This window comes from Pseudoxanthomonas sp., assembly GCF_051953815.1.
Taxonomy (GTDB): Bacteria; Pseudomonadota; Gammaproteobacteria; order Xanthomonadales; family Xanthomonadaceae; genus Pseudoxanthomonas_A.
Genome location: NZ_JBQCIJ010000028.1, coordinates 1 through 52,800, shown reverse-complemented (window position 1 = coordinate 52,800; position 52,800 = coordinate 1). Strand labels below are relative to the sequence as shown.

Sequence of the window (52,800 nt, the reverse complement as noted above, 5' to 3'; positions counted from 1 at the left end):
CGGTGGCGACGATCCGTTGCAGGGCGGCTTCGCGTTCTTCCGGCACCAGCGCGCGCCAGCGCGCATAGCCATCGCGGCGCAGCGCCCGCACCTTGGCCGGGGTGACCCGCAGCTTGCCGGCGACGATGAAATTGGATTCCGCCCGATCGATGGCGCCGTCGCGTTCCAGCAGCACGAAGATCAACAGTTCCAGATCGCGCTTGGTCAGTGACTGGAACCCCTGCAACAGGGTCAGGCGCAGGAATTCGTTGCCGAACGCGGCGGGATCCTTCAGTTCGATGGGCAGCATGGGAGGGGCTCCGGGTCAGGGAAGCATCTTGCCATGCAGGCATGTCACCGCCTGAGACCCCATGCGCAGTGGCTCACAGAACGCGATGCGGGCGCTCAGCGCGCCGCCGCGCCGCCGTGTTCGCGGCCCGGTCGTTCGCTGCGGAAGGTTTCCACCGCGCCGCGGTCCTGCAGGGTGACGTAGACGGTGCGGCCGTCTTCTCCGCCAAACGCGACGTTGGTGGGCTTTTCGCCCTTCAGCCGCACCTCGCGCAGCGGGCGGCCCTGCGGGGAAACGATGGCCACCGTGCCGGCGCCGTAGCGGGCGATGTACAGGTTGCCGTCCGCGTCGGTGCGCATGCCGTCCAGGCCGTGATCCGGGAAATTCAACAGCAGGCGCTTGTTGGCAACGCCGCCGTTGTCGTCCAGGTCATACATCCAGAGGTTCCGCTGGACGCTCTCGTTGACGTAAAGATGCTTGCCGTCCGGGCTCACCTCGACGCCATTGGTGGTGCCCATGCCGGTTTCCAGCAGGTGGGTGCTGCCGTCGCGGTCAATGCGCCACAACTGGCCGCTGCCGTTCTTCCAGTCGGGATCGCTCGCGTACAGGCGTCCGTCCGGCGCCAGCGCGATGTCGTTGGGCTGATGCATGCGCGGTTCGTGCGCGAACACCTCGACGTGACCCCGGGCGTCGATGCGCAGGATGTTGTGGCCGCTGTAGTCGGCCACGTACATCGCGCCGTCCGCCGTGAAGCGGATGCCGTTGCCGGTGCTGCCGGCCGGCAGCTCGACGAACAGTTCGGCCTTGCCGCTGCCGTCGGCCTGCGCGCGCACGCGGCCGATGGTGCCGTCGCGTCCGAAGCTGACCAGGTACAGGTGGCCGTCGGGACCCACCGCCGGGCCTTCGATGCCCTGCGAGAACACGCCATCGCCGACGTAGTCGCGGGCGATGTATTCGGGTTCCGAAGCGAGGCTGGTCGAAGCGGCCGACATCAGGAGGGCGGCGAACAGGCAATGGCGTGCGGTCATCGGTGCTTCCTCAGCGGCCCAGGGCGTAAAGCGCGGTGGCAAAGGCCAGTATCGCCACCGTGGTGGCGATCGCGGCCAGCCGGTTGGCCCGGTGCAACTGCCGTTCCATGCGGTCGGCGCCGACCTGCAGCACTTCGATGGTCTTCTGCATGTCGGTGGCCAGCCGCGAGATCGAATCGGCGTTGCGGGTGGCCGCCGCCTGCAGTTCGGTGATCTGTTCGTCGATGATCGCCAGCCGCTGCGCCTGGGTGGTATCGATGGGCGGCGTGCGGGTGAACAGCGGTTTGGCCAGGCGGATGATTTCCGGCAGCGAGGACGCGGCGATGGTGATCCAGGTGGCGGCCATGGGATTCCTGCGCACCGTGGGGGGGTGCTTGATGGACTGCGGGGATGTTAACCCGCAGGCGCCGAATGGGGGTCAATGCCGCGGCGTGGCGAATACTGTGATCTCTTCGCGATCGTGATAGAGCTGGCGCGCGCGCACGGTGAGCGGACGCGAGGCCTGTTCGGCGAACAGATCCAGGCACAGCCGGGTCTCGTCCCAGCGCTTCTTCATCGGCAGCTTGAGATTGAAGATGGCGTGCCGGCACCAGCCCTCGCGGAACCAGGTGCCCATGCGTTCGGCGACCCGGCGCGGCTGCTCCACCATGTCGCAGACCATCCAGTCGAGCGGTTGCGCGGGTTTCCAATGGAAACCGTCCGCGCGCAGGTGTTCGACCAGCCCGGTGTCCAGCACATGCTGGCGCAGCGGACCGTTGTCGACGCTGGTGACGCGCAGGTGCTGGCGGGTCAGCACCCAGGTCCAGCCTCCGGGCGCGGCGCCCAGATCGGCGGCGGTCATGCCGGGTTTCAGCAGCCGAGCGCGTTCCTCCGCGTCCAGCAGCGCCAGGAAGGCTTCTTCCAGCTTCAGCGCCGAGCGCGAGGGCGCGTCCGGCAGCAGTTTCAACCGCGGGATGCCCAGCGGCCACGGCGAACTGTCGTGCGGCCGGGTGCTGGCGAGGAACGCATGATCGCCCTGCACGAAGACGACGTGCAGGCGTGGCAGCCGTTGATCCTCCTGCGCGCTCAGCAGGCCGGCCCTGCGCAGCGCCGGGCGCAGCGCGTTGCCGAAACTGCGGGCCAGTCCGGCCAGCGGCTTGGCCGCGTCGGAATCCGGATGTTCCACCCACAGATCGCCGAAGCGCTGGCCCTCCAGCGCGGCCAGCATGGGCGCGATGCGGTCCCTGGGATCCAGCGCGCGGAGTTCGGCGATCACCTTCAGCTTCTGCCGGGCGAAGACCAGTTCGCGCCAGGGCAGCGCGCGATCCAGCGCGTCGCCCTGATCGCTGACGAACACCACGTAGCCGTCGTTGCGCTGCGCGCGGGCATAACCGGCGATGCCCGCGTACGCCGCGCGCTCGGTCAGCTCCGCGGCGAGCTCGGGTTCGAAGCCCTGCCGGCAGAACCCCAGCAGGCCGCTCATCGGCGTGCCCCGCAAGCGGACACGGCGATGGCCTCAGTACTTGTCGCCACCGGATTCGCCGTAGTGCTTCAGGACCGCGCGCGCGTCGTCGCGGCGCAGATCGCGCACCACCTCGATGCCGCGCTTGTTCAGCTCGCCGATCCAGTCGGCCGGCAGCGGGCCTTCGTCGAACTCGGTCAGTTCCATCACGTCCTCGGCGCGCGCTCCGATCAGCAGGCGGTCGATGCCGGCCCAGACGGTGGCGCCATAGCACTGGCAGCACGGTTGCGAGGATGTCGCCAGGGTGACCGGACCGATGCGTTCGTTCAGGCGCGGCGTCTGCAGGCGCTGCTGCGCCAGCATGTAGGCCATGTTTTCGGCGTGCGCCAGCGAGCATGTATGCGGCATCACCCGGTTCACGCCGATCGCGATCACCCGGTGATCCGGACCGAACACGACCGCGCCGAACGGACCGCCGGTGTCGGCCTCCACGTTCCGGCGCGACAGCGCGATCGCCAGGCCGACCTTGTCCTCGTCGCCCGGAAACACCGCCGCGCCGTCGACGGCGTCATGCACCCACGCCGGCAGGGTCAGGTGGACCTGGGCGTACAGCATGCTCATGCCTTGGCCCAGGTGTCGCGCAGGGTCACGCTGCGGTTGAACACCGGCTTGTCGGCGGCGTGGTCGTAGCGATCGGCGACGAAGTAGCCGATGCGCTCGAACTGGAACGACTGTTCCGGCCTGGCCGCGGCGGCGGCCGGTTCCACGTAGCCCTGCACGGTGCGGCGGGACTCGGGATTCAGATAGTCGCGATAGCTCTTGCCGTCGGCTTCGTCGTCCGGATCCGCGACGGTGAACAGGCGATCGTAGAGGCGGATTTCCGCGGTGACCGCATGGCGCGCGCTGACCCAGTGGATGGTGCCCTTGATCTTGCGATCGGCGCCGGCCATGCCGGGGCGGGATTCGGGATCCAGCTCGCCGCGGATTTCGATGACCTGGCCATCGTTGTCCTTAATCACTTCATCGCAGCGGAAGATGCCGGCGCCGCGCAGGCGCACTTCGCCACCGGGAATCAGCCGCTTGAAGCCCTTGGGCGGGACTTCGGCGAAGTCCTCGCGCTCGATCCACAGCTGATTGGAGAACGGCACTTCGCGCGAGCCGAAGCCCTCGTCCTTGGGATGGTTCGGGAACACCAGCGATTCGCCATGGCTGTCCGGCAGGTTGGTGATGACCAGTTTCAGCGGGTCGATCACCGCCATCCGGCGCGGCGCGGCCGCGTCCAGGTCATCGCGCAGCGCGCCTTCCAGCACGCTGTAGTCGATCAGCGAGTTCTGCTTGCTGATGCCCACGCGGTCCACCATCAGGCGCAGCGCGGACGGCGTGTAGCCGCGGCGGCGGATGCCCTGCAGGGTCGGCATGCGCGGATCGTCCCAGCCGTCGACCAGCCGGTCGGTGACCAGGGCATGCAGCTTGCGCTTGCTCATCACCAGGTAGTTGAAGTTCAGGCGCGAGAATTCGATCTGGCGCGGCTTGCCGGCTTCGCTCGGCAGGCCCTTGGACAGCAGCGGCGCCAGCAGCTCCGGGTGGTTCGCCAGATCGACCTTGTCCACGCACCAGTCGTACAACGGGCGGTGATCCTCGAACTCCAGCGTGCACAGCGAGTGGGTGATGCCTTCCACCGCGTCGCCGAGCGAGTGCGCGTAGTCGTACATCGGATAGATCGGCCAGGCGTTGCCGGTGTTCTGGTGCTCGACGTGCTTGATCCGGTACAGCGCCGGATCGCGCAGGTTGATGTTGCCGCTGGCCATGTCGATCCTGGCGCGCAGGGTGCGCGCGCCGTCGGCGAACTCGCCCGCGCGCATGCGCCGGAACAGATCCAGGTTCTCCTCGACGGAGCGATCCCGCCACGGCGAATTGCGGCCCGGCTCGGTCAGGCTGCCGCGGTACTCGCGGACCTGTTCGGCGCTCAGGTCGCACACGAAGGCGTCGCCCTGCCGGATCAGCTTCTCGGCGGCCAGGTAGTACACCTCGAAGTAGTCCGAGGCGTGGCGCAGGTCATGCCAGTCGAAGCCCAGCCAGCGCACGTCGTCCTGGATAGCGGCGACGTATTCGGGGTCTTCCTTGGCCGGGTTGGTGTCGTCCAGGCGCAGGTTGCAGACGCCGCCAAACTCGGCGGCGATGCCGAAGTCCAGGCAGATCGCCTTGGCGTGGCCGATGTGCAGGTAGCCGTTGGGTTCCGGCGGGAACCGGGTCTTGATGGCATGGTGGCGGCCGCTGGCGAGGTCCTCGCGCACGATCTGGCGGATGAAGTCCCGCTTTTCGGGGGCGGCGTTCTCCGGCGTGGCGGCGGTGGGGGCGGGGGTCTCGGACATGCGGGGCAGGGCGATTCTGGGCAAACGGAGAGTTTAGCCGTTCCCGTCCCCGGCCGCGTCGCGGCGGCCTATCCTGTACGTCCTTTTCCACCCGCCGGAAGCCGTGCATGAGCCGTCCCATCCTGATCATCGGCAACAAGAACTACTCGTCCTGGTCGCTGCGCCCGTGGCTGCTCCTGCGCCAGTTCGGGGTCGAGTTCGACGAGATCCGGCTGCCGCTGGACACGCCGGAGTTCTTCGCCGAGGTCAAGCGCTACTCCCCGACCGGCAAGGTGCCGGCGTTGTGGGACGGGGAGCTTCACCTGTGGGACTCGCTGGCCATCTGCGAATACGTCAACGAGCGCTGGCTGGACGGCGCCGGCTGGCCCCGCGAGCGGACCGCGCGCGCGCTGGCGCGGGTGGCCGCGGCCGAGATGCACTCGGGATTCGCCGGATTGCGCACCCAGTTGCCGATGAACAGCCGGCGCCAGCCCGACGCGTACCGCTGGGACGAGGCCGCCCAGCGCGACATCGACCGGGTGCAGGCGCTGTGGTCGGAACTGCGCATGCGCTTCGGCCAGGGCGGCGACTTCCTGTGCGGCGGCTTCGGCATCGTCGACGCGATGTTCGCACCGGTGGCGATCCGCTTCGACGGGTATGGCGTGCCGGTGGACGCCGTGGCGCAGGACTACATGCAGGCGCTGTTCGCGCTGCCGGCGATGCGCGAGTGGCGCGAGGCGGGGGCGCTGGAAACCGAATCCGTGCCCGGCACCGAGGCCATGCGCAAGGCTCCGTAAAGGCCGGAAGGTGTAGCCTGCCGGCGATTGCTGGAGATTTGCCGATGCGAGTGGTCTATCTGGCCGACAACCTGTTCGACGCCCATCTGGTCAAGCACGCGCTGGAGGATGCCGGCCTGCCGGCGTTCGTGTTCGGCGAATCGCTGATGGGCGGCATGGGCGAATTGCCCCTGTTCGGCGTGCTGCGGGTCTGCGTGCCGGATCCGGCCTGGCCGGAAGCGCAGGAGGTGGTGGCCCGGTTGCCGCTGGCGCGGCCGCCGGAAGGCGACGAATCCGCGGAGGATTCGCCGGAAGGAAGTCCGCTGCCGGCCTGAGGGGCCGCGACGCTGCGCCTTGGGTTCCCCCTTGACCAGCCATTTAGCGGTTGAAGGCGGAAAAAGGGGGCCAAGGGGATTTGCTTTTCGCGCTCCGGCAGCCAATCCCCCGTCAGCCGCTGCGCCCGCCCCCTTTTTCCAAGGGGGCGGATGGGTTGTTCGTCGAGCGTTGCCACCTTGGCACCGAGGGCGGGGCGGCGAAAGCAAAGCTTTCATGCCGCTCGCCGGTGGCGCCGTGCCGGGCCGTTGGCATCAACGCACGCAGGTGGTGTCGTCTTCGGTGAAGTAACCGTTGACGGTCGCCAGCCGGTGCGCCTGGCAGTTGCCGGCGCTGTCGGTCATGCGGAAATCCTGGCGGGAATGGCCGGTCGCGCGGCGCTGCTCGCGCGGCACTTTCTGGGTGTAGCCGGCCTCGCCCTGGAAGCGGTTCTCCACTTGGATCCAGATCGCCGGCGCGTCGCCCTGCTGGCGGCGGGTCGATGCGTTGGCCTGGATGACCAGATCGGTGGTCAGGCGCGGGTTGCCAGCTTCGGGCACGGTGCGGATGCCGCCGTCCAGGCTGAAGGCCAGCGCGCGTTCCTCGACCTGCGGGGCCTGGCCCGCGGCGCGGATCGTCACCTGCTGGCGGTCGGTCCATTCGGCTTTCAGCCGATCGTCCGACTCTTCCTTGTCCCAGTCGTGGCGGCTCCGCATGCCGACCTGATAGGCGACTTCGATGTCGCGCCGGCCCGTCGAAGTCTCCACCCAGCCGGCGAGGGTCAGTTCGCCCGCGCCCGAGGAACGCAGCACGGTGCGCCCGTCTTCCTCGCTGAAGGCGTCTTCCCGCGCCGGCTGGCCGAGCACGTGCGAGGTCAGCGCGCCACGGGTGCGCGCGCCTTTCGGATCCCGCCAGATCTGCAGGTTGGGCAGCAGCGTCCAGCCGGTGGCGTCATGCGCCAGGCCGACCACGCGCACCCGCAGTTCGTGCGGCTTGCCGTCGTTGAGCAGGCCGATGAACGGGGTCAGCTCGAAGCGCTGCGGATGCAGATCGAACGTGTGCGGCGCCGGAATCGCGTACCACAGGAAGGGGTTGGACCAGCCGCCGGTGTAGATGTGCGGATACGGTGCCGCCAGGCCGGCGACCTTGCCGTCGATCAGCACCTGCAGTTCGCGGTAGGGGCCGTACTCGCTCGGGCAGGAGTATTCCTTGCGCGGCACGCTCAGGTACCAGAACTCCTCGCAGCCGCCGCCGGAACCGTTGGCATAGACCTCGGCCACCAGCCGGGTCGCGTCCGCCGGCAGGGTGAAGCCGCCGACCATGTCCGCACCGGCCCGATGGGCGCCGTCCAGCGGGACGATGTGCTCCGCGCTGACGGCCGGTGCATGGGTGGCGTCGGCCGGATAGAAGGTCAGGGTGGCGCGGATGTCGAACACGCCGGTGTAGGTCTCGTTGACCAGGTTGCCCAGTTCCATCACCACGGGCTGGGCCCGGGTGAACAGCGGCGCATAGGCGCTCACGTCCTTCTCGACCTGCCAGCGGATGCCTTCGCGCGACGGCTCGGGCGTGCTGGTGCGCAGGATGGTCACACCGCCCACGCTGATCTGGCCCATGCGGTCGTACTGGCGACCCTTCACGCCGCCCTCCATGTCCAGCACCACCTTGTGCCAGGGGCCGGGGCAGTCGGCCGGCGGCGTGAACGCCTGCCGGTAGGGCTCGAAATCGGCGAAGCCGTGGCGGACGATTTCCACCGTGCAGTGGCGGATGTCCGGCCGGACGATCTTGGGCTCGGCGGTCCGCGGGTCGTCCCAGTCGGCGCTGAATTCGGTGGGAGGGCGGGTGTCGGCGGCGAACGCCGGGGCCGCCGCGGCAGCGGCGCACAGGAGCAGGGCAAGGCGGGGAATCATCGGTTTATATCGATCCAATTCAATATGCGGCCAAGGGACGGACAAGCGGGTACCGCGGGGGAGGGCCGCAGCCTACACCGGTGCCGGCCCGTCGCGACAGTCCGTAGCGCTTGAAAGCGCCGTCGCAGCGCCCAGATCCGTGGCATCCACCACCCGCGGGGTGTCCCATGCTTGGAATCGGTGCCCACAAACAGCGCATGCCGCGCCCGGAAGAGATCCTGCCCGGCCGCCCGCATCCGCTGCCGCTCAACAACACCCACTTCGTCCATGGCCGTCCGCTGCGCGCGGACGCCACCGGCCTGTTGCAGGTCGAATTCGGGATGGGCTGCTTCTGGGGCGTGGAACGCAAGTTCTGGAGCCTGCCGGGCGTGTACACGACGGCGGTCGGCTACGCGGGCGGCGGCACGCCCAATCCCACCTACGAGGAAGTGTGCTCGGGCCTGACCGGACACAATGAAGTGGTGCGGGTGATCTACGACCCGAAGCGGATTGATTTCGAGGAACTGCTGCGGGTGTTCTGGGAAAACCACGATCCCACCCAGGGCATGCGCCAGGGCAACGATCTCGGCACCCAGTACCGCTCGGCGATCCTGTGCCACTCGCAGGCGCAGTACGACGCCGCGCTCGCCAGCCGCGACGCCTACCAGCAGCGCCTGCGCGCCGCCGGCTACGGCGACATCACCACCGAGATCCTGTATCCGGCGCCGGAGTTCTACTACGCCGAGGACTACCACCAGCAATACCTGGCGAAGAATCCGAACGGCTACTGCGGTCTTGGCGGCACCGGCGTGAGCTGCGCGATTGGCCTGGATGCCTGACAGGCCAGGCAGTCCGCACGCGGAGTCCTGCGGGAGCGACTCGGTCGCGATGAATCAGACCGCTGCTTTCAAGGCAAGGGCGACAACGCGCCCGGGTTCATGCCGCCTCGCGGCCTGAGGCATGGGGCGCGGCGATGCTGCCTTCGCTCCCACGGGAGCGCGCGCTGACGGGGAATCACAGCCGCGTCACCGCACACACGTAGACCACTTCGCAGGCGCCGCTGCCGCTGTCGGTGCGCGAAGTGGAACTGCGCCAGCGCCAGCCATCCGGCGCCTGCGCCTCGACCAGCCAGCCGTCGATGCGCACCCGATCATCCCTGCGGATGGCGGCCAGCGCCCGCGCCACTTCGTCGGAGCCGGGAATCATGTGCATGTTGGCGCTGCTGTGCGCGATTTCCACCGGATCCAGCGGTGGCTGATCGCTCCATCGGTAGTGGTACCAGCGCGAGCCCTGGCTGATGCTCAGGCCGTCGAGCACGGCATCTTCCGCCATCCGCCGCCAGCCCAGCGCCAGGTCAAGCGGCGAGAGATCCGATTCGCGCCCGCTGCGGTACTCCTCGCGGGACAGCACGCGCGCATCGACGCTGAAACCGGCCAATGGCGTCAGCGTCGCCGCGCTCAGGGCAAACGGACGCAGGCCATCGGGCACATCCGTCTGCAACGGCTCCTCGCCCGCGCCCACCCGCGCGGGCAACGGACAGTCGGGACGCAGATCCGCCGCCGCCGCCGGAGCGCGATGGCCACGCCGGAAATCCGAGAACCACCAGCCGGCGACGCCGGCCAGCAGTCCGAGAATCAGCAGGACTCGCAGGTTCAAGCGGTGGCTTCGGCCAGGCGCAGGGCGATGGTGTCGCGCAGGGCGACCAGATCCTTGGCGAAGATCTCGATGCCGGTGGCGAGTTTTTCCTTGGCCATCGGGTCGGCTTCGATCGCCGCCGCGAAACTTTCCGCGGTGATCGGCGCGGCGGTCACCGGCTCGGCCGCGACCGGCGCGAGCTTGCGCGGCAGTTCGCCGTGATCCTGATCCAGCTTCTCCAGCAGATCCGGTGAAATGGTCAGGCGATCGCAGCCGGCCAGCGCTTCGATCTGCGCGGTGGAGCGGAACGAGGCGCCCATCACCACGGTCGGCGAGCCGCGGCGCTTGAATTCGGCATACACGCCGCGCACGAACACCACGCCGGGATCGGCATCGATGTCCACGGGCGCCTGCCCGTTGGCGACGTACCAGTCGAGGATGCGACCGACGAACGGGGAAATCAGGAACGCGCCGGCCTCGGCGCAGGCGATGGCCTGCGCCTGATTGAAGATCAGGGTCAGGTTGCAGTCGATGCCTTCGGCCTGCAGCTGGCGCGCGGCCTCGACGCCTTCCCAGGTGGAGGCCACCTTGATCAGGATGCGGTCGCGGCCGATGCCACGCTCGGCGTACATGGCGACGAACTTGCGCGCCTTGGCCACGGTCGCGGCGGTGTCGTAAGCCAGATCGGCATCGACCTCGGTCGACACGCGGCCGGGGATCAGCGCGCTGAGCATGGCGCCGACACCGACCGTCAGGCGATCGGCGACTTCATTGACGATCGCGGCGCGGTCGCCGTCCTGGCCACGCGCCCAGCCGAGTTCGCGCTCGATGAGTTCGGCGTAGATCGGCAGGTCGAGCGCCTTCTTCACCAGCGTGGGGTTGGTGGTGCAATCCACCGGCTTGAGCCGCTTGATCGCCTCGTAGTCGCCGGTGTCGGCGACCACGACGGAGAGTTCACGCAACTGGGCCAGCTTGGACGGGGAAACGGGGGAGTTCATCGCAACACTCATGGACGGCGAGAGGGGAGGCACAGTATGCCTCGCGCCGCCCGCCAGTTCAGCGTTCAACGATGGAATTCGCCGTTTGCTTCGGGCTGGTAGCGAATGCCGGTGACCCGCAGGCGCAGGTGGCGGCCGCCGGGTGCCTGCCAGTCGATGGTCTGGCCCACCGACAGACCCAGCAGGGCGCTGCCGACCGGTGCCAGCACCGAGACGTAGCCCTTGTCGACATTGGCTTCGTTCGGATAGACCAGGGTCAGGTTGTGATCCTCGCCGGTCAGCTCATCGACGCAGTCGATGGTGGAGTGCATCGTGACGACGCCTTCCGGAACCTGTTCCGGAGGCAGCACTTCGGCGCGGTTGAGTTCGTTCATCAGGGCCACCGCGGCCGGCAGCCGGCGCAGGGCGGGGGAATCGAGCAGGGCTTCCAGCCGGTTGAAATCGCGGCTGGAAATGATCAACGAAGGCGGCAGGCCGCTGGTATGCGCAGTACTCATGGGGTCCTCTTTTTCAGGTGTGCAACAAGGAAATGGGCGCCGCGTTTCCGCGCCGCCCATCCGGGTTTGGTTTGTTGGCTTACCGTAGCCGGTTGCCCGTCCGGGTTCAAGCCGGGAGCGTTCAGCCGGCGCGACTGGCGGACAACTGGCCGGCGCGCGTTGCGGGCATGTTCACGTCGACAGCCGGATCGAACAGCGATGCCGGCAGTTCGCGGAATACCTTGGCCAGCTCCTGCAGGAATCCGGCCATCGCGGAACTGCGACGCCAGACCAGCGCGATCCGGCGGCTGGGATGCGAATCGCTGAAGCCGAGCAGGTGGATGTTGTCCGAACGCGCCACCGGCGGCTTGACCGCCAGCGTGGGCAACAGGGTGATGCCCACGTTCGCCGCCACCATCTGCCGCAGCGTTTCCAGGCTGGTCGCGCGGAACTCGGATTTCTCGTTGGCGCCGGAGATCCGGCAGACGTCCAGCGCCTGTTCGCGCAGGCAGTGGCCGTCCTCCAGCAGCAGCAACTGCTGGTTGGACAGTTCGCCCAGCGACAGCGAATCGCGTGAGGCCAGCGGGTGCGCTTCGGGGACCGCGAGCAGGAACGGTTCCTCGAACAGGAATTCGGTGTGCAGCTGATCATCCTGCAGCGGCAGCGCGAGCAGGCCGGCATCGAGCTTGCCTTCGCGCAGGCGCGACAGCAGCACGTCGCTCTTCTCCTCGACCAGCAGCAGCTCCAGTTGCGGGAAGCGCGCGCGGATGCGCGGCACCACGTGCGGCAGCAGATAGGGGCCGAGGGTCGGGAAAATGCCCAGCCGCACCGTGCCGGCTTCCGGATCCTGGCTGCGCCGCGCGGCTTCCTTCATCTGCTCCACTTCCGCCACGATCCGGCGCGCGCGCTCGGCGGCGTCGCGTCCGGCCGGGGTCAGCATGACCTTGCGCGGCGCGCGTTCGACCAGCGGCACGCCCAGTTCGTCCTCCAGCTTCTTGATCTGGGTGGACAGGGTGGGCTGGCTGACGAAGCAGGCCGCCGCCGCATGGCCGAAATGCTTGTGGTCGGCCAGGGCCACCAGGTACTTCAGGTCGCGCAGGTTCATCCGGGACATTCCGTTGGGAAACCGGTGGGCGGGTCCCTCCGCGTGGACGCGGCGGGCTCATCCACCCAGAGAGTACGCCCTTCCGGGGACGCGGATGCGTCCCCGGAGGCGATGGAGCGGGACCGGGTCAGGCGCTGACGGCTTCTTCCGGCGCCTCGACCGGGGCGGAGGTGCGGATGAGATGGTCGAACGCGCTCAGCGCGGCCTTGGATCCCTCGCCCATGGCGATGACGATCTGCTTGTACGGCACGGTGGTCGCATCGCCGGCGGCGAACACGCCCGGCACCGAGGTGCGGCCATGCGCGTCGACTTCGATTTCACCCCGCGGCGAAAGGGCCACGGTGCCCTTCAGCCACTCGGTGTTGGGCAGCAGGCCGATCTGGACGAACACGCCTTCCAGTTCGATGCGATGGCTGTCGCCGCCCGCGCGATCCTTGTACACCAGGCCGGTGACCTTGCTGCCGTCGCCCTGCACCTCGGTGGTCTGCGCGCTGGTGACGATGCGCACGTTGGGCAGGCTGCGCAGCTTGCGCTGCAGGACTTCGTCGGCACGCAGCTTGTCGTCGAACTCGATCAGGGTCACGTGGCTGACGATGCCGGCCAGATCGATGGCCGCCTCGACGCCGGAGTTGCCGCCGCCGATCACCGCCACCCGCTTGCCCTTGAACAGCGGACCGTCGCAGTGCGGGCAGTACGCCACGCCCTTGTTGCGGTACTGATCCTCGCCGGGGACGTTCATCTGCCGCCAGCGCGCGCCGGTGGACAGGATCACGGTCCTGGCCTTGAGCGAGGCGCCGTTGGCCAGTTGCACCTGGATCAGATCCTTGCCGGGCACCAGCTTCTCCGCGCGCTGCAGGTTCATCACGTCGACGCTGTAGTCCTTGACGTGCTGTTCCAGCGCAGCGGCCAGCTTGGGGCCTTCGGTGTAGGGCACCGAGATGAAGTTCTCGATGGCCATCGTGTCCAGCACCTGGCCGCCGAAACGCTCGGCCGCCACGCCGGTGCGGATGCCCTTGCGCGCGGCGTAGATGGCCGCGGCGGCGCCGGCGGGGCCGCCGCCGATCACCAGCACGTCATAGGGCGCCTTGGCCTTGATCTTTTCGGCCTCGCGCGACGCCGAGCCGGTATCGAGCTTGGCGACGATCTCCTCCACGCCCATGCGGCCGGCGCCGAACACCTGGCCATTGAGGAAGATGGTCGGGACCGACATCACCTCGCGCGCGTCGACTTCCTGCTGGAACAGCGCGCCGTCGATGGCCACGTGGCGGATGTTCGGGTTCAGCACGCTCATCAGGTTCAGCGCCTGCACCACGTCCGGGCAGTTCTGGCACGACAGCGAGAAATAGGTCTCGAAGCTGTATTCACCGTCCAGGCCGCGGATCTGCTCGATCACGTCCTGTCCCAGCTTCGACGGATGCCCGCCGACCTGCAGCAGCGCCAGCACCAGCGAGGTGAACTCGTGGCCCAGCGGCAGGCCGGCGAAGCGCAGATGGATGTCCTGGCCCGGCGTGCCCAGCGCGAACGAAGGCTTGCGCTCGTCGTCGTCGCGGGATTCGGTCACGCTGATCCGATCCGACAGCGACACCAGGTCGGCCAGCAGCGCCTGCAGTTCCTTCGACGATTCGCCATCGTCCAGCGACGCCGTGATCACGATCGGCCGGGTGACCTTTTCCAGGTAGGCCTTGAGCTGGGTCTTGAGGTTCGCGTCCAACATGCGGGGACTCCTTGGTGGGCGGAGGGAAGAACACGGGTGCGGTCGGGGAGACCGCAAGGGCGTTTGCAGTAGCGGCCTGGGCCGGAGGGAGGGAGCCAGGGAGAGAGGACTGGCGCGGCGCAGGCCGCTGGTGCAAACGTCCGTCTGCGGGGGAAGCGCCCGGGCGTACGCCCGGGCGCCGTTACAGCGCGTACAGCAGGTACTGCGTGGAAATCAGATCTTGCCGACCAGGTCCAGCGACGGAGCGATGGTCTTGGCGCCTTCCTTCCACTTGGCCGGGCAGACCTGGCCGGGGTTGTTGGCGACGAACTGCGCGGCCTTCAGCTTGCGCAGGGTCTCCGACACGTCACGGGCGATGGCGTTGTCGTGGATTTCCAGGGTCTTGATCACGCCTTCCGGGTTGATGATGAAGGTGCCACGCAGGGCCAGGCCTTCTTCCTCGATGTGCACGCCGAACGCGCGGGTCAGCTGGTGGGTCGGATCGCCGACCAGCGGGAACTGGGCCTTGCCCACCGCCGGGGAGGTCTCGTGCCACACCTTGTGCGAGAAATGGGTATCCGTGGTGACGATGTACACCTCGGCGCCCGCCTTCTGGAACTCGGCGTAGTTGTCGGCCGCGTCTTCCACTTCGGTCGGGCAATTGAAGGTGAAAGCGGCCGGCATGAAGATGAGCACGGACCACTTGCCCTTCAGGGTGGCGTCGCTGACTTCGACGAATTCGCCGGCGTGGAACGCGGTGGCCTTGAACGGCTGGACTTGGGTGTTGATCAGGGACATCAGGTTTCCTCTTGAAGATTGCGGAGGGACAGGGGTGAAGCGACGGAAGAGAGGTTAATAGGCGTAGCCTAATCAATCCAATGGATTGATAAGATTGTATCAATAGATTTCATCTATCGATTGCCGCAGTCAGCTTCCGTTTCGATATGGGGCCTCGATGGCTGCGGGCCAAGTCACGGGCGACCGGTACTTTCGGCAGGGGGGCGGCCGCGGCGCCGGGTCGTAAGTTCGAAGGCTTTCCACTGTGGGGATTGGACATGACCGTATTGCGTCGCAGCGCCCTGGCGTGTGCTCTGTTGCTGGCGGCCTCGCTGCCCGGGTTCGCGGCCGAGCCGGCACAGGTCGTCCCCAAGGGGCCGCTGCCGCGCACGGTGGTGCCCTCACTGGTGAACCTGGAGCTGAGGCTGGACCCGCGCCAGGAACGCTTCAGCGGCACCACCCGCATCGATGCCGAGGTCAAGGAAGCCACCCGCGTCCTGTGGATGCATGGCCGCGACCTCGACATCCGGCAGGCCATCGCGATCCTCCCCGACGGACGCCGGCTCAAGCTGGCGGCCGAATCGGCCGACGTGTCGGGCGTGCTCAGGTTGACCGCCGCCGAGTCGATCCCCGCCGGCAAGGCGGTGCTGGAAATCGTCTTCGAAGCGCCGTACGGACAACTGCAGGGCGCCTACCGGGTCAAGCCCGATGGCCGTGATTACGTGGTCACCCAGATGGAGCCGCTGGGCGCGCGCAACACCTTCCCGGGTTTCGACGAACCCAGCTTCAAGCAACCCTGGGACATCACCCTGATCGTGCCGGAGCAGGACGTCGCGGTCGCCAACAGCCGCGAGCTCAAGACCGAATCACTGGGCAACGGCTGGAAGAAGGTCACCTTCGCGCGCACCGAGGCGCTGCCCAGCTACCTGATCGCGTTCGCGGTCGGTCCGTGGGACGTGCCGAAGGGGCCGGACATTCCGGCCACCGCCATCCGCGACACGCCGATCACCCTGCGCGGCGTCGCCGCGCACGGGCAGGGCGAGCGCATGCGCTACACGCTGGACAACACGCCGGTGATCGTCACCCAACTGGAGGAGTACTTCGGCACGCCGTATCCGTTCGACAAGCTGGACAATGTCGCCGCGCCGGATTTCTGGGCCGGCGCGATGGAGAACGCCGGGCTGATCGTCTACCGCGACACCCTGATGTTCCCGGACGAGAAATCCACCCCGCGCGAGCGCCAGGCGTACTGGGGCGTCAGCGCGCACGAGCTGGCGCACCAGTGGTTCGGCGATCTGGTGACGATGAAGTGGTGGGACGACCTCTGGCTCAACGAAGCCTTCGCCACCTGGATGGGCACCAAGATCACCGGCCAGCTGCAACCGGGTTTCCATGCCGACCGCGGTCTGCTGGAAGGTGCGCTGGAAGCGATGGGTGAGGACAGCCTGGTCAGCACGCGCCGGGTGCACGAGCCGATCAATGACTTCACCGAAATCCAGTCGGCCTTCGACGGCATCACCTACCAGAAGGGCGGCGCGGTGCTGTCGATGTTCGAGACCTACATCGGCGAAACCGCGTTCCGCGACGGCATCCGCAGCTACCTGAAAGCGCATGCGCGCGGCAACGCGACCAGCGGCGACCTGATCGCCGCGGTGGCGGCGCAGAGCAAGGATCCGGCCGGCGTGGATCGCGCGTTCAAGAGTTTCATCGACCAGCCGGGCGTGCCGTACGTGAAGGTGGACGTGGACTGCGCGGGCAAGACGCCGTCGCTCAGACTCCAGCAGCACCGCTACCTGCCATTGGGATCCGCCGCCAGCGCCAACCAGACCTGGGGCATGCCGTTCTGCGTGCGCTACCAGGACGGCGATCAGGTTCGTTCCGAATGCAGCCTGGTCGAACAGGCCACCACCACCCTGCCGTTGACCCAGGCCAGGAGCTGTCCGGCGTGGGTGATGCCGAACGCGCACGGCAACGGTTACTACCGGTTCGCGCTGGATGCCCGGGCCGCCACGCAGTTGGCGGGCGCGTTCGCGCAACTGGACGAACGCGAGCAGCGCGTCTATGCGGATTCGCTGGAAGCGGCGTTCAAGGCCGGCAGCATCGATGCGGCCGGTTATCTGGCCGGCGTGCCGCAACTGGCGGCGGCCGAGGTGCGCCAGACCGCGACCGCGCCGATGGCGCAGCTGACCTGGATGAAGGAGTACCTGGCCCAGGACGACGCACAGAAGGCCGCCGTGGCCGCCTATGCTCGCAAGACCTATGGCCCGCGCCTGCAGGCTTTGGGCCTGGAACCCAAGCCGGGCGAAAGCGACGACACCCGGATCCTGCGCCGTACCCTGATCGGCTTCCTCTACCGCACCGGCGAAAGCCCGGAACTGCGCGAGGAACTGGTGCGTCGCGGCCGCGCGGTCATCGGCCAGAAGGCCGACGGCAGCGCCGGCACCGGCAAGCTGGATGCGGAAGCGGTGCCGCGTGATCTGCGCGCGGTATCGCTGGCCGCCGTCGCCCGCGCCGGAGACGCGGCCACGTTCGATCTGCTGGAGAAGCACCTGCGCGCGACCCAGGATGCGGCGATCCGCACCGAACTGCTGGAAGCGCTGGGCAACATGAGCGCGCCGCCGCTGGCCGAACGCGCCCGCGCCTTCATCCTGGAAAAGGGACTGCTGCGCCGGAACGAACTGGCGCCCCTGCTGATGCCGCAGATGGAAGAGGAGCAGGCGCGTCCGGCCCTGCGCCAGTGGGTCGATACCCATTTCAAGACCCTGGAAGCCTCGCTGGCCCCGGCCGGCGCGCGGCTGGTTTCGGTCTACGGCGCGGGCATGTGCAGCAAGCAGGAAGCGTCGGATCTGCTGTCCCGCTTCGGCGAACGCATGAAGACCGTCGAGGGCGGTCCGCGCGCGCTGAAGCAGGAGGCGGAGAACATCGGCCTGTGCGCCGAGCTGCGCGACGCGCAGCGGGTCAAGGGCTTCGGCGGCGCTTTGCAGTAAGCTGCCCGCCCGCGCTGGGCGGGTCGCAGGTTTCGTGATGGGCAGTTCCGGACAATCCGATGTCAGCCAATGCCTGTCGCGCGCGATCGGCCGTCTTCCCGCCGAAGACGGCCGCCACGTGGCCGAGCACCTGTTGTCGCACGCGCTGGGCCGGGACCGCGCCTGGCTGTTCGCGCATGCGCGGGATTCATTGGACGCGGAAGACGTCGCGCGCTTCGAGGCGCTGCTGGAACGGCGCATCGCCGGCGAGCCGGTCGCCTACCTGACCGGGCGGCGCGGTTTCTGGACGCTGGATCTGGCGGTCGGTCCCGACACCTTGATTCCACGCCCGGAAACCGAACTGCTGGTGGAGCTGGCGCTCGCGCGACTGCCGGCCGGACAAGCGCTGGACGTGGCCGATCTCGGCACCGGCAGTGGCGCGATCGCGCTGGCCGTGGCCAGCGAGCGGCCCAGGGCGCGGGTAACCGCCACCGACGCCAGCGCGGGTGCGCTGGCGATGGCCGAGCGCAATGCGCGCGAGCACGGCATCGACAATGTCCGCTTCCTGCGCGGCGACTGGTGGCAACCGCTCGCGGGCGGGCATTTCGATCTGGTGGCGAGCAATCCGCCGTATATCGCCGAAGGCGATCCCCATCTCCAGCAGGGGGATCTGCGAAGCGAGCCCATGTCCGCGCTCGCGTCGGGCGTCGATGGCCTGGATGCCATCCGCGTCATCGTCGGCGACGCGTCGCGTCACCTGCGCGTGGGCGGCTGGCTGCTGCTGGAACATGGCTGGGACCAGGGGGCGGCGATTCGCGAGCTGCTGCGACGGGCCGGTTTCGACGAAGTCGCCACGGAACAGGATCTGGAGGCGCGCGATCGCGTCACCCTGGGCCGCTGGCCGGGTTGAACCCGCGCGCGGAAGCGGGCACCAGCCGCGCCGGTTAGAATGGGCGCCTGTTTTCCGCGGAAATCGCCATGCGCACGCTCTATCCGGACATCGAACCGTACGACACCGGCACATTGAAGGTCGACGACCGCCACACGCTGTACTACGAGCAGTGCGGCAATCCGGACGGCAAGCCGGTGATCCTGCTGCATGGCGGTCCCGGCGGCGGCTGCAGCCCGAAGATGCGGCGTTTCCATGATCCGGCCAGGTACCGGATCATCCTGTTCGATCAGCGTGGCTCGGGCCGTTCGACGCCGCATGCCGATCTGGTCGACAACACCACCTGGGATCTGGTCGCCGACATCGAGCGGCTGCGCGAACGGCTGGGCGTCGAGCGCTGGCAGGTGTTCGGCGGCAGCTGGGGTTCGACGCTGGCGCTGGCCTACGCCGAAACCCATCCCCGACGCGTCACCGAACTGGTCCTGCGCGGCATCTTCATGCTGCGCCGCTGGGAACTGGAGTGGTTCTACCAGGAAGGCGCGTCGCGGCTGTTCCCGGATGCGTGGGAACACTATCTGGCGGCGATTCCGCCGGTCGAGCGCCACGACCTGATTTCCGCCTACCACCGCCGCCTGACCTCCGACGATCACGCGGTGCGGCTGGCGGCCGCGCGCGCGTGGAGCGTGTGGGAAGGCGCGACCAGCTTCCTGCGGGTGGACCAGGATTTCGTCAGCGGCCACGAGGACGCCGAGTTCGCGCTGGCGTTCGCGCGCATCGAGAACCATTACTTCGTCAATGGCGGTTTCTTCGAGGTCGAGGATCAACTGCTGCGGGACGCTTCGCGCATCGCCGACATTCCCGGCGTCATCGTGCACGGCCGCTACGACGTGGTGTGCCCGGTGGCCAATGCGTGGGAACTGCACAAGGCCTGGCCGAAGGGGCGCCTGGAGATCACGCCGACCTCGGGCCATTCCGCGTTCGAGGAAGAGAACATCGACGCGCTGGTTCGGGCCACCGATGCATTCGCCTGATTTGCCCCGTCTGGGGTGTGTTGCCGGCGGGCCGATGCCCGCCTTTGGAGAAGAAAGATGTCGCAAGAAGAAGAAATCGTGGTCAAGGACAGCAACGGCGCCGTGCTCGCCAACGGCGACTCGGTGACGCTGATCAAGGACCTGAAAGTGAAGGGCACCTCGGTGACGCTCAAGCGCGGCACCCTGGTCAAGAACATCCGCCTGACCGACGACGAGGAACTCATCGAATGCAACGTCGACAAGGTCAAGGGGCTGGTGCTGCGCACCGAGTTCCTCAAGAAGGCCTGAGCCGGCGTTTCCGTCCGGCCGGGCACATCGTTGCCCGCTACGGCGGTCAGCCCGGAAACAGAAACCCGCGCCGTGATGGCGCGGGTTTTTTCTTGCGTTTCCGATTGGCTTACAGCCGGCCGCGGGCGTCGGCGGTCTCCAGGGAAGCCTCCGCATCGCGCGCCAGCCAGCGGACCCGCAGCACGTCGTAGGCCCAGTTGAAGCCCAGCGTGTAGGGCAGGAAGAACAGCAGCAGGCCGATGTCGAGGACGAAGGCCTGCACCAGGCCGATCGACAGCCACCACGCGGCCAGCGGAACGGTCGCCACGATCAGCCCCAGTTCGAACAGCAGGGCATGCACGACGCGGACCTTCGCGCCGCGGCTGAAGCCGAGGTGCCGCTGGGCGCGATCGAAGGCCGCGTTGAAGGCCATGTTCCAGAGCATCGCCAGCGTCGACACCGCCAGGGTCAGCGCGCCGGTGTGGACCAGCGACTTGTCCAGCAGCCAGGCCAGCGCCGGCGCGGACAGGGCGATCGCCAGGCCTTCGAAGGCCAGCGCATGGAGGATGCGTTCCTTCAGGCTTTTCTCGGGGGTGGTGTGATTCGGGTTCATGGCGAAGCTCTTGCAAAAACAGCGTGCGGCCATTTTCATCGGCTGATAGGATGGAATGAAGTTGGTACCCATCGGTAAAACCGATATATGAATCCTTCCCCTGAATCCCTGCAGGCCTTCGCCCAGGCCGTGGCGCTGGGCTCGTTCAGCGCGGCGGCCCGCCGGCTGGGCAAGAGCCAGTCCACGGTCAGCGAGGCCATCGCCCGGCTGGAAATCGACCTGGGAGTCACCCTGTTCGACCGATCCGGCCGGCAACCCCGGCTGACCGAGGCGGGACAGGTGCTGCTGGGCCGGGTGGAGCAGGTGCTGGCCGCCTCCGACCGGCTCCAGCGGGTGGCGGTGGAACTGGCCGGCGGACGCGAGGCGCGGGTGACCCTGGCGCTTTCGGACGCCTACCAGTCCGCGGGCTACGAGGCGCTGCTGGCGGAAATGGATCGCCGCTACCCGGACCTGGAGTTCGAGTGCCTGCTGGCCGAACGCGAGGATCTGATCGAACTGGTCGACGAGGGGCGCGCCACCCTGGCGCTGCTGGCCGCGCGCGAGCACTACGCGCCGGAACTGGGCTGGGCGACGGTGGCCGAGCGGGCCGAGCTTGGCCTGTTCGTCGCCCTGGACCATCCCTTGGCGCGATTGCCCCGGGCGCGGATCGAGGATCTGGCCGGCTGGCGCTCGCTGGCGCTGAGCACGGTCGGGCGGCCGGAAGCGGTGGACGACGCGCTGCCCGCCGGCGACGGCCGCTGGACCGCGCCGAACTACCTGCTGCTGCTGGAAATGGCGGTGCACGGTTTCGGCTGGGCCGAACTGCCGCGCTGGCTGGTCAATGGCTATGCCGGCGGGAGGTTGCAGGAATTGAGGATGCCCGGCTGGCCGCGCACGCAGGCGGTGGACATCATCTGGTCGCGCCGGCGACCGCTGGGGCCCGCCGCCAGCTGGATGCTGGAACGCCTGCTGGCCGAACCGTCGTGAACGGGCGCGCCTAGGCGCGCGGGGTGCCGTCGAGTTCGTGCTCGATCATCCACAGCCCCGCCCAGAGCTTGGCGTCCAGTTCGTACCCCTCGCGCAGCTTCGCGGTCAGCCAGGCCGCAGCCTGGTTGCGCGGAATCTCGTGCACGGTGATGTTTTCGTCGCCATCGCCGCCGCCCGGGCCGACCTTGCGCAGGCCGGTCGCGCGCACGAAGGCCACCTTCTCGCTGCTGCTGCCGGAGGAGGTGGGGCCAATCAGCAGGACCTCGGCGTGATCCGCGGTCCAGCCGGTTTCCTCCTCCAGCTCGCGGATGGCGGAGACTTCGATGGATTCATCCGCATGGATGTCGCCGACCAGCCCAGCCGGCATCTCGATGGTGTTGGCCTGCAACGGCACCCGGAACTGTTCGACGAACAGCACCCGGTCGTCGGGCGTCACCGCGATGATGATCGCGGCCAGGCCGCCGCTGTGCGTGCGCTCGGAGTATTCCCAGGTGCCACGCTCGACCATCCGCAGGTAGCGGCCCTCATAGACGGTGCGGGGCGTGGCGGTCTTGCGGTGTCCGGGGGCGTCATCCATGCCGTGATGCTAACGGCTGGCGATGACGTTTTGTAGCTTGCGGGCCGCGCGGCACGCGGTGACCACGATGATCACAGGGCGGCCGCTTCCAGCAGGCGACGACGCGTCATCGGTCCGAACCGCAGCGTTTCGGACAGGCCCTGCAGCATGTCGCCGTCGGCGACGGCGCGCCCGAAACCGGCTTCCTGCGCGCCCAGCGGCGCATCCAGCGAGATGGTGGTCAGCTGCCGCCACAGCAGTGCATGCTCGCGCTGTTCGCGCAGGCGGGCGGCGATGCCTGCGGCGCCGCGCAGGCGCAGGAACGGCACCTCGTCGATGCGCGCGAGCAGGGCGTCGAGGCTGCCGAAATGCGCGAGCAGCACCGCCGCGCTCTTGGCGCCGATCCCGGTGATGCCGGGGATGTTGTCGACCGCGTCTCCGGCCAGGGCCAGGTAGTCGGCGATCTGCCGCGCTTCCACGCCGTGGCGCGCCTTCACCCCGCTCATGCCCCAGCGCTGGCCGCGGGCGAAGTCCCACTGTTCGTCGTGGTCCCACAGCAACTGCGACAGATCCTTGTCGGCGGAAATGATCACGCCGCGGAAACCGGCGGGACGCGCGCCGTGCAGGGCGCTGCCGATCAGATCGTCGGCTTCGTATTCGTGGTGCGCCAGCACGCTCAACCCCAGCGCGGCGCACAGCGCCTTGCAGTGGCCGAACTGCCGGCGCAGCTCTTCCGGCGCCGGCTCGCGGTTGGCCTTGTAGGCCGGATAGATCCGGTTGCGGAAGCAGCTGTCCAGCGCTTCGTCGAAGGCGATCGCGATGTGCCGGGGACGTTCCCTTTCCAGCAGTTCCAGCATGAAGCGGGCGAAGCCGTGGACCGCATTGGTCGGCCAGCCATCGGCGTCGTGGAATTCGTCCGGCATCGAATGCCAGGCGCGGAACACGTACAGGCTGGCGTCGACCAGATAGAGCGGATGCGCCGGTGCTGGCGCCGGCGCGGCGTCAGCGGCCATCGGGCCGCCATTCGCTGAGCAGGGCGGCCGCATCCGGCCGTTCCCGCTCGGGGGCTTCCAGCCGCGGCGTGCCGATGTGGATGAAGCCGACGATGCGCTCGTTGGCCGCCAGGCCCAGCAGTTCCGCCACGGCGTCGTCGTAGGCCATCCATCCGGTCAGCCACTGCGCGCCGAAACCCAGCGCCTGCGCGGCCTGCAGCAGGGCGAAGCAGACACTGCCGGCGGTCAGCAACTGCTCCTGTTCCGGCACCTTGTGGCCGGGGGTCAGCCGGGCGATCACGGTGACGATGTCGGGTGCGTGGGAAAACCGGGCGCGATCCTTCTCCACCGCCGCGGAAGGCGCCTCCGGATCCCGGGCCAGGGTGCGTTCGGCCAGGGCGTCGCCCAGCGCCAGGCGGGCGTCGCCGGTGATGTGCAGGAACCGGAACGGCACCAGTTTGCCGTGGTCGGGAACGCGGACCGCCGACTGCAGCAGGCGCCGCAGGGTGGCCGGGTCGGGGCCGGGTTCGCCCAACTGGCGCGAAGGCACCGAGCGGCGATGGTCTAGGAACTGGAGGGGGGAGGCGGCGGACATGCCGGCAAGTTTAACTTGTCATTCCCGTTGCACCGCGCCAAAGTGCCGATCTGGTCACGCCCGGTTCGCACTGGATTTCCTACGATGTGTGAGTCGCCTGACCTTATAAGGTCTCTTGCAACTTTCGCCTGCCAAGGCGGGGAACCTTGCGCATGACGAACAGCCCTCACGCCACCGTTCGCAGTGGACACGACCCGCGCCTGCTCGGACAGGCGCGCGATGCCGTGCTGCCGCCGCTGACCGAGGCGTTCACCCAGGCGCTGGGGCGGTTCGACGACGCGCTGTTCGACCGCGCCGAGCGCGCCGGCCCGTCGCAGATGGCGTTCCTGGATGCGATGCGCGAACTGCGCCGCCGCCGGGAGGAAATCATCGGCCGGTTCCGCGACGCCCTGCTGGCGGCCTGGCGTTCGCTGGAAGCCGGGGAACCCCTGTCGGCCGAGGAGGTCCTGGTGCGCGGCGACGCCGCCGGGCTGAGCCTGGTCAGCGAACAGGAACTGGAGTCGCGGCTGGCGGCGCGCAATCTGGCCACGGTGCTGGCCCGCGACTGCAAGCAGGTGCTGACGCGGCTGGAACACCGCCTGTCGAGACTGGCGGGCGTCACGCTCGACAGCGAACACAATCCCATCGGCGCCGAGCACATCGGCGCCGCCGTGCATGCGGCCTTCGGCACCAGTGACCTGGCGCTGGAGGTCCGGCTGGTGGTGGTCAAGCTGTGCGAGCGCGAACTGGTTCCGCTGGTCGCCCGCATCTACGAAGCGCTCGATCAGCGCCTGGTGCGCGCCGGGGTGGCGCCGGAGGTGGCGGCCGGGCCGAAACCCGCGCCGGCGCCGGTGCCGGCGCCGCGCCCGGAGAACTTCGACAGCGAGCCGCTGATCCAGGACGAGGAAATGCATGCGCCCGCCTGGGCCGCGCGTTTCGTCAATCGCATGGCGGGTTTCCGCGAGACCCATGGCGCTGGTCGCGGCGCGCCGGAAGAAGGCGGCTACGGCAACCAGACGCCGGGTACCCAGACGGTGCTGCTGGAGGCCCTGCATCACCTGCTGCAGGAGTCGCGCGGCCAGCGCAGCCAGGAATCGGCACGCGCCACCCTCGGCACCCGCGACCTGTCGCAGCGCGAAATGCTGTCGGTGCTGTCGTTGCTGCAATCCACGCCGAGCGCGACCCTGCGCGCGGCGATCGGCGATACCGACGAGTCGCTGGCGCAGCGGCTGAAGAACGAAGTGCTGAGCAGCGCCACGCAACTGGGCGTGGATCCCTCCACCGCCCGGCTCGCGCCGGTCGACGAGGACGCCATCGATCTGGTCGGCATGCTGTTCGACGTGATGCTGGACGAGCGGGATCTGGAAGGCCGGCCGCGTGAACTGATTGGCCGGCTGGTGGTGCCGTTCGTGAAGGTGGCGCTGCTGGATCGGCGCATGTTCGTGCAGAAGACCCATCCGGCGCGCCGGCTGCTCAACGCGCTGGCGGAGGCCTGCGAAGGCAACAACGGCGAGAGCGCGGCCGAACGCACCCTGCTGACCAAGGTCGAGGAAGTGGTCGACCGGCTGGTGGCCGAGTTCAACGAGAACCTCGCGATCTTCCTCACCCTGGAAGAGGAGTTCCGCGCGTTCCTGGATCAGCATCGCCGCCGCATCGAGATCGCCGAGCGCCGCGCGGCCGAGATCCAGCGCGGCCAGGAACGCCTGGAGACCGCGCGCATGCGCATGAGCGCCGAGCTGTCGGCGCGCGTCGACGGCCGCGAGCTGCCGGGCGCGATCGAGGAGTTCCTGCGCCAGCCGTGGGCGCACCACGTCACCATGACCCTGCTGCGCGAAGGCGAGGACAGCAATGCGCTGCGCGATGCGCTGGTGCTGGCCGACGGCGTGCTGGAGGAACTGGCCGAGGCCCAGCGCCAGATCATCGGCAAACCGTGGCTGCAGGCCTGGCGCCCGGGACTGGTGCAGGTGTTCGCCAGCGTCGGCATGAACGGCGATGCCGCCAACAGCGCGGTGGACGCGCTGCACGACACCCTGCAGGCGATCGCCGCCTCGCGCCCGGATCTGCAGAAATCCCTGCCCGAGCTGCCGCAGGTCATCCTGCCCAAGCCGGCGGAAGACGAGAACACCCCGATCCAGATCGTGGCCGGAACCGACACGCTCGAGTTCGACCACGCCGACGCCGATCATTTCCGCCTGCTGGCCATCGGCACCTGGCTGGACTTCATCGACAAGGACAACAAGGTGCAGCCGGGCAAGCTGTCCTGGGTCAGTCCGATCTCCTCGCGCCTGCTGTTCGTCAATCGCCGGGGCGTGCGCTTCTGCGTCGCCTCGCCGGAGGAACTGGCGGCGATGGTGCGCCTGGGCCGCCTGCGCCGGCACATCGAGGAAGACGCGTTCGACGCCGCCATGCAGGGCGTGATCGACCGCCTGGAACCTGCCGCGCGGCCCGGCAACCCGCCTTGATTCCGTGGCGCCCGGCGCCGCTCCGCATTTGCTAGCATCGGGGCCGACAACACAATGGCACCGGAGTGGGCATGGCGGTCGAGGTTCTGGTCCTGAAGGAAACCGCGGCGGGTGAACGGCGCGTCGCCGCGACCCCGGAAACGGTGAAGAAGATGGTGGCGGCGGGTGCGTCGGTCCGGTTCGAGGCCGACGCCGGGCGCGCCGCCGGTTTCCTTGATGGCGCCTATGCCGAAGCCGGCGCGCGCGCGGCCGATGCCGGCACCCGCGCGGGCGCCGACGTGGTGCTGTGCGTGCAACCGCCTCCGGCCGAGGCGCTGGCGGGGCTGAAGAACGGCGCCGTGCTCGTCGGCATGCTGCATCCGCAGGCCGATCCGGCGCGCGGCGAGGCCATCCAGGCGCGAGGACTGCTGGCGTTTCCGCTGGAGCGCCTGCCACGCACGACCCGCGCGCAGGCGATGGACGTGCTGAGTTCGCAGGCGGGCATGGCCGGTTACAAGGCGGTGCTGATCGCCGCCCAGCTGGCGCCGCGGTTCTTTCCGATGCTGACCACCGCCGCCGGCACCATCCGTCCCTCCAAAGTGCTGATCGTCGGCGCCGGCGTGGCCGGCCTGCAGGCGGTCGCCACCGCCAAGCGCCTGGGCGCGCAGGTCGAGGGTTTCGACGTGCGTCCGGAAACCCGCGAGCAGATCGAATCGCTGGGCGGCCGCTTCCTGGACCTGGGGGTGAGCGCGGCGGGCGAGGGCGGTTACGCGCGCCAGCTGACCGATGCGGAACGCGCCGAGCAGCAGCGCCGGCTGGCCGAACACCTCAAGGGCGTGGACGTGATCGTCTGCACCGCCGCCGTGCCCGGACGACCGGCGCCGAAGATCATCACCACCGCGATGGTGGAGGGCATGAAGCCGGGCAGCGTGATCGTCGATCTGGCCGCCGAGACCGGCGGCAACTGCGAGGCGACCCGGCCCGGCGAGACCGTCGAGCACCAGGGCGTCACCGTGGCCGGCCCCTTGAACCTGGCCAGCATGGGCGCGGTGCACGCGAGTGAAATGTATGCGCGCAACGTGCTGAATTTCGTGTCGCTGTTCCTCAAGGACGGCGCGGTCGATTTCGACTGGCAGGACGAACTGCTGGCGAAGACCCGCTGGCCCGAACCGGCGGCCTGACGCCGCCGGATCCACTCAACATCCGTCACGGGCGGGGCGGGTCGTCCTTCGGGCGATGCTGCTCCAGCCAGGTGCGGCGCTGTTCCGGCGTCATTTTCTTCCAGTCGTCGCGCAGCTTCTCGCGCTGCTCCGGCGGCATGTCGCGCATGCGCAGGAACAACGCGCGCGCGCGGTCGCGCTGCTCGGGATTCATGTGTTCGAAGCGGTGCATGCCACGGCGCGCCTGGGCGCGCTGTTCGGGCGTCATCTGTTGCCAGCGGCGACCGTGCTCCAGCATCCGCGAACGGCCCTGCGGATCGCTGTTCCAGCGATCGCGCAGCGGCGCGATCAGGGTTTCACGCTGCTGCGGCGTCAGTTTTTCCCACTCCGGCAGCGGCGCGGAGACCGGGGCGGCCTGGGCCAGCGCCTGGCCGGTCCAGAGCAGGCCCAGGCAGAGCAGGGCCGGTAGGGAAACACGCAGATAACGGATCTTCATCGGTTCACTCCATCGCCAGCGGCGGCGCGTCGGACGACGCCAGCCACAGGTACAGATCGGGATTTTCATCGAGCAGGGTGTTGGCGGGAAGCGTCGCATCCGGCGTGCCGGCCGCGATCGCGGGTTCCTCGCCCTGCGGCGGCGGCGAATCCGAGGGCAGCCATTGCAGTCCGATCATCACCGCCAGCACGCCGCTGAAGGCGGTGGCGGCCAGCCAGGGCCACGCGCGACGTGATGGCGCCGGAACCTGCCGGCGCGCCGCGCGCAGCCGGGCCAGGGCCTGTGGCGACACCTGCGCGAGCGCGGCGGCATGCGCCTGACGCGCGCGGATGTCGAAATCATGTTCGTGGGCCGGGTTCATCGGAACTCCTCCAGTTGCTTCTGCAGCGCCTCGCGCGCGCGTGACAGGTGGGTCTTCACCGAGCCTTCCGAACACCCCATGGCGCGGGCGGTGTCGGCGACGTCGAGTTCTTCCAGCACGCGCAGGGTGAAGGCTTCGCGCTGGCGGGCGGGCAGGCCGCGCAGGGCCCGTACCAGCCGCGCATACGTTTCGCGCTGCTCGTGCGAGCGCGAGGGACCGTGCGCGGCGGCATCCGCCCAGTCCAGCGACGCCTCGTCCTCGCCCTCGGCCACCGGCCGCAGCCAGCGCAGGCGGAAACGCTGCCGGCGCTGCACGTCGACGATCTTCCGCCGCAGGATGCTCCAGAACAACGGTGTCCATTCGGCGGCGGGCCGGTCGCCGTAGGCGAGCATCTTCATCATCGCGTCCTGCACGGCGTCCAGCGCGTCGTCGCGGCTGCGCAGGCCGGCCTCGGCGAAGCGGAAGGCGCGGGTGCCGATGCCGGCCAGGAACTGATCCAGCGACACCGCCAGCGGCGGTGTCGCGATATCGGCTTCGGTTCCGGGTCCGGGGTTCACCAGCACAGCTTAGCTCCGGCGGTCCCAGCGCCGCTCGATCCGATCGCCCCGGCGGTCCAGGCGCGCTTCGATCCGATCACCGCGTCGGTCCAGCCGATGATCGATGCGCTCGCCACGGGCATCCAGGCGGGCGGCGGCGCGCGGGTGTCCCTGCGCGGCGGCGCGATCGGCGCGGCGGTCGAAATGCCGCTCGATCCGGTCGCCCCGGGCATCCAGCCGGTGTTCGATGCGCTCGCCGCGCGCATCCAGGCGGCGATCGACGCGTTCGCCCGGATCCGCGGCGAAGGCGGTGGCGGCGGTGGCGGACAACAGTACGGCCAGGCACAGCGGGATGCGGCGGTTCATGTCGGAGGCCTCGTGGTGGCGGAAGGGTGAAGCGGTGCTGCGGTACCGGGAACGCGCGGGCGGCGTCGGCGTTGACAGGCCCGTGGCGGGCTTCCGCCGGGTTCAGGTGCGGTTATGATGCGGAAACGCCGGCGGCGACGACCGGTGCGACGACAATCTGGGAGTGCGTGGATGAACGACGGTTTCGTGGCCTTGTACATCTTCATGCTGGCGGCCATCGCCGGGCATGTGATCATTTCCCGGGTGCCGGTCATCCTGCACACCCCGCTGATGTCGGGCTCCAACTTCATCCACGGCATCGTGCTGATCGGCGCGATGGTGGTGCTGGGGCACGCCGACACCACCCTGGAAAAGGCCATCGGGTTCGTCGCCGTGCTGCTGGGCGCGGGCAACGCGGCCGGCGGCTACGTGGTGACCGAGCGCATGCTGGAGATGTTCAAGTCCAGCAAGAAGCCCGCCGGCAAGGAGGGCAAGCCATGAGCTGGACCCTGCCCGAGCTGCTGTCCTTCCTGGTCAAGGTCAGTTACCTGGTGGCCGCGACCCTGTTCCTGCTGGGCCTGCAGCGCATGGCTTCGCCGCTGACCGCGCGCAGCGGCATCCGCTGGGCCGGCTTGGGCATGCTGATCGCCACGATCGCGACGTTCTTCCTGCCCGACCTGCACAACATCCCGTTGATCATCGCCGCAATCGCGATCGGCACCGCGGTGGCGTGGGTCTCCGGCAAGCAGGTGCCGATCACCGACATGCCGCAGATGGTCGCGCTCTACAACGGCATGGGCGGCGGTTCGGCCGCGGCGATCGGCGCGGTGGAACTGCTGCGCTTCTCGTTCCTGGTCCATCGCGACACCAGCCACTGGAGCGAAGCGGCGATCGCCGCGCTGGCCGCGCGCCAGCCCGATGCGACCACCCTGGCGCTGGCGGTGATCGGTTCGGCGATCGGTGCGGTATCGCTGTCCGGCTCGGTCATCGCCTGGGCCAAGCTCGACGGGCGCCTGGACAAGCGGGTGGTGTTCCCGGGCCAGCAGATCTTCAACCTGCTGGTGTTCATCGCGATGGTGGCGCTGGGCGGCTGGGCGGCCTACACGCTGTCGGCGCCGTACATCATCGCGTTCTTCGTGGTCGCGCTGGCGCTGGGCGTGCTGATGACCCTGCCCATCGGCGGCGCCGACATGCCGGTGGTTATCTCGCTGTACAACGCCTTCACCGGGCTGGCGGTGGCGTTCGAGGGTTACGTGCTGGGCAACGAGGCGTTGATCATCGCCGGCATGATGGTCGGCGCGGCCGGCATCCTGCTGACCCGCTTGATGGCCAAGGCGATGAACCGGCCCATCCGCAACGTGCTGTTCTCCAACTTCGGCGGCGGCGGGCAGGCGCAGGAGATCGCCGGCAGCCAGAAGCCCATCGAGGCCGGCGACGTGGCCGCGATGATGGCCTTCGCCGAGCGCGTGGTCATCGTGCCGGGCTACGGCATGGCGGTCGCGCAGGCCCAGCACAAGATCTGGGAGCTGGCGCAGAAACTGATCGATCGCGGGGTGAAGGTGAAGTTCGCCATCCACCCGGTCGCCGGACGCATGCCCGGACACATGAACGTGCTGCTGGCCGAAGCCGGCGTCCCGTACGACCTGATCGCGGACATGGACGACATCAACCCGGAATTCGCCAACACCGATGTCTCGCTGGTGATCGGCGCCAACGACGTGGTCAATCCGGTGGCCAAGACCGATCCGGCCAGCCCGATCTACGGCATGCCGATCCTGGACGTGGTCAACAGCAGGAACACCATCGTGATCAAGCGCGGCAAGGGTACCGGTTTCGCCGGCATCGAAAACGCGCTGTTCTACGCCGACAACACCCGCATGCTCTACGGCGACGGCGCGGAGATGGCGAACGCGCTGGTGAGCGAGCTGAAGGCCTTGGATGGCGGCGGCCACTGAGCCGCCACGCTCGTTCCCTTCAACGCAGCGCGCGCCGGGTGAACGCGGCGCACAGCAGGCCGATGAGCAGATGCATGGCGACGCTCGCGGCCACCCAGGACGCGATGGCCGGCGATGGCGACGCCGCCGACAGCGGCACCACCACGAAGGTCATCACCACGTACAACAGCGCGCCGTAGAGCAGGCCGGATGACCAGGGATGCGTGTGCAGCCGCGGTAGCCGGCGCGCGGCCAGTGCGTACACCGCCACCATCACGATGGCGATGCCGTAGTGCAGCGCCGCGCCCAGCCAGGCCGTCGCCGCGCCGCCGCTGAAGCTGGCCTCGCCCAGCAGGCCGGCGGCGATCGATTGCAGGATCCGCATCGGCGGAACCGCATTGCGCAGGTACCAGAAGCCGATCGCGAACAGCGCATCCAGGGTGGCGACGAAGACGCCGCCCGCCAGCAGCCAGCGCCAGCGCGGTGAAGATCCAGCCAGGGTCATGCGCGCGACTCCCACGGAAAGGAATCGCCGGATGCTACTTCGCCAGCCAGGCCGCCAACAGGGGGGACGCCAGCAGGCAGGCGCGATCCAGCGTGCCGTTGGCGAGCTGGGCCAGGGTCCAGGCGTGCGAAGGGCCCAGGCGCAGCGCCGATTCCCAGGGCAGCAGGCCGAGCGCGAATCCGAGCTGGCTGGCCATGATGAACCAGTTGGCCAGCAGCGCCATCACCAGGGTCGCCAGCGCGGCCACCGTCGCGCGCCGCGTGCCCGGGCGGACGCCGGCGAAACGCAGCAGCAGCGCGGCATCGACGGCCGCCAGCAGCGCCATCCAACCCGACTGGCGGCCCAGATAGAGCGCCAGGAGCACCCAGATCAGGCAGAAACACAGTCCACCCAGCAGCAGGATGATCGGCGCCAGCCAGCGGGCGGACGAGGCGGAAGGGGCGGCAGGCGACATGAAGGCTCCGGCAGGGGCCGCCAAGGATAGCCTGCCGGACCGGCCCGGGCTGCCGGGATACAATATCGGTCTTGCGCGCCCCCCACGCGCCCCCATGTGAACGGCATGTATTCCCGCAGCAGCGAACCCGTCCAATTCGAGCGTGATTGCCCCGCGGTGCTGGTGCCGCAGGGCGAAAGCGTGACCCTGCCCGCGGGCACCTACGGCTACATCACCCAGGCGCTGGGTGGCAGCTACACGGTGTTCGTGGAAGGCAACCTGTTCCGCATCGCCGGCCAGGACGCCGACGCCATCGGCAAGGAGCCGACCGAACCGCTGAGCCTGCCGGACAATGCCAGCGACGACGAGGTCGAGCAGATGGTGTGGCAGCAGCTGCGCACCTGCTTCGATCCGGAGATTCCGTTCAACATCGTCGATCTGGGGTTGGTCTACGAGGCCAGGCTCAACCATCGCGACGATGGCCAGCGCGAGGTCGAGGTGAAGATGACCCTGACCGCGCCCGGCTGCGGCATGGGCGAGATCCTGGTCGACGACGTGCGCAGCAAGCTGGAGATGATTCCCACCGTCGCCGAGGCGGACGTGGAACTGGTGTTCGACCCGCCGTGGGGCCGGCACATGATGTCGGAAGCCGCCAAGCTGGAAACCGGCATGCTCTGAGGGCCGCGCGCCCTTCTCATTTTTCGCAGTGGAATACAGGAAGCAAGTGATGAACGTCGCCAACGCCGCCCCCCTGGTCTACCGGGTCGAACGCTCCGCCCGGGCCCGCAGCGCCGCCGAGCGCGAGAAGATCCTCGCCGCGCCGGGTTTCGGCCTGCACTTCACCGATCACATGGTCGCCATCGAATGGGACAAGGCGCAGGGCTGGCATGACGCGCAGGTGCGTCCCTACGGTCCGCTGGCGCTGGACCCGGCCGCGTCCGTGCTGCATTACGGCCAGGAAATCTTCGAGGGCATCAAGGCCTACCGCCACGCCGACGGTTCGATCTGGACCTTCCGTCCCGATGCCAACGGCGCGCGCCTGCAGCGTTCGGCCCGTCGCCTGGCGATGCCGGAGCTGCCGGTGGCCGAGTTCACCGAATCGCTGCGCCAGCTGATCGCGGTGGACGCGGACTGGGTGCCTTCGGCCCCGGAAACCAGCCTGTACTTCCGTCCTTTCATGATCGGCACCGAAGCCTTCCTCGGCGTGCGCGCCGCTCAGAAGGCCGGCTACTACGTCATCGCCAGCCCGGCCGGCGCGTACTTCGCCAAGGGCGTGGCGCCGGTGTCGATCTGGCTGTCCACCGACTACGCGCGCGCGGCCAAGGGTGGCACCGGCGCGGCCAAGTGCGGCGGCAACTACGCCGCCTCGCTGCTGCCGCAGCAGGAAGCGCAGGCGCAGGGCTGCTCGCAGGTGCTGTTCCTGGATCCGGTCGAAGGCAAATACCTGGAAGAACTGGGTGGCATGAACGTGTTCCTGGTCTACAAGGACGGCACCATCGTCACTCCGGAGCTGTCCGGCAGCATCCTGGAAGGCGTGACCCGCTCCAGCATCCTGCAACTGGCCCGCGATCGCGGGCACAGGGTCGAGGAGCGCAAGGTATCCATCGACGAGTGGAAGCAGGGCGTGGCCTCGGGCGATATCGCCGAGGTGTTCGCCTGCGGCACCGCGGCGGTGATCACCCCGATCGGCGAGCTGAAGGGTCGCGATTTCTCGGTGGGCGACGCGAGCGCGCCGGCCGGCGAAGTCACCATGGCGATCCGCAGGGAACTGACCGACATCCAGTACGGCAAGATTCCCGATCGCCACGGCTGGCTGGTCAAGCTGCGCGACTGACGCGGCGGCTTCGGGTGGAGACGGAAAGGCCGGGCATCGCCCGGCCTTTCCGCTTCTGGCGATGTCCGTGCGAGCCGCCGCGATTGCGTCCGATCAGCGGGCGAATCTCTTCGCGCCGGCCACGCAGGCCACCACGCCCAGGGTGACCACCATCATCGCGCCGGTCACGGTTTCACCCAGCAGCAGCGCCGCCAGTCCCAATCCGAAGAACGGTTGCAGCAACTGCAGTTGCCCGACCGCGGCGATGCCGCCTTGGGCCAGACCGCGATACCAGAACAGGAAGCCGACCAACATGCTGAAGATCGACACGTAGGCCAGCCCGACCCAGGCCGGCGCGCCCACGCCCGCAAGGGACGCGGGCAGGGAAGCCAGCGTGATCGGCAGCATGACCGGCAGCGACAGCACCAATGCCCAGCTGATGACCTGCCAGCCACCGAGGCGATGGGACAGGCGCGCGCCCTCCGCGTAGCCGAGGCCGCAGATGACGACCGCCGCCAGCATCAGCAGGTCGCCGATCAGCGAGCCATCGGCGTCCTGGGTCAAGGCGTAGCCGGCGACGAACAGGCTGCCCAGCACCGAGAACAGCCAGAACACCGGGCGTGGACGTTCGCCGCCGCGAATCACCCCGAAGATGGCGGTGCTCAGCGGCAGCAGGCCGACGAACACGATGGAGTGGACCGTGGAGACATGCTGCAGGGCGAAGGCGGTGAGCAGCGGATAGCCGATGACCACGCCCAGCACCACCAGCGCCAGCGATGGCAGATCGGCCCGGTCCGGACGGGGCTGGCGGAATGCGCGCAGCAACAGCAGCCCGAGCAGGCCCGCGATCAGCGCGCGCGCGCAGGTCAGGAACACCGGCTCCATGTCCAGCACCGCCACCCGGGTCGCCGGCAGCGAGCCGGCGAAGATCACCACGCCGATGAAACCGTTGATCCAGCCGCTGCTCGCCTTGTCCATTGCCGCCTCTCGGAGAATGCGTCCAGTGGACCATGGCCCGGCATCGTTCCCCAGATACAGTCCAGTACAATTCAAGATAACTGTTATCCATTTCGGAACCATACGGTTGGGGCGCGCAGGATGACGAACCGGCAACAGGGCACCCGCATCGATCAGCTGATGGCGACCATTCGTTCGCGGATCGCCGCGCGCGCCTACGTGCCCGGCGCGCGCCTGCCCTCGGTGCGCGCGCAGGCGAAGGCGATGCAGGTTTCCGTCTCCACCGTGGTGGAGGCGTACGAGCGGCTGGCGGCCGAAGGCGTCATCGCCTCGCGTCCGGGGTCCGGGTTCTATGTCGCCGGGCCGACCGCGCCGCTGGCGCTGGCGGAGATGGGGCCGCGGCTGGATCGCGAAGTCGATCCGCTCTGGATTTCGCGGCAATCGCTGGAAACCGGCGCGGCGATGCTCAAGCCGGGCTGCGGCTGGCTGCCGGCGTCGTGGATGTACGAAGCGGGCATCCGCCGCGCGCTGCGCACGATGGCGCGCGCCGATGCCGTTTCGCTCGCCGACTACGCGACGCCGCTGGGCCTGCCGCCGTTGCGCCAGTGGCTCGCGCGGCGCCTGTCCGGCCATGGCGTCGAGGCCTCGCCGGATCAGATCCTGCTGACCGATTCCGGGACGCACGCGATCGATCTGATCGGGCGGTTCCTGCTGGAGCCCGGCGACACCGTGCTGGTGGACGATCCCTGCTACTTCAATTTCCACGCGCTGCTGAAGGCGCATCGCGCCAAGGTCGTCAGCGTGCCGTACACCTCCACCGGGCCGGATCTGGAGGTGTTCGCGGCCGCGCTGCAGGCCCACGCGCCGCGGCTCTACATCACCAATTCGGGACTGCACAATCCCACCGGCGCGATACTGTCGCCGGTGACCGCGCACCGGCTGCTGAAACTGGCGGAAACCTCGAACCTGGTGATCGTCGAGGACGACATCTTCGCGGATTTCGAGAATGCTCCCGCGCCTCGCCTGGCCGCGTTCGATGGCCTCTCGCGGGTGATCCAGATCGGCAGTTTCTCCAAGACCCTGTCGGCCTCGCTGCGCTGCGGCTATCTGGCGGCGCGGCCGGACTGGATCGACGCGCTGGCCGACCTGAAGCTGGCCACCGGTTTCGGCGGCAGCCGGCTGGCCGCCGATCTCCTGCTGATCGCGCTCACCGACAGCGGGTACCGGAGGCACATGGAAGCGGTCCGGATCCGCCTGGCGGAGGCGCGGGAAAAAACCCTTCCCAGGCTGGCGGCGCTCGGCATCACGCCGTGGCTGACGCCGCAGGCGGGCATGTTCCTGTGGTGCCGGCTGCCCGAGGGCGTCGATGCGGCGGCCCTGGCCCGCGCCTGCCTGGAGGAGGGCATGGTGCTGGCGCCCGGCAACGCCTTCAGCCTGTCGCCCGACGCGGGGCGTTTCATGCGCTTCAACGTGGCGCAGTCATTGGACCCGCGCGTGCATGCGGGCCTGAAGCGCGCGCTGGCGAGGTGAAACCACCCGCCCGCGCGCGGACCGCGATCAGGCCGCTTCGAAGCGATTGGCGGCCACGTTCTTGCGGACCTTGGCCGGATCCCAGATGCGCCCGTTCATCGCGATGTAGACGCCCGGCGGCAGCGATTGCACCGCACCGACCGCGCAGCCGATGTTGAACTCGGCGTCCGAACCACGGAAGCGGGCCGGGTTGAGCGCGCCGGTCATCACGATGGTCTTGTCCGGAATGGACTTGAGCACATGACCGGTCTGCACCATCGAATCGGTGCCGTGGGTGATCAGCACATGACGCGCCGGCTGCGCGGCGACCGTCGCGCGGATCAGTTCGCGATCCTCGTCGGTGATGTGCAGCGAGTCCTTGCGGATGATCGGAATGACGGTGAAGCGGAACGCCACGCCGAGTTCCTTCAGGATCTGGCCGATCTGCGGATCGCCGATCTGGTAGTCGGACTTGTCGTCGAAGTAGATCTTGTCGATCGTGCCACCGGTGGTGACGATCAGCAGTTCTTCCATCTCAGGGCTCCTGCGCGGCCGCGGCGTCCGCCGCGCGCGCTTCTTCGGGGGTGACCAGGTGGTAGTCGTCGCCATACACCTCGCACAGCGGCAACCAGGCTGCGCCGGGCGGCGCAACGACCTGCCAATTATCGCCGTTCCGGCGGCTGAACGTGCATCGGGCAGGCGCGTCGTCCTGGTCGCTGGCCATATCGGCGCCGATGGTGATCATCAGGGCCATGTTGTCGTAGTCGCGCAGGCGGGGTGGGCCGTCCATCGGCCAGGCGTGGTGTTCCCAGGCGCAGCAACTCGCGCGCCCGGATTCGACCAGATGGCCGTCGATCACCCGCAGGTCCGCGTAGCCGCCACTGAAGAAGTGGTGCAGTTCGCCGGTGGCCGGGTCCAGGCGATAGAGATCGCCCAGGCAGTTGGGGCCCGCGCCGCACATGCCGCGGGCCTCGACTTCGGAAAAACCGTCGCCGTCGATGTCCACGAACCCGACATCCCGCAAGGGTTCCTCCATCGCGTCGGCGTCCAGCGCCAGCCGGCGCTGGAACCGATCACTGCCCGAAGCGGCATAGGCCACCGTGAAGCGGGGCATCGGGTCGGCACCGTTCTCGCCGGCGGCCACGCAGCGGACCGTCAGGCGCAGGCGCGAGCCGTCCGGTTGCACCACGTCCTGTTCGCGCGATTGGCAGGTGGCCGCACCCTCGTCGGCGAAGGCCCGCGGGATCGCGCACAGCGAGAGCAGCGACAGCAGCGACGCGGACATCAGCCAACGGCGGCCCCGCGGCAAACCGATGCGTGGCTTCATGACGCCCGCTTGCGGCCGAAACGGGCGCGCAGCGCCGGCCAGCTGGTCATCAGCACCAATCCCACCGACAGCACGATGCCACCCCAGGCGTAGCCGGCCTCGGCCGGTCGCGACCACGCGACCATCACCGCATGGGCGAACCAGAACAAGGCGAAGACACCGGCCCAGAAAGGCGCTTTGGGCCTGCGCAGGAGATGGCCGATGGCTAGCAGGAACGGCGGCAGGCAGAACACCAGCAGCACCGCCAGGTAGTGGCGATCGCCACGGAACCAGAGCGCGTACAGCGCCGCGAGCGCCAGCAGCGCCAGCGCGGGCAGCCAGCGGGGGCGCGTCACCGGCGTTCTCCCAACCGGCGGGCGACGTCGGCCACACGCCGGCCCAAGGCACGCGCCAGCGCGGATTCGTCATCGCTGAGCGTGGGGTCGTCGCTGCCACCGGCCACGTGGCTGGCGCCGTAGGGCGAGCCGCCGGTGCGGGTGGTGCTCAGCAGGGTCTCGGTGAATGGAATGCCCACCAGCAGGCAGCCGTGGTGCAGCAGCGGCAACTGCATCGACAGCAGGGTCGATTCCTGTCCGCCGTGCTGGGTGGCGGTGGAGGTGAACACCGCGGCCGGCTTGTCCACCAGGGTGCCGCTGGCCCATTCCGCGCCCAGCCCGTCGATGAAATGCTTGAGCGGCGCGGCCATGTTGCCGAAACGGGTGGGGCTGCCCAGGATGAGCCCGGCGCACTCGGCCAGATCGCGCGCCTCCACATAAGGCGCGCCGTCCTCGGGCACCGGTGGCGCGGCCTGCTGGGTCACCGGCGCGACCGGCGGCACCGTGCGCAGGCGCGCCGCCATGCCTTCGACCTCGCCTATGCCGCGCGCGATCTGCCGGGCCAGGCGGGCCACCGAACCGCCGCGACTGTAGTAGAGCACCAAGATCTCGGCCATGCATCGGTCCGTCCGCGTCAGGGCCGCCTAGTATCCCCCGAGCGACGCGGCGATGTCGCGTCGCGGACGCATCGGTTACCCTTCCCGCGTCATGGAGCCACTGGATTCCGTCAATCGCTGGACCGACCGCCTGCGCGACCGCGCACGCGCCGGCACCTTCTTCCGCTTCCTGGCCAAGCGTTTCCTCGACGACCGGCTGTTCCAGGCCGCCGCGTCGCTGGCCTACACCACCCTGTTCGCGCTGGTGCCGCTGGCGATGGTGGTGTTCGGGGTGCTGTCGGCGTTCCCGGTGTTCGACCGCTGGAGCGATCAGCTCAGCGACTACATCTTTTCCAACTTCGTGCCCAACGCGGCGCGCTCGGCCGAGATCTACATCAAGCAGTTCTCCGCCAGCGCCGGCCAGCTGACCGCGGTGGGCGTGATCGTGCTGGTGATCTCCCTGCTGATCACCCTCAACAGCGTCGAGGCGACCTTCAACCGGATCTGGCGGGTCGCTTCGTCGCGGCCGAAGTTCGGCCGGTTCCTGGTGTACTGGACGGTGCTCACCCTGGGAGCGCTGGTGGCGGCGGCGTCGCTGGCGATGTCGGCGCGTTTCTTCGCCCTGCCGCTGTTCGCCACCAGCGAAGGGCAGGTGCTGCGCACCTTCGTGCTGACCCTGGCCCCGCTGCTGATCGAGTTCGCCGCCATCACCATGATCTACCGGGTGGTGCCGCACCGGACCATCAAGCTGCGTTACGCGGTGGCCGGCGCCTTGCTGGCCACCACCCTGCTGGAACTGGTCAAGTGGGGACTGGGCCTGTATCTGGGCAGTTTCAACACCTACCAGAAGATCTACAGCACCTTCGCGGCGGTGCCGATCCTGCTGATGTGGATCTACCTGTGCTGGGTGGCGATCCTGATGGGCGCGTCGCTGGCTTCGGCGATGGCGGCGTTCCGCTACCAGCCGGTGTCCATGCGGCTGCCGCTGGGTTACGAAATCTACGGCCTGCTGCGCATGCTCGGTCGCTTCAACGAGGCGCGCGCGCAGGGCCAGGGCCTGCACAGCGACCAGATCCTTGCGCTGGAACCGATCCTGACCGATTCGCTGATCCAGCAGATGCTCGGCCAACTGGCCGACATCAATCTGCTGCGGCGGGCCGAGGAGGGCGAATGGCTGCTGTCGCGGGATCTGGACGACATGACCCTGGCCGAACTCTATGAGGCCTGCCAGATGCGGATCCCGATCGCCGAGGCGCATCTGCCCTGCAAGGATGATTCACTGGGCGTGGCCGCGCGCCGGGCGCTGGACGAACTGCGGGTGCCGTTGCGCGAACTGCTCAAGCGGCGGGTCAGCGATATCTATCTGGAATCCAACGAGGACAATCGATGAGAGTGGTGCTGACGACCCTGCTGGTGGCGATGCTCGCCCTGGCCGGCTGCAAGCCGCCGACGCCCGCCGAACCCGCGGCCGGCAAGCCCGCGCCCGCCGCGCCCGCTCCCACGGCGGAGAGCGGCAACGGCATGTCGATCCGCGAGACCACCGCGGAGATTCCGACGCTGGCGGTCGACACGGTCGACGGCGGCCGGTTCGATCTTTCCGCGCAGCGCGGCAAATGGGTGGTGGTCAACTTCTGGGCGACCTGGTGCGCGCCCTGCCTGAAGGAAATGCCGGAGCTGTCCGCATTGGACGCGATGCGCGAGGACGTGCAGGTCGTCGGCCTGGCCTACGAGGACATCACGCCGGCCGACATGCAGGCATTCCTGAAGGAACACCCGGTGGTCTATCCGATCGCGATCATCGACGTGATGGCGCCGCCAGCCGATTTCGCGACCCCGCGCGGGTTGCCCACCACCTATCTGATCGCGCCGGACGGCAAGGTCGCCAAGGCATTCGCCGGTCCGGTCACCGCGCGTGATCTGGAAACGCTGATCGCGGCTCCCGGCAAACCAGGCTGATGGCCGCCGCGCGCTTCCTGATCGAAGGCAAGGTGCAGGGCGTGTTCTTCCGCGCCTCCACCCGCGAACAGGCGCGACGGCTGGAACTGGCGGGCATCGCGCGAAACCTGCCGGACGGACGGGTGGAAGTGATCGCGGACGGCGAGCCGGACGCCATCGAGACATTGGCGGGCTGGTTGCGCCATGGTCCGCCGCAGGCGCGGGTGGATCGCGTGGAACGCCAGGCGTGGACGCAGCCGGTGCCGCCGGGCTTCGGGATCGGCTGAAACCCGCGACAGGAAAAAGGCGGCCATGGGCCGCCTTTTTCGTTCGGATGACCGGCTTACTTCTTGCCTTGGCCGTGTCCCTTGTCCTTGCCCTGGCCCTGGCCCTGTCCGCCCTGGCCTTTGTCCTTGCCGCTGCCCTGTCCGCGGCCATGGTCACCGCCGCGTCCCTTGTCCGAGGCGCCGTGGCCGTTGCCCTGCGGCGGACGCGCGGCACCCTTGCCGCCGCCGTTGCCATTGCCCGCGTGCGCCGGCTTGCCCTTGCCCGGACCGTGCTTGGACCAGTCGACATGGACATTCCGATCCACCACCACCGGATAACCCCAGCGATCGTAGGTGCGGGCGAAGCCGTTTTTCAGTGCGTGGAATTCCGATGAGCCGGGCTTGATGCCCATGCGCTTGGCGATCGCGCCCCAGCCCTGGCCGGGATTGCGCTCGTACTCATGGACCACGTCGATGCACGGCAGGCGCAGGATGTGCGCGATCGCGCAGGCGTAGTAGATATCGCCAGCCGACCAGCGGCGGCCGAACAGATCCGTCACCAGCGAGCGCGGCGCGCCGTAGTAACCGGTCATCTCGTCGATGAAGGGATCGCGATAGCGTGAACCGTAGTCGTTGATTTCGATCAGGCGGGTGTCCACCCAGGCGTCGCCGGTGCGGAAGTTGTAGCCGACCACCTGCGCGTTGGCGGCCGAGGCGGTGGCAAGCAGCAGGCCGGCGCACAGCGCCAGCAGCGGCTTGGAATGACGGAGGGTGACGTTCATGGGGGCACTCCTTTTCCAGGTGCGGCGAGTCTTGGAAAAATGGACTGAATCGGTAGTGAAAACCGCCTGTAACCCACGTTCCGCATGGGCGGCGTTCAGTCCGACCGCCGGGCGCGCCGCTCAGACGGGAAACGGCGCGATCGGTTTCAGCACGCCGTACTTTTCCTTCTGCGGCTTGCCCTTCAATGGAGGAAGTCCGAATGTCTCCAGCGGCACCTGGGTATCGGGAAGGCGGTCCAGCAGATCCCGGATCAAGGTCAGGCGACCGCGCCGCTGATCGTTGAAGTCGACCAGCGTCCACGGCGCGTCGGTGGTGTGGGTGGCCTTGAACATGGCTTCGCGCGCGGCGGTGTAGTCGGCGTACTTCTCGCGCGCCTTCAGGTCGATGGGCGAGAGCTTCCAGCTTTTCAGCGGTTCCTCGGCGCGTTCGGCGAAGCGTTCTTCCTGGCGTGCCTGATCAACGGCAAGCCAGTACTTGAACAGCAGGATGCCGTCGTCGACCAGCAGCTTCTCGAAGATCGGCACCTGGGCCAGGAAGCGGCGGTACTCGGTCGCCGAGCAGAATCCCATCACCTTCTCCACCCCGGCGCGGTTGTACCAACTGCGATCGAACAGCACGATCTCGCCCGCCGCCGGCAGATGGGCGATGTAGCGTTGCAGGTACCACTGGGTGCTTTCGCGCTCGCTTGGCCTGGGCAGCGCGGCGACCTGGCACTGGCGCGGGTTGAGGTGTTCGCGGATGGCGTTGATCGCGCCACCCTTGCCGGCGGTGTCGCGGCCTTCCATCAGCACCACGATGCGTGCGCCCGCGTGCGCGGCCCAGCGCGCCATCGCCGCCAGTTCCAGTTGCAGCGGCTTGAGCAGGTGTTCGTATTCCTTGCGCTTGAGTTCCTTCATGGCGTTTTCTTCCGGCGGTTCTGGCGGGTGGTGCCGGCCATGCCGCGCGCCACCTCCAGCAGCGCGCCCTGCTGGCGGGAATTCAGTTCACGGTAGGCGGCCAGGAGATCGTGTTCGCCCCGCGTGCGCGCCGGATCCAGTTGCGTGGCCAGTTCCGCCAGCAGCGCGCCGGCGGGCACGCCGAACGCGCGGGCGAGGGCGGCCAACTGATCCTTGCCGGGCAGCTTGTCGCCGCTCATCCACGAGCGGACGGTCGCGGCGCCGACCTTGGGAATGGCGGTGGCGATGTCGGCGGCGCTGAGTCCGCTGGCCTTGGCGAGCATGCGCAGTGTGGCGTCGATGGACATGGCCGTTCCTGGAATCATTCCTTGAGGCGGGGGCGCAGCGTGGCGAGGTTGCAGGGCCGGGTGCGCGCGTCGAGTTGCGCGGCGATGATGCGCTCCCATGCCGTGCGGCAGGCCGAGGTCGAACCCGGCAGGCAGAACAGGAAGGTGCCGTTCGCCAGTCCCGCGAAGGCCCGCGACTGCAGCGACGAGGTACCGATCTCCTCGAAACTGATGGCGCGGAACAGTTCGCCGAAGCCGGGCATCTCCTTGTCCAGCAGGGGCAGCAGGGCTTCCGGCGTGGAATCGCGCCCGGTGAAGCCGGTGCCGCCGGTGACCAGGATGCCGTCCACCGCCGGATCGGCGATCCAGCGCGAGACCAGCGCCCGCAACTGGTAGCGGTCATCGGGCAGCAGGCTGCGTTCGGCGAGATGATGGCCGGCCTCGGTGGCGGCGTTGGCCAGATAGTCGCCGCTGCTGTCCTCGGCCAAGGTGCGGCTGTCGGAGACGGTCAGCAGGGCAAGGCGCAGCGGGAGGAAGTCGTTGGCGTGGCTCATGCCGGCAGCGTAAGGGCTGGCCGGTCGCGCTTTCAATGGCGCCGTTCACCTGCGACGCCCCGCGCGTGGCGCGGAACGAAGCCCGACCGTGTTCAGGCGTCCAGCGGGAGCCGGAAACGCAGGGTGCCGTCGTAGGGTTCCCAGCCCAGGTGCCGGTACAGCGCCTGCGCGGAACGGTTGTCGTGATCGGTTTCCAGTTCCAGGCGCGCGGCGCCCGAGTTCCGCCCGAATGCGGCGGCGGCGTCCAGCAACGCGCGGGCCACGCCCTGGCGGCGCGCTTCGCGGACGACATAGAGATCGTTGAGCACCCAGATGCGCACCGCGCGCACCGAGGAGAACGACGGGAACAACTGGGTGAAGCCCATCGGCCGCCCCGCATCCTCGGCGACGAAGATCACCGACTCGTCGTTTGCCAGCCGGTCGCGGACGAACGAGGAGGCCAGCGCGGCGTCCGGCGCCTGTTCGTAGAACTGGCGGTACAGGTCGAACAGCGGCGCGATCGCGTCCGCATCGGCCAGGGTCGCGCGTCGTACCGTGATGCTCATGCCGCCTCCGTCAGTCGGGCCAGTTCGTCGGCCTGGTATTCGCGGGTCAGGCGATCCACCAATGGATCCAGATCGCCTTCCATGATGTTGGGCAGATCGTACAGGGTCAGACCCTCGACGCGATGGTCGGTGATCCTGCCCTGCGGAAAATTGTAGGTGCGGATGCGCTGGCTGCGATCGCCGCTGCCCACCTGCAGGCGCCGCGATGCCGCCTGCGCGGCCTGCTGCTTGCTGCGTTCGGCGTCGAGCAACTGGGCCTTCAGCCGCTTCATCGCCTTGTCGCGGTTGGCGTGCTGGCTGCGCTCGGTCTGGCACTCGACCACCACGCCGGTCGGGACGTGGGTGATGCGGATGGCGGATTCGGTCTTGTTGACGTGCTGGCCGCCCGCGCCTGAGGAGCGGAAGGTATCGATCTTCAGATCCGCCGGATTGATGGTGACCTCCTCGACTTCTTCCACGTCGGGAATGATCGCCACCGTCGCCGCCGAGGTGTGGATGCGTCCCTGCGATTCGGTTGCCGGCACGCGTTGCACGCGGTGGGTGCCGGATTCGAACTTCAATCGCGCGAACGCGCCGCGGCCGCTGACCTTGGCCACGATTTCCTTGTAGCCGCCATGCTCGCCCGGATTGTCGGATTCGATTTCCACCCGCCAGCCCTGGCGTTCGGCGTAGCGCGCATACATGCGGAACAGGTCGCCGGCGAAGATCGCGGCCTCGTCGCCACCGGTGCCGGCGCGGACTTCCAGGAACAGGTTGCCGTCGTCGCGATCATCGCGCGGTACCAGCAGCAGCGACAGTTCGTCCTCCAGCTCGGCCAGGCGGGTCCGCGCGGTGGCGATTTCCTCCTCCGCCAGCTCGGCCAGATCCGGATCGCCCCGCATCGCCTCGGCCGAGGCCAGATCGCGCCTGGCGCGCGCCTCTTCGGCCAGCGCGGTGGCGACGGGCTCCAGTTGCGCGAACTCGCGGGAATAGTTGCGGAAGCGCTCGTTGTCGCCGGCCACGCCGGGATCGGCCAGCAGGCGTTCCAGTTCTTCGCGGCGTTCGGCCAGCGCTTCGAGTTTACGGCGCAGCGTCGGCGTCATCGGGCTTCTTGGCGTGGGAGTAGGGCGCCTTTTCAGGGAACAGCCGATCGGCCGCGCGCGCCAGTTCGGCGTCGCCGGTCAGCGCGGCTTCGCGCAGCGCTGCGGTCGGCGGATGCAGCAGGCGGTTGGTCAGCGAATGGGCGAGGAATTCCAGCACGGCCTCCGGTTCGCGGCCGTTGGCCAGTTGCTGGCGCGCCTTGGCCAGCACGTCGTCGCGGGCCTGCTCGCCGTGCGCGCGCAGGCGCTTGAGCGGTTCCTGGCGGCCGCCGGCCTGCAGCGTTTCCACGTAGCGGGCGACCTGCAGCTCGATGATCGCTTCGGCCGCATCGGCGGCTTCGCGCCGGCTGCGGCGGTTGTCTTCGACCGCGCGCTCCAGATCGTCGACCGTGTACAGATAGGCGTCGGCGAGATCGGCCACGTCGGCGGCGATGTCGCGCGGCACCGCCAGATCGAACAGCAGCATCGGCTTGTGCCGCCGCCGCGCCAGCGCCTGTTCGACGTGCGCGCGCAGCAGGATCGGTTCGCGCGCGGCGGTCGCCGAGAACACCACGTCGGCTTCGCCGAGATGACGCTCCAGTTCGCCCAGCGGCAGCGCGTAACCGCCATGCCGGCTGGCCAGATCCTGCGCGTGGGCGAGGGTGCGGTTGGCGATCAGCAGGCGGCGCACGCGGCCTTCGCTGAGATGCTTGGCGGCCAGTTCGATGGTTTCGCCGGCGCCAATCAGCAGCACGGTCGAATCGCTCAGGCGGGTGAAGGAATCCTGCGCCAGCCGCACCGCGGTGGAGGCCACCGAGACCGGATTGGCGCCCACGCGGGTGTCGGTGCGGGCGCGCTTGGCCACCGCGAAAGTCTGCTGGAACAGCCGGTCCAGGCGGCTGCCGAGCGCGCCGTGTTCGCGCGCGCTGGCCCAGGCGTCCTTCACCTGGCCGAGGATCTGCGGTTCGCCCAGCACCATCGAGTCCAGGCCGGTCGCCACCCGGAACAGATGGCGGACCGCGTCGGCGTCGCGATGCCGGTACAGGTAGGCTTCCAGGCCGTCGGCATGGGTCGCCAGCCAGTTGGCGAGCACCTGTCCGTCGTCCGCGACCGCGTACAGCTCGGTGCGGTTGCAGGTCGACAGCAGCGCGGCTTCCTCGACCTGCGGCAGGGTGCGCAGCGCGCTCAGCGCGGTCGGCAGCGCGCCGGCGTCGAAGGCCACGCGTTCGCGCAGTTCGACCGGCGCGGTCTGGTGATTAAGTCCGAGGACCCACAACGTCATCGTTCAGGTGCTTGCGCTAAGCTGCTGGCTGGTAAGTGGCCGCTATTTTACGGCCCACGTGAGTCTCATGCCCGCAATATTGCGTCTCAGCCTGGTCATCCCGCTGCTGTTGGCCCTGTCCGGGCCCGCCCTGGCCTCGCGCAAGGCGCCGCCACCGGCCCGGGACGACGCCCTGACCACGGTGATGGCGGGCGAATTCGCGCTCCAGGCCGGACAGCTTTCCGAAGCATCCCGCTGGTATCTGGAGGCCGCACGGGACACCGAGGATCCCGGACTCGCCGAACGGGCGACCCGCATCGCCCTGCTGTCCAACGACGACGCCGGCGCCGCCGAGGCGTTGAAACTCTGGCGCGCCCGTTCGCCCAGATCGCTGGCCATGCGCGGCGCGGAAGCCACCCTGGCGCTGCGGCGCGGCGACGCCCGTGCCGCCCGCCGCGAGCTGGACACGCTGATGAAATCGCCGGACGAAATGGGCTGGCGCTACGCGCTGACCGCGCTCGGCAGCGGCGGCAAGGATCCCGAGCTGCCGGCCCGGCTGCTGGGCGAACTGGTCGACGGCAACGCCGTTCCGGCCGAGCTGCAGGCGTGGCTGGCGTTCGCCGGGCTGGCCCAGCAACTGGAGCAGCCCGAACTGTCCCGCCGCATCGTCGGCCGGGTGGTCGAACGGTTCCCGCAGGAGCCGCGGGTGGTCCTGCTGCACGCGGCCCAGCTGCGGCGATCCGGCGACGAGGCCGCGGCCCGCAAGGTATTGGGCGGATTGGGCACCGACATCCTGGAAAGGCCCGAACTGCGCCTGGCGGTCGCGGCCGAGTACGAAGCGCTGGGCGATTCGGCCACCGCCGCCGCCACCCTGGCCAAGGGCCCGCAGGATGACCAGAGCTACGCGCTGCGCGCCTCGCTGCTGGCCAAGGCCGACAACACCACCGCGTTGACCGCGCTGTACGACGAACTGCGCCGGGAAGCCGGGCAGCCGGACGGCGGGCGCCGATTGCTGCTGGGCCAGATGGCCGAGTTCCTCAAGCGGCCGCAGGAGGCGTTGGACTGGTATCGCAGCGTGCCGGCCGGCAGCGCCCGCTCGGAAGCGCGCCTGCGTGCCGCCAATACCCTGTATGAACTCGATCGCAAGGATCAGGCGTTCCAGGAAGTGCGCACGCTGCAGGGCGACGCCTCGGCCGACGACGATGCCCGCCGCAACGCCTATCTGCTGGAGGCCGAACTGCGCCAGAAGAACGACGACGATGCCGGCGAACTGGACGTGTTCGCGCGCGGGCTGGCGGCTTATCCGGACGATCTCGAGATCCTCTACGCACGCGGCCTGGCCTGGGAGCGTCGCGACCGCATCGACCGCGCCGAGGCCGATTTCCGCAAGATCCTGGTGATCGACCCGGAAAACACCGCGACCCTCAACGCACTGGGCTACACCCTGGCCGATCGCACCCAGCGCTACCAGGAAGCGCTGGAACTGATCGATCGCGCCCGCGTGGCAGAACCCGAGAACGCCGCCATCATCGACAGTTATGGCTGGGTGCTGTACCGGCTGGGGCGGCTGCCGGAAGCGCTGGTGCAGCTGCGGCGCGCCTTCACCCTGCAGAAGGATCCCGAGATCGCCGCGCACGTCGGCGAAGTGCTGTGGGTGATGGGGCAGAAGGACGAAGCGCGCCGGTATTTCGACGAGGCGCGCAAGCTGGATCCCGAAAACCGCTCGCTGCAGCGGGCGCTGGAGAAGACCGGAGCATGAAGTGGATGGTGCGTGGACCGCTGCTGGCGGCCTGGGTGTTGCTGTTGGCGGCCTGCGCCAGCGGAGGCGGTCGCAAGCCGGCGCCGCCGGCGCTGGTGGATCCCGAGGATGTCGCCGCCGCGCAGGCGCGCCAGTCCACCCGTGAGGCCTGGTTGCACGGTCGCAAGGAATGGGGATTCGAGGCCCGGGTGGCGGTCAGCCAGGCCGGCAAGGGCGGGAGCGGCCGGCTCGACTGGCGCCAGCAGGGCGCCCGGTATACCGCGTCGCTGAGCGCGCCGGTCACCCGGCAAAGCTGGCGCCTGAGCGCGGACGAGGCCGGCGCGCGGCTGGAAGGGCTGGAAGGCGGTCTGCGCCAGGGCGCCGACGCCGACCAGCTGCTGCGCGAAGCCACCGGCTGGGACATCCCGGTGCAGACCCTTTCGGACTGGGCGCGTGGTCTCAGTGGCGGGGGACGCCCCGAATTCGGGCCGGAAGGCCAGCTTCAGGCGCTGGACCAGGCCGGCTGGCGCATCCGCTACACCGAATGGCTGCCGGCCGCCGGCGACCAGCCCGCGATGCCCCGGCGCATCGAAGCCGAACGTGGCCAGGCGCGGGTCCGCCTCATTGTGGATCGCTGGGATCTCGGGGCCGCCCCATGAGCCCGCCGCCGGTGGGGGAGGGCTGGTCGGCCTGGCCCGCACCGGCCAAGCTGAACCTGTTCCTGCACATCACCGGTCGGCGGCCGGACGGCTATCACCTGTTGCAGTCGGTGTTCCGGCTCCTCGACTGGGGCGACACCGTGTACCTGCGGGTCCGGGAGGACGGTGCTGTCCGCCGGGTGGGGGATTCGGTGCCGGGCGTGGCGGAAGCTGACGATCTCCTGGTTCGTGCCGCCAATCTGCTGAAATCAGAGGCCAACTGCGCCCAAGGTGCGGATATCGCCGTCGAAAAGCGTATTCCCGCAGGAGGTGGCTTTGGCGGCGGCTCGTCCGACGCGGCGACCGTGCTGGTGGTTCTGGACCGCCTGTGGGGCACCGGTCTGCCGGTCCACCGGCTGGCCGAACTGGGCCTGCGGCTGGGCGCGGATGTACCCGTGTTCATCCGCGGACAGAACGCCTGGGCCGAGGGCGTCGGCGAATTGCTGACGCCCGTCGCCCTGCCGCCGGCGTGGTATGTGCTGGCCGACCCCGGCGTGCATGTCCCCACCGCGGCCCTGTTCCAGGCCCCTGATTTGACGCGAAACGCGCCACCCGCGAAAATATCGGACTTCGTTTCGGGACACCTGCTCGGCAATGCGTTCGAGCCGGTACTGCGCCGCCGGGAACCAGCCATTGAGGCTGTCTTCCAGGCGCTGGCGCGTATCGGCACGCCGCGGCTGACCGGCTCCGGCAGCGGTTGCTTCGTCGAGTTCGCGCAGCGAGCCCAGGCGGAAGCGGCGCTGGCGGAACTGTCCGGCCTGCGAGCTTGGCTGGTGCCGGGTGCGGTGCGCTCACCGCTGCAGGATGCGCTCGAAGCGGAAACCTAACGCCTAGGGGCGTCGCCAAGTGGTTAAGGCACCGGGTTTTGATCCCGGCATTCGTAGGTTCGAATCCTTCCGCCCCTGCCAATCCGCGGTTTCCATGCAGCGCCTGTCCCGGGCTGCGCGCCGCGACTTCCCGCCGCCGCCAGAAGCCATCGCCGAGAGAAGAAAAATGCAAGACGACCGCAACCTGCTTGTCTTCTCCGGCAACGCCAACAAACCGCTGGCCGACAGCATCTGCCGCGAGTTGGGCGTGCGTCCGGGCAAGGCGCTGGTGTCGCGCTTCTCCGATGGCGAAGTGCAGGTGGAAATCGAGGAGAACGTCCGCCGCCAGGAAGTGTTCGTGGTCCAGCCCACCTGCGCGCCGGCCGCGGAAAACCTGATGGAACTGCTGGTGCTGATTGACGCGCTCAAGCGCGCCTCGGCGGCCAGCGTCACCGCGGTGGTGCCGTACTTCGGCTACTCGCGCCAGGATCGCCGCCTGCGTTCCTCGCGCGTGCCGATCACCGCCAAGGTGGCGGCCAAGATGTTCAGCGCGGTCGGTACCGATCGCGTGCTGACGGTGGACCTGCACGCCGACCAGATCCAGGGCTTCTTCGACATCCCGGTCGACAACGTGTATGCCTCGCCGCTGCTGCTGGCCGACATCTGGCGCGCCTACGGCACCGACAACCTGATCGTGGTCTCGCCCGACGTGGGCGGCGTGGTGCGCGCGCGCGCCGTCGCCAAGCGCCTGGATGATGCCGACCTGGCCATCATCGACAAGCGGCGTCCGCGCGCCAACGTCGCCACCGTGATGAACATCATCGGCGATGTGGACGGCAAGGACTGCGTGCTGGTGGACGACATCGTCGATACCGCCGGCACCCTGTGCGCCGCGGCGGCCGCGTTGAAGTCGCGTGGCGCCAAGAAGGTGGCCGCGTACTGCACCCACGCCGTGCTCTCGGGCCCGGCGGTGGACAACCTGAACAAGTCGGTGCTGGACGAACTGGTCGTCACCGATACCATCCCGCTCTCGCCGGAAGCGAAGGCGTGTGGCCGGATCCGCCAGCTCAGCGTGGCGGAACTGCTGGCCGAAACCGTTCGCCGCATCGCCTTTGGCGAATCGGTGAGCTCGCTGTACGTGGATTGACGTTCGGGGTTCGGGATTGGGGATTCGGGATTGGCGCTTTGCTAATCCCCAATCCCGAATGCCGGACCCCGGCATCGCAACGGCTTCTCTGGTCGCGGAGGAGTCTTCATCACCGCCGTGAGGCGGTTCATCAACTAGGTAGTGAAAAAAATGGCAACGACACACGAAATCAAGGTGCAGCGCCGCGAAGACGAGGGTAAGGGTGCGAGCCGCCGCCTGCGTCACGCCGGCAACGTGCCCGCCATCGTCTATGGTGGCGACCTCAAGCCGGTCAGCATCCAGCTGAACCACAACGACGTCTGGCTGGCCAGCCAGCACGACTGGTTCTACTCGACCATCCTGGACCTGAGCCTCAACGGCGACATCCAGAAGGTCCTGCTGCGTGACATGCAGCGCCATCCGTACAAGCAGCAGATCATGCACCTGGACTTCCAGCGCATCAGCGAGAACGAAGTCCTGCGCGCGACCGTGCCGCTGCACTTCGTCAACGAAGAGAAGTCGCCGGCCGGCAAGTCCGCCGACGTGGTGGTGACCCACGAACTGAAGGAAGTCCACGTGGCGTGCCTGCCGAAGGACCTGCCGGAGTCGATCGAAGTCGACCTGTCCGAGCTGAAGGTCGGCGACATCGTCTACCTGTCGAACCTGAAGCTGCCGGCCGGCGTGGAAATCCCGGAGCTGAAGCTGGGCAAGGAACACGACGACGCGGTGGTCACGGCCAAGCACGGCAAGGAAGAGGCCGAAGCCGAAGCCCCGGCCGAAGGCGCCGAAGTGCCGGCCGCCAAGGCCGCGAAGAAGGACGACAAGTAATCCTCGCGCCACGATGCGTCCGCTCCGGCGGACGCATCGGCGTGGATGGCTGCGATGGCAGGTCTCCGTCTCATCGTCGGGCTGGGCAACCCCGGTGCCGAACACGCGCGAACCCGGCACAACGCCGGGTTCCGTTTTGTCGATACCCTGGCCGAAGGGCAGGGCGAGCGCTTTGGCCTGGAAAGCAAGCTGTTCGGTGAAACCGCCAAGGTCGTCATCGGCGGCCAGCCGATCTGGCTGCTCAAGCCGGCCACCTACATGAACCTCAGCGGCAAGTCGGTGACCGCCGCGCTGCGCTACTGGAAAATCGCGCCGGAAGAGGCGCTGCTGGCCCATGACGAACTCGACCTTGCGCCCGGCGTGGCGCGGCTCAAGTTCGACGGCGGCCACGGTGGCCAGAACGGCCTGCGCGACACCATCCAGCTGCTGGGGCACGGCAAGTTCCATCGCCTGCGCATCGGCATCGGCCACCCGGGCCACAAGGACAAGGTGACCGGCTGGGTGCTGGGCAAGCCCGGCAAGGACGATGAAATCCTGATCGGCCGCGCCATCGACGACGCGATCGACGTACTGCCGCTGGCGGTCCGCGGTGATTTCAACGAAGCGATGAAGCGCCTGCATACGAGCAGGGATTAGGCCTTGGGGATTCGGGATTCGGGAAGCCGGCGCTTTTCGAATCCCGAATCCCGAATTCCCAATCCCGGATTTTTATGGGCATCAAATGCGGCATCGTCGGCCTGCCCAACGTAGGCAAGTCGACCCTGTTCAACGCGCTGACCAAGGCGGGTATCGCCGCGGCCAACTTTCCGTTCTGCACCATCGAGCCGAACGTCGGCGTGGTCCCGGTGCCGGACCTGCGGCTGAACCAGCTGGCCGAGATCGTCAAGCCGCAGAAGGTGCTGCCGACCGCGGTCGAGTTCGTCGACATCGCCGGCCTGGTGGCGGGCGCCGCCAGTGGCGAGGGCCTGGGCAACAAGTTCCTGGCCCACATCCGCGAAGTCGACGCCATTACCCATGTCGTGCGCTGCTTCGAGCATGGCGACATCGTCCATGTCTCCGGCAAGGTCGACCCCATCGCCGACATCGAGACCATCGACACCGAACTGGCGCTGGCGGACTTGGATAGTGTCGAAAAGGCGCTCAACCGCGCCGAACGTTCGGCCAAAGCCGGCGAAAAGGACGCCATCGCGCGCAAGCCGGTGCTGCAGAAGCTGCATGCCGGCCTGAGCGACGGCAAGCCCGGCCGCGCCTTGGGCCTGGACGAGGAGGAGCGCGCGCTGGTCCGCGACCTGTTCCTGCTGACCCTCAAGCCGGTGATGTACGTGGCCAACGTGCTGGAGGACGGGTTCGAGAACAATCCGCACCTGGAGGCCGTGCGTGCCCGCGCCGCGACCGAGGGGGCCCAGGTGGTGCCGGTGTCGGCCGCCATCGAGGAAGAGCTGTCCCAGCTGGACGACGCCGACCGGGACGCCTTTCTGGCCGATCTGGGGCTGGACGAGCCGGGCCTGAACCGGGTGATCCGGGCCGCGTACGCCCTGCTGGGCTTGCAGACCTACTTCACCGCCGGCGTGAAGGAAGTCCGGGCCTGGACCGTCCGGGCGGGCTCCACCGCGCCGCAGGCGGCGGCCGTGATCCATACCGATTTCGAAAAGG

59 protein-coding genes, 1 tRNA gene and 1 pseudogene (1 of these 61 only partly in view) are annotated in these 52,800 nt (G+C 68.6%); 26 read left to right on the top strand and 35 right to left on the bottom strand.

What is annotated here, in order from left to right; all coding sequences use genetic code 11:
• From ACTHN1_RS07060 to ACTHN1_RS07035, 6 genes are all read right to left on the bottom strand, one after another.
• A protein-coding gene (locus ACTHN1_RS07060) for a hypothetical protein (protein WP_440470246.1) crosses the window boundary here: on the bottom strand, positions 1-289 show its start. Its footprint begins 431 nt before the window's first position; the window shows 289 of its 720 coding nt (coding positions 1-289); it begins with the start codon at positions 287-289; the stop codon falls past the left edge of the window.
• Between the two features lie 95 nt (positions 290-384).
• Positions 385-1,296 (bottom strand): SMP-30/gluconolactonase/LRE family protein, encoded by a 912-nt coding sequence (locus ACTHN1_RS07055; protein WP_440470245.1) that lies wholly within the window; start codon positions 1,294-1,296, stop codon positions 385-387.
• Positions 1,297-1,306: 10 nt separating this feature from the next.
• Positions 1,307-1,642, bottom strand: a complete 336-nt coding sequence (locus ACTHN1_RS07050) for a hypothetical protein (protein WP_440470244.1) — start codon at positions 1,640-1,642, stop codon at positions 1,307-1,309.
• A gap of 72 nt (positions 1,643-1,714) precedes the next feature.
• Entirely contained in the window at positions 1,715-2,758 is a 1,044-nt protein-coding gene (gene rlmM, locus ACTHN1_RS07045; protein WP_440470243.1) for a 23S rRNA (cytidine(2498)-2'-O)-methyltransferase RlmM, read from the bottom strand.
• 33 nt (positions 2,759-2,791) lie between these two features.
• Positions 2,792-3,352, bottom strand: a complete 561-nt coding sequence (locus ACTHN1_RS07040; RefSeq protein ID WP_440470321.1) for a nucleoside deaminase — start codon at positions 3,350-3,352, stop codon at positions 2,792-2,794.
• A 2-nt stretch (positions 3,353-3,354) separates the two neighbouring features.
• Positions 3,355-5,109 (bottom strand): glutamine--tRNA ligase/YqeY domain fusion protein, encoded by a 1,755-nt coding sequence (locus tag ACTHN1_RS07035; protein ID WP_440470242.1) that lies wholly within the window; start codon positions 5,107-5,109, stop codon positions 3,355-3,357.
• A 107-nt stretch (positions 5,110-5,216) separates the two neighbouring features.
• Between ACTHN1_RS07035 and ACTHN1_RS07030 the strand changes: the two genes are divergently transcribed.
• Together ACTHN1_RS07030 and ACTHN1_RS07025 are read left to right on the top strand one after the other, a co-directional pair.
• Positions 5,217-5,885 carry a glutathione S-transferase family protein gene (locus ACTHN1_RS07030; RefSeq protein ID WP_440470241.1) on the top strand — a complete coding sequence of 223 codons (669 nt, stop codon included), beginning with the start codon at positions 5,217-5,219 and terminating at the stop codon, positions 5,883-5,885.
• A gap of 44 nt (positions 5,886-5,929) precedes the next feature.
• A complete protein-coding gene (locus tag ACTHN1_RS07025; RefSeq protein WP_440470240.1) occupies positions 5,930-6,199 on the top strand; it encodes a putative signal transducing protein in 270 nt (89 codons plus the stop codon).
• Positions 6,200-6,451: 252 nt separating this feature from the next.
• Here the strand turns inward: ACTHN1_RS07025 and ACTHN1_RS07020 are convergent, their stop codons facing one another.
• Positions 6,452-8,083, bottom strand: a complete 1,632-nt coding sequence (locus ACTHN1_RS07020) for a peptide-N4-asparagine amidase (protein ID WP_440470239.1) — start codon at positions 8,081-8,083, stop codon at positions 6,452-6,454.
• Between the two features lie 167 nt (positions 8,084-8,250).
• Here ACTHN1_RS07020 and msrA point away from each other — a divergent pair, with 167 nt between their 5' ends.
• Positions 8,251-8,901, top strand: coding sequence for a peptide-methionine (S)-S-oxide reductase MsrA (msrA, locus tag ACTHN1_RS07015; RefSeq protein ID WP_440470238.1), 651 nt, complete (start codon positions 8,251-8,253; stop codon positions 8,899-8,901).
• 175 nt (positions 8,902-9,076) lie between these two features.
• Here the strand turns inward: msrA and ACTHN1_RS07010 are convergent, their stop codons facing one another.
• The 6 genes from ACTHN1_RS07010 to ahpC form a co-directional block, all read right to left on the bottom strand.
• Positions 9,077-9,718 carry a hypothetical protein gene (locus tag ACTHN1_RS07010; protein ID WP_440470237.1) on the bottom strand — a complete coding sequence of 214 codons (642 nt, stop codon included), beginning with the start codon at positions 9,716-9,718 and terminating at the stop codon, positions 9,077-9,079.
• Positions 9,715-10,695, bottom strand: coding sequence for a transaldolase (locus tag ACTHN1_RS07005; RefSeq protein WP_440470236.1), 981 nt, complete (start codon positions 10,693-10,695; stop codon positions 9,715-9,717). Before ACTHN1_RS07005 ends, ACTHN1_RS07010 begins: the two co-directional genes overlap by 4 nt.
• Positions 10,696-10,760: 65 nt before the next feature.
• The gene (gene rnk, locus ACTHN1_RS07000) at positions 10,761-11,192 is read right to left on the bottom strand and encodes a nucleoside diphosphate kinase regulator (protein ID WP_440470235.1); all 432 of its coding nucleotides are present in this window, start codon (positions 11,190-11,192) and stop codon (positions 10,761-10,763) included.
• 121 nt (positions 11,193-11,313) lie between these two features.
• On the bottom strand, positions 11,314-12,276 hold the full coding sequence (gene oxyR, locus ACTHN1_RS06995; RefSeq protein ID WP_440470234.1) for a DNA-binding transcriptional regulator OxyR: 963 nt from the start codon (positions 12,274-12,276) through the stop codon (positions 11,314-11,316).
• 127 nt (positions 12,277-12,403) lie between these two features.
• The gene (gene ahpF, locus ACTHN1_RS06990; RefSeq protein ID WP_440470233.1) at positions 12,404-13,990 is read right to left on the bottom strand and encodes an alkyl hydroperoxide reductase subunit F; all 1,587 of its coding nucleotides are present in this window, start codon (positions 13,988-13,990) and stop codon (positions 12,404-12,406) included.
• A 213-nt stretch (positions 13,991-14,203) separates the two neighbouring features.
• Positions 14,204-14,767 (bottom strand): alkyl hydroperoxide reductase subunit C, encoded by a 564-nt coding sequence (ahpC, locus tag ACTHN1_RS06985; RefSeq protein ID WP_440470232.1) that lies wholly within the window; start codon positions 14,765-14,767, stop codon positions 14,204-14,206.
• Between the two features lie 257 nt (positions 14,768-15,024).
• Between ahpC and ACTHN1_RS06980 the strand changes: the two genes are divergently transcribed.
• The 4 genes and pseudogenes from ACTHN1_RS06980 to ACTHN1_RS06965 form a co-directional block, all read left to right on the top strand.
• Entirely contained in the window at positions 15,025-17,733 is a 2,709-nt protein-coding gene (locus ACTHN1_RS06980; protein WP_440470231.1) for a M1 family metallopeptidase, read from the top strand.
• Between the two features lie 37 nt (positions 17,734-17,770).
• Entirely contained in the window at positions 17,771-18,622 is an 852-nt protein-coding gene (prmC, locus tag ACTHN1_RS06975; RefSeq protein ID WP_440470230.1) for a peptide chain release factor N(5)-glutamine methyltransferase, read from the top strand.
• 68 nt (positions 18,623-18,690) lie between these two features.
• On the top strand, positions 18,691-19,632 hold the full coding sequence (pip, locus tag ACTHN1_RS06970) for a prolyl aminopeptidase (RefSeq protein WP_440470229.1): 942 nt from the start codon (positions 18,691-18,693) through the stop codon (positions 19,630-19,632).
• A 69-nt stretch (positions 19,633-19,701) separates the two neighbouring features.
• A pseudogene (locus ACTHN1_RS06965) lies at positions 19,702-19,920 on the top strand (alkylphosphonate utilization protein); the annotation flags it as partial.
• A gap of 109 nt (positions 19,921-20,029) precedes the next feature.
• On the opposite strand, the gene ACTHN1_RS06960 reads toward ACTHN1_RS06965, so the two are convergent.
• Positions 20,030-20,512, bottom strand: coding sequence for a multidrug/biocide efflux PACE transporter (locus ACTHN1_RS06960; protein WP_440470228.1), 483 nt, complete (start codon positions 20,510-20,512; stop codon positions 20,030-20,032).
• Positions 20,513-20,599: 87 nt separating this feature from the next.
• Here ACTHN1_RS06960 and ACTHN1_RS06955 point away from each other — a divergent pair, with 87 nt between their 5' ends.
• Entirely contained in the window at positions 20,600-21,478 is an 879-nt protein-coding gene (locus ACTHN1_RS06955; RefSeq protein ID WP_440470227.1) for a LysR family transcriptional regulator, read from the top strand.
• 10 nt (positions 21,479-21,488) lie between these two features.
• Here ACTHN1_RS06955 and ACTHN1_RS06950 read toward each other — a convergent pair whose 3' ends face one another.
• The 3 genes from ACTHN1_RS06950 to ACTHN1_RS06940 all read right to left on the bottom strand — a co-directional run bounded on the left by ACTHN1_RS06950 (position 21,489) and on the right by ACTHN1_RS06940 (position 23,621).
• Positions 21,489-22,055 carry an NUDIX hydrolase gene (locus ACTHN1_RS06950; protein WP_440470226.1) on the bottom strand — a complete coding sequence of 189 codons (567 nt, stop codon included), beginning with the start codon at positions 22,053-22,055 and terminating at the stop codon, positions 21,489-21,491.
• Between the two features lie 71 nt (positions 22,056-22,126).
• Positions 22,127-23,047 carry a 5'-3' exonuclease gene (locus ACTHN1_RS06945; RefSeq protein ID WP_440470225.1) on the bottom strand — a complete coding sequence of 307 codons (921 nt, stop codon included), beginning with the start codon at positions 23,045-23,047 and terminating at the stop codon, positions 22,127-22,129.
• Positions 23,037-23,621 carry a nitroreductase family protein gene (locus ACTHN1_RS06940; protein ID WP_440470224.1) on the bottom strand — a complete coding sequence of 195 codons (585 nt, stop codon included), beginning with the start codon at positions 23,619-23,621 and terminating at the stop codon, positions 23,037-23,039. Before ACTHN1_RS06940 ends, ACTHN1_RS06945 begins: the two co-directional genes overlap by 11 nt.
• Before the next feature lie 152 nt (positions 23,622-23,773).
• On the opposite strand from ACTHN1_RS06940, the gene ACTHN1_RS06935 reads away from it, so the two are divergent.
• Together ACTHN1_RS06935 and ACTHN1_RS06930 are read left to right on the top strand one after the other, a co-directional pair.
• A complete protein-coding gene (locus ACTHN1_RS06935) occupies positions 23,774-26,062 on the top strand; it encodes a DUF1631 domain-containing protein (protein WP_440470223.1) in 2,289 nt (762 codons plus the stop codon).
• 71 nt (positions 26,063-26,133) lie between these two features.
• Positions 26,134-27,222, top strand: a complete 1,089-nt coding sequence (locus ACTHN1_RS06930) for an NAD(P) transhydrogenase subunit alpha (RefSeq protein ID WP_440470222.1) — start codon at positions 26,134-26,136, stop codon at positions 27,220-27,222.
• Positions 27,223-27,247: 25 nt separating this feature from the next.
• Here the strand turns inward: ACTHN1_RS06930 and ACTHN1_RS06925 are convergent, their stop codons facing one another.
• The 4 genes from ACTHN1_RS06925 to ACTHN1_RS06910 are packed head-to-tail and all read right to left on the bottom strand — an operon-like array spanning position 27,248 to position 28,960.
• Positions 27,248-27,697 carry a DUF3106 domain-containing protein gene (locus tag ACTHN1_RS06925; RefSeq protein ID WP_440470221.1) on the bottom strand — a complete coding sequence of 150 codons (450 nt, stop codon included), beginning with the start codon at positions 27,695-27,697 and terminating at the stop codon, positions 27,248-27,250.
• Positions 27,698-27,701: 4 nt separating this feature from the next.
• Positions 27,702-28,058: a hypothetical protein gene (locus tag ACTHN1_RS06920; protein ID WP_440470220.1), complete on the bottom strand. Its 357-nt coding sequence runs from the start codon at positions 28,056-28,058 to the stop codon at positions 27,702-27,704.
• Positions 28,055-28,621 carry an RNA polymerase sigma factor gene (locus ACTHN1_RS06915; protein ID WP_440470219.1) on the bottom strand — a complete coding sequence of 189 codons (567 nt, stop codon included), beginning with the start codon at positions 28,619-28,621 and terminating at the stop codon, positions 28,055-28,057. The genes ACTHN1_RS06920 and ACTHN1_RS06915 overlap by 4 nt, the downstream gene beginning before the upstream one ends.
• A gap of 3 nt (positions 28,622-28,624) precedes the next feature.
• On the bottom strand, positions 28,625-28,960 hold the full coding sequence (locus tag ACTHN1_RS06910) for a hypothetical protein (RefSeq protein WP_440470218.1): 336 nt from the start codon (positions 28,958-28,960) through the stop codon (positions 28,625-28,627).
• A 171-nt stretch (positions 28,961-29,131) separates the two neighbouring features.
• On the opposite strand from ACTHN1_RS06910, the gene ACTHN1_RS06905 reads away from it, so the two are divergent.
• Positions 29,132-29,440 (top strand): NAD(P) transhydrogenase subunit alpha, encoded by a 309-nt coding sequence (locus ACTHN1_RS06905; protein ID WP_440470217.1) that lies wholly within the window; start codon positions 29,132-29,134, stop codon positions 29,438-29,440.
• Positions 29,437-30,894: an NAD(P)(+) transhydrogenase (Re/Si-specific) subunit beta gene (locus ACTHN1_RS06900; RefSeq protein WP_440470216.1), complete on the top strand. Its 1,458-nt coding sequence runs from the start codon at positions 29,437-29,439 to the stop codon at positions 30,892-30,894. The genes ACTHN1_RS06905 and ACTHN1_RS06900 overlap by 4 nt, the downstream gene beginning before the upstream one ends.
• Positions 30,895-30,913: 19 nt before the next feature.
• Here ACTHN1_RS06900 and ACTHN1_RS06895 read toward each other — a convergent pair whose 3' ends face one another.
• Positions 30,914-31,378: a hypothetical protein gene (locus ACTHN1_RS06895; RefSeq protein ID WP_440470215.1), complete on the bottom strand. Its 465-nt coding sequence runs from the start codon at positions 31,376-31,378 to the stop codon at positions 30,914-30,916.
• A 34-nt stretch (positions 31,379-31,412) separates the two neighbouring features.
• The gene (locus tag ACTHN1_RS06890; RefSeq protein WP_440470214.1) at positions 31,413-31,832 is read right to left on the bottom strand and encodes a hypothetical protein; all 420 of its coding nucleotides are present in this window, start codon (positions 31,830-31,832) and stop codon (positions 31,413-31,415) included.
• A gap of 105 nt (positions 31,833-31,937) precedes the next feature.
• On the opposite strand from ACTHN1_RS06890, the gene sufT reads away from it, so the two are divergent.
• Entirely contained in the window at positions 31,938-32,489 is a 552-nt protein-coding gene (sufT, locus tag ACTHN1_RS06885; protein ID WP_440470213.1) for a putative Fe-S cluster assembly protein SufT, read from the top strand.
• 49 nt (positions 32,490-32,538) lie between these two features.
• The gene (locus ACTHN1_RS06880) at positions 32,539-33,645 is read left to right on the top strand and encodes a branched-chain amino acid aminotransferase (protein ID WP_440470212.1); all 1,107 of its coding nucleotides are present in this window, start codon (positions 32,539-32,541) and stop codon (positions 33,643-33,645) included.
• A gap of 93 nt (positions 33,646-33,738) precedes the next feature.
• On the opposite strand, the gene ACTHN1_RS06875 is transcribed toward ACTHN1_RS06880, so the two are convergent.
• Complete coding sequence (locus tag ACTHN1_RS06875; RefSeq protein ID WP_440470211.1) at positions 33,739-34,602, bottom strand: DMT family transporter; 864 nt, start codon at positions 34,600-34,602, stop codon at positions 33,739-33,741.
• A gap of 120 nt (positions 34,603-34,722) precedes the next feature.
• Between ACTHN1_RS06875 and ACTHN1_RS06870 the strand changes: the two genes are divergently transcribed.
• Positions 34,723-36,111, top strand: a complete 1,389-nt coding sequence (locus tag ACTHN1_RS06870) for a PLP-dependent aminotransferase family protein (RefSeq protein WP_440470210.1) — start codon at positions 34,723-34,725, stop codon at positions 36,109-36,111.
• A gap of 27 nt (positions 36,112-36,138) precedes the next feature.
• On the opposite strand, the gene ACTHN1_RS06865 is transcribed toward ACTHN1_RS06870, so the two are convergent.
• From ACTHN1_RS06865 to wrbA, 4 genes are read right to left on the bottom strand one after another with little or no spacing between them, the layout of a single operon-like run.
• Complete coding sequence (locus ACTHN1_RS06865; RefSeq protein WP_183638736.1) at positions 36,139-36,624, bottom strand: asparaginase domain-containing protein; 486 nt, start codon at positions 36,622-36,624, stop codon at positions 36,139-36,141.
• 1 nt (position 36,625) lies between these two features.
• Positions 36,626-37,417: a hypothetical protein gene (locus tag ACTHN1_RS06860; protein WP_440470209.1), complete on the bottom strand. Its 792-nt coding sequence runs from the start codon at positions 37,415-37,417 to the stop codon at positions 36,626-36,628.
• Positions 37,414-37,752, bottom strand: coding sequence for a DUF2069 domain-containing protein (locus ACTHN1_RS06855; RefSeq protein ID WP_440470208.1), 339 nt, complete (start codon positions 37,750-37,752; stop codon positions 37,414-37,416). Before ACTHN1_RS06855 ends, ACTHN1_RS06860 begins: the two co-directional genes overlap by 4 nt.
• Entirely contained in the window at positions 37,749-38,348 is a 600-nt protein-coding gene (wrbA, locus tag ACTHN1_RS06850; protein WP_440470207.1) for an NAD(P)H:quinone oxidoreductase, read from the bottom strand. The genes ACTHN1_RS06855 and wrbA overlap by 4 nt, the downstream gene beginning before the upstream one ends.
• A 91-nt stretch (positions 38,349-38,439) precedes the next feature.
• On the opposite strand from wrbA, the gene ACTHN1_RS06845 reads away from it, so the two are divergent.
• From ACTHN1_RS06845 to ACTHN1_RS06835, 3 genes are read left to right on the top strand one after another with little or no spacing between them, the layout of a single operon-like run.
• Complete coding sequence (locus ACTHN1_RS06845; protein WP_440470320.1) at positions 38,440-39,717, top strand: YihY family inner membrane protein; 1,278 nt, start codon at positions 38,440-38,442, stop codon at positions 39,715-39,717.
• Positions 39,714-40,283, top strand: coding sequence for a TlpA family protein disulfide reductase (locus ACTHN1_RS06840; RefSeq protein ID WP_440470206.1), 570 nt, complete (start codon positions 39,714-39,716; stop codon positions 40,281-40,283). Before ACTHN1_RS06845 ends, ACTHN1_RS06840 begins: the two co-directional genes overlap by 4 nt.
• Positions 40,283-40,549: an acylphosphatase gene (locus tag ACTHN1_RS06835; protein WP_440470205.1), complete on the top strand. Its 267-nt coding sequence runs from the start codon at positions 40,283-40,285 to the stop codon at positions 40,547-40,549. Before ACTHN1_RS06840 ends, ACTHN1_RS06835 begins: the two co-directional genes overlap by 1 nt.
• 56 nt (positions 40,550-40,605) lie before the next feature.
• On the opposite strand, the gene ACTHN1_RS06830 is transcribed toward ACTHN1_RS06835, so the two are convergent.
• From ACTHN1_RS06830 to hemA, 7 genes are all read right to left on the bottom strand, one after another.
• On the bottom strand, positions 40,606-41,310 hold the full coding sequence (locus tag ACTHN1_RS06830; protein WP_440470204.1) for a hypothetical protein: 705 nt from the start codon (positions 41,308-41,310) through the stop codon (positions 40,606-40,608).
• A 120-nt stretch (positions 41,311-41,430) separates the two neighbouring features.
• Complete coding sequence (ppk2, locus tag ACTHN1_RS06825) at positions 41,431-42,207, bottom strand: polyphosphate kinase 2 (RefSeq protein ID WP_440470203.1); 777 nt, start codon at positions 42,205-42,207, stop codon at positions 41,431-41,433.
• Positions 42,204-42,554 carry a helix-turn-helix domain-containing protein gene (locus ACTHN1_RS06820; RefSeq protein WP_141455856.1) on the bottom strand — a complete coding sequence of 117 codons (351 nt, stop codon included), beginning with the start codon at positions 42,552-42,554 and terminating at the stop codon, positions 42,204-42,206. The genes ppk2 and ACTHN1_RS06820 overlap by 4 nt, the downstream gene beginning before the upstream one ends.
• A 14-nt stretch (positions 42,555-42,568) precedes the next feature.
• Positions 42,569-43,087 carry a molybdenum cofactor biosynthesis protein B gene (gene moaB, locus ACTHN1_RS06815; protein WP_440470202.1) on the bottom strand — a complete coding sequence of 173 codons (519 nt, stop codon included), beginning with the start codon at positions 43,085-43,087 and terminating at the stop codon, positions 42,569-42,571.
• A gap of 92 nt (positions 43,088-43,179) precedes the next feature.
• Positions 43,180-43,632, bottom strand: coding sequence for an N-acetyltransferase family protein (locus ACTHN1_RS06810; protein ID WP_440470201.1), 453 nt, complete (start codon positions 43,630-43,632; stop codon positions 43,180-43,182).
• Positions 43,629-44,714: a peptide chain release factor 1 gene (gene prfA / locus ACTHN1_RS06805; protein ID WP_440470200.1), complete on the bottom strand. Its 1,086-nt coding sequence runs from the start codon at positions 44,712-44,714 to the stop codon at positions 43,629-43,631. Before prfA ends, ACTHN1_RS06810 begins: the two co-directional genes overlap by 4 nt.
• The gene (gene hemA / locus ACTHN1_RS06800) at positions 44,692-45,972 is read right to left on the bottom strand and encodes a glutamyl-tRNA reductase (RefSeq protein WP_440470199.1); all 1,281 of its coding nucleotides are present in this window, start codon (positions 45,970-45,972) and stop codon (positions 44,692-44,694) included. Before hemA ends, prfA begins: the two co-directional genes overlap by 23 nt.
• A 67-nt stretch (positions 45,973-46,039) precedes the next feature.
• Here hemA and ACTHN1_RS06795 point away from each other — a divergent pair, with 67 nt between their 5' ends.
• The 8 genes from ACTHN1_RS06795 to ychF form a co-directional block, all read left to right on the top strand.
• The gene (locus ACTHN1_RS06795; protein ID WP_440470198.1) at positions 46,040-47,710 is read left to right on the top strand and encodes a tetratricopeptide repeat protein; all 1,671 of its coding nucleotides are present in this window, start codon (positions 46,040-46,042) and stop codon (positions 47,708-47,710) included.
• Positions 47,707-48,348 carry a lipoprotein insertase outer membrane protein LolB gene (lolB, locus tag ACTHN1_RS06790; protein WP_440470197.1) on the top strand — a complete coding sequence of 214 codons (642 nt, stop codon included), beginning with the start codon at positions 47,707-47,709 and terminating at the stop codon, positions 48,346-48,348. Before ACTHN1_RS06795 ends, lolB begins: the two co-directional genes overlap by 4 nt.
• Entirely contained in the window at positions 48,345-49,214 is an 870-nt protein-coding gene (ispE, locus tag ACTHN1_RS06785; protein WP_440470196.1) for a 4-(cytidine 5'-diphospho)-2-C-methyl-D-erythritol kinase, read from the top strand. Before lolB ends, ispE begins: the two co-directional genes overlap by 4 nt.
• A 5-nt stretch (positions 49,215-49,219) precedes the next feature.
• A tRNA-Gln gene (locus ACTHN1_RS06780) sits at positions 49,220-49,295 on the top strand.
• An 85-nt stretch (positions 49,296-49,380) separates the two neighbouring features.
• Positions 49,381-50,340, top strand: coding sequence for a ribose-phosphate diphosphokinase (locus ACTHN1_RS06775; RefSeq protein WP_141455864.1), 960 nt, complete (start codon positions 49,381-49,383; stop codon positions 50,338-50,340).
• Positions 50,341-50,490: 150 nt separating this feature from the next.
• Complete coding sequence (locus ACTHN1_RS06770; RefSeq protein WP_440470195.1) at positions 50,491-51,147, top strand: 50S ribosomal protein L25/general stress protein Ctc; 657 nt, start codon at positions 50,491-50,493, stop codon at positions 51,145-51,147.
• A 54-nt stretch (positions 51,148-51,201) separates the two neighbouring features.
• On the top strand, positions 51,202-51,783 hold the full coding sequence (gene pth / locus ACTHN1_RS06765; RefSeq protein WP_440470194.1) for an aminoacyl-tRNA hydrolase: 582 nt from the start codon (positions 51,202-51,204) through the stop codon (positions 51,781-51,783).
• 74 nt (positions 51,784-51,857) lie between these two features.
• The coding region (ychF, locus tag ACTHN1_RS06760; RefSeq protein WP_440470193.1) for a redox-regulated ATPase YchF at positions 51,858-52,800 on the top strand (943 nt) is incomplete at its 3' end.

Excerpts from the sequence above, each read along its gene's own strand:
- ACTHN1_RS07055 (WP_440470245.1), bottom strand. The coding sequence starts at position 1,296 with ATGACCGCACGCCATTGCCTGTTCGCCGCCCTCCTGATGTCGGCCGCT.
- ACTHN1_RS07050 (WP_440470244.1), bottom strand. The coding sequence starts at position 1,642 with ATGGCCGCCACCTGGATCACCATCGCCGCGTCCTCGCTGCCGGAAATC.
- rlmM (WP_440470243.1), bottom strand. The coding sequence starts at position 2,758 with ATGAGCGGCCTGCTGGGGTTCTGCCGGCAGGGCTTCGAACCCGAGCTC.
- ACTHN1_RS07040 (WP_440470321.1), bottom strand. The coding sequence starts at position 3,352 with ATGCTGTACGCCCAGGTCCACCTGACCCTGCCGGCGTGGGTGCATGAC.
- ACTHN1_RS07035 (WP_440470242.1), bottom strand. The coding sequence starts at position 5,109 with ATGTCCGAGACCCCCGCCCCCACCGCCGCCACGCCGGAGAACGCCGCC.
- ACTHN1_RS07030 (WP_440470241.1), top strand. The coding sequence starts at position 5,217 with ATGAGCCGTCCCATCCTGATCATCGGCAACAAGAACTACTCGTCCTGG.
- ACTHN1_RS07025 (WP_440470240.1), top strand. The coding sequence starts at position 5,930 with ATGCGAGTGGTCTATCTGGCCGACAACCTGTTCGACGCCCATCTGGTC.
- ACTHN1_RS07020 (WP_440470239.1), bottom strand. The coding sequence starts at position 8,083 with ATGATTCCCCGCCTTGCCCTGCTCCTGTGCGCCGCTGCCGCGGCGGCC.
- msrA (WP_440470238.1), top strand. The coding sequence starts at position 8,251 with ATGCTTGGAATCGGTGCCCACAAACAGCGCATGCCGCGCCCGGAAGAG.
- ACTHN1_RS07005 (WP_440470236.1), bottom strand. The coding sequence starts at position 10,695 with ATGAACTCCCCCGTTTCCCCGTCCAAGCTGGCCCAGTTGCGTGAACTC.
- rnk (WP_440470235.1), bottom strand. The coding sequence starts at position 11,192 with ATGAGTACTGCGCATACCAGCGGCCTGCCGCCTTCGTTGATCATTTCC.
- oxyR (WP_440470234.1), bottom strand. The coding sequence starts at position 12,276 with ATGAACCTGCGCGACCTGAAGTACCTGGTGGCCCTGGCCGACCACAAG.
- ahpF (WP_440470233.1), bottom strand. The coding sequence starts at position 13,990 with ATGTTGGACGCGAACCTCAAGACCCAGCTCAAGGCCTACCTGGAAAAG.
- ahpC (WP_440470232.1), bottom strand. The coding sequence starts at position 14,767 with ATGTCCCTGATCAACACCCAAGTCCAGCCGTTCAAGGCCACCGCGTTC.
- ACTHN1_RS06980 (WP_440470231.1), top strand. The coding sequence starts at position 15,025 with ATGACCGTATTGCGTCGCAGCGCCCTGGCGTGTGCTCTGTTGCTGGCG.
- prmC (WP_440470230.1), top strand. The coding sequence starts at position 17,771 with ATGGGCAGTTCCGGACAATCCGATGTCAGCCAATGCCTGTCGCGCGCG.
- pip (WP_440470229.1), top strand. The coding sequence starts at position 18,691 with ATGCGCACGCTCTATCCGGACATCGAACCGTACGACACCGGCACATTG.
- ACTHN1_RS06960 (WP_440470228.1), bottom strand. The coding sequence starts at position 20,512 with ATGAACCCGAATCACACCACCCCCGAGAAAAGCCTGAAGGAACGCATC.
- ACTHN1_RS06955 (WP_440470227.1), top strand. The coding sequence starts at position 20,600 with ATGAATCCTTCCCCTGAATCCCTGCAGGCCTTCGCCCAGGCCGTGGCG.
- ACTHN1_RS06950 (WP_440470226.1), bottom strand. The coding sequence starts at position 22,055 with ATGGATGACGCCCCCGGACACCGCAAGACCGCCACGCCCCGCACCGTC.
- ACTHN1_RS06945 (WP_440470225.1), bottom strand. The coding sequence starts at position 23,047 with ATGGCCGCTGACGCCGCGCCGGCGCCAGCACCGGCGCATCCGCTCTAT.
- ACTHN1_RS06940 (WP_440470224.1), bottom strand. The coding sequence starts at position 23,621 with ATGTCCGCCGCCTCCCCCCTCCAGTTCCTAGACCATCGCCGCTCGGTG.
- ACTHN1_RS06935 (WP_440470223.1), top strand. The coding sequence starts at position 23,774 with ATGACGAACAGCCCTCACGCCACCGTTCGCAGTGGACACGACCCGCGC.
- ACTHN1_RS06930 (WP_440470222.1), top strand. The coding sequence starts at position 26,134 with ATGGCGGTCGAGGTTCTGGTCCTGAAGGAAACCGCGGCGGGTGAACGG.
- ACTHN1_RS06925 (WP_440470221.1), bottom strand. The coding sequence starts at position 27,697 with ATGAAGATCCGTTATCTGCGTGTTTCCCTACCGGCCCTGCTCTGCCTG.
- ACTHN1_RS06920 (WP_440470220.1), bottom strand. The coding sequence starts at position 28,058 with ATGAACCCGGCCCACGAACATGATTTCGACATCCGCGCGCGTCAGGCG.
- ACTHN1_RS06910 (WP_440470218.1), bottom strand. The coding sequence starts at position 28,960 with ATGAACCGCCGCATCCCGCTGTGCCTGGCCGTACTGTTGTCCGCCACC.
- ACTHN1_RS06905 (WP_440470217.1), top strand. The coding sequence starts at position 29,132 with ATGAACGACGGTTTCGTGGCCTTGTACATCTTCATGCTGGCGGCCATC.
- ACTHN1_RS06900 (WP_440470216.1), top strand. The coding sequence starts at position 29,437 with ATGAGCTGGACCCTGCCCGAGCTGCTGTCCTTCCTGGTCAAGGTCAGT.
- ACTHN1_RS06895 (WP_440470215.1), bottom strand. The coding sequence starts at position 31,378 with ATGACCCTGGCTGGATCTTCACCGCGCTGGCGCTGGCTGCTGGCGGGC.
- ACTHN1_RS06890 (WP_440470214.1), bottom strand. The coding sequence starts at position 31,832 with ATGTCGCCTGCCGCCCCTTCCGCCTCGTCCGCCCGCTGGCTGGCGCCG.
- sufT (WP_440470213.1), top strand. The coding sequence starts at position 31,938 with ATGTATTCCCGCAGCAGCGAACCCGTCCAATTCGAGCGTGATTGCCCC.
- ACTHN1_RS06880 (WP_440470212.1), top strand. The coding sequence starts at position 32,539 with ATGAACGTCGCCAACGCCGCCCCCCTGGTCTACCGGGTCGAACGCTCC.
- ACTHN1_RS06875 (WP_440470211.1), bottom strand. The coding sequence starts at position 34,602 with ATGGACAAGGCGAGCAGCGGCTGGATCAACGGTTTCATCGGCGTGGTG.
- ACTHN1_RS06870 (WP_440470210.1), top strand. The coding sequence starts at position 34,723 with ATGACGAACCGGCAACAGGGCACCCGCATCGATCAGCTGATGGCGACC.
- ACTHN1_RS06865 (WP_183638736.1), bottom strand. The coding sequence starts at position 36,624 with ATGGAAGAACTGCTGATCGTCACCACCGGTGGCACGATCGACAAGATC.
- ACTHN1_RS06860 (WP_440470209.1), bottom strand. The coding sequence starts at position 37,417 with ATGAAGCCACGCATCGGTTTGCCGCGGGGCCGCCGTTGGCTGATGTCC.
- wrbA (WP_440470207.1), bottom strand. The coding sequence starts at position 38,348 with ATGGCCGAGATCTTGGTGCTCTACTACAGTCGCGGCGGTTCGGTGGCC.
- ACTHN1_RS06845 (WP_440470320.1), top strand. The coding sequence starts at position 38,440 with ATGGAGCCACTGGATTCCGTCAATCGCTGGACCGACCGCCTGCGCGAC.
- ACTHN1_RS06840 (WP_440470206.1), top strand. The coding sequence starts at position 39,714 with ATGAGAGTGGTGCTGACGACCCTGCTGGTGGCGATGCTCGCCCTGGCC.
- ACTHN1_RS06835 (WP_440470205.1), top strand. The coding sequence starts at position 40,283 with ATGGCCGCCGCGCGCTTCCTGATCGAAGGCAAGGTGCAGGGCGTGTTC.
- ACTHN1_RS06830 (WP_440470204.1), bottom strand. The coding sequence starts at position 41,310 with ATGAACGTCACCCTCCGTCATTCCAAGCCGCTGCTGGCGCTGTGCGCC.
- ppk2 (WP_440470203.1), bottom strand. The coding sequence starts at position 42,207 with ATGAAGGAACTCAAGCGCAAGGAATACGAACACCTGCTCAAGCCGCTG.
- ACTHN1_RS06820 (WP_141455856.1), bottom strand. The coding sequence starts at position 42,554 with ATGTCCATCGACGCCACACTGCGCATGCTCGCCAAGGCCAGCGGACTC.
- moaB (WP_440470202.1), bottom strand. The coding sequence starts at position 43,087 with ATGAGCCACGCCAACGACTTCCTCCCGCTGCGCCTTGCCCTGCTGACC.
- ACTHN1_RS06810 (WP_440470201.1), bottom strand. The coding sequence starts at position 43,632 with ATGAGCATCACGGTACGACGCGCGACCCTGGCCGATGCGGACGCGATC.
- prfA (WP_440470200.1), bottom strand. The coding sequence starts at position 44,714 with ATGACGCCGACGCTGCGCCGTAAACTCGAAGCGCTGGCCGAACGCCGC.
- hemA (WP_440470199.1), bottom strand. The coding sequence starts at position 45,972 with ATGACGTTGTGGGTCCTCGGACTTAATCACCAGACCGCGCCGGTCGAA.
- ACTHN1_RS06795 (WP_440470198.1), top strand. The coding sequence starts at position 46,040 with ATGCCCGCAATATTGCGTCTCAGCCTGGTCATCCCGCTGCTGTTGGCC.
- lolB (WP_440470197.1), top strand. The coding sequence starts at position 47,707 with ATGAAGTGGATGGTGCGTGGACCGCTGCTGGCGGCCTGGGTGTTGCTG.
- ispE (WP_440470196.1), top strand. The coding sequence starts at position 48,345 with ATGAGCCCGCCGCCGGTGGGGGAGGGCTGGTCGGCCTGGCCCGCACCG.
- ACTHN1_RS06775 (WP_141455864.1), top strand. The coding sequence starts at position 49,381 with ATGCAAGACGACCGCAACCTGCTTGTCTTCTCCGGCAACGCCAACAAA.
- ACTHN1_RS06770 (WP_440470195.1), top strand. The coding sequence starts at position 50,491 with ATGGCAACGACACACGAAATCAAGGTGCAGCGCCGCGAAGACGAGGGT.
- pth (WP_440470194.1), top strand. The coding sequence starts at position 51,202 with ATGGCAGGTCTCCGTCTCATCGTCGGGCTGGGCAACCCCGGTGCCGAA.